Here is a 57,052-nt window from a genome sequence, read left to right as displayed (position 1 = left end):
CAGCAAGTGGCACGCTACCCGGCCGAACTCAATCCCGAAGCCCTGTTTGAAACCGCAGACCGCAAGAGCCAGACCGCCGCGCTGGATTGGGCCAAGCAGGCCGGCGTGCGTTACGCAGTGCAGGGCAGCGTGGAAGAATGGCGCTACAAGGTCGGTGTCGATGGCGAGCCCGCCGTCGGTGTCAGCCTCAACATCATCGATGTCACCAGCGGCAACGTGGTGTGGAGCGGCGTGGCCGGCAAGAGCGGCTGGAGCCGCTCATCCATCGCCGTCACCGCCCAGAAGCTGATCGATGATCTGCTTGACGACGCCGACCTGCCCAGCCGCTGACCGATGCGCTTTGCCTATCACCTGCACTGGCTTCGCGCCGCCCTACTGGCGCGGCTGAAGCCGGCTGAACAGTCCGCCGTCTCCTGGGTTGCCCTTGAAACCATCGTGTTGACCGGCCTTATGCTGGCCTTGTCACGCTGGATAGACCCGGCCGATCCCCTGGCTCAACAGGCCCAGTTTCCCTGGCCCTGGTTTGCCCCCCTGCTGCTCGCATTGCGCTATGGTGTCACCGCCGGCCTGGGGTCAACCTGCATGATACTGGCCTGGTGGTGGCTGGGCGGGCAAGGTGATGCGGCGGCCTTTGGCCCTTTCCCCAAGCTGTACTTCCTGGGTGGCTTGATCGCCACCATGCTGGCGGGTGAATTTGCCGGCAACTGGAATATCCAGCTGCGCCGGGTGCAGGAGACCAATGCCTACCTGTATGAACGTCTGCGCCGTGTTTCCAACCAGTACTACCTGATGCGGTTGTCGCACGACCGGCTGGAACATGAGTTCCTGCTCAAGCCCACCACCATGCGCGATGCCTTGGCATCGCTCAAGACCCTGATCGACACCCGCCGCATGGGCCAGCAGGCCGCCACCACGGGCTGGATAGCCGAGGCCGACGCCGAGAGCTTCCTGCGCTTGCTGGCCCAGTTCTGCGGTGTGGAGGAAGCTGGCCTGTATGCCCTGCCCAATGGCCGCAACGAGGCCATCGCCTATGTAGGTAGCCTGCCCGGCCCCGATGGCAAGCCAGTACGTCCAAACATGAACCAGGACGACCCCATGGTGGTGCACGCACTGGAAAACCATCTGCTGACTCACCTCTCCATGGAGGGCATAGGCCGCCGCCAGCCCAGCGAGTACCAACTAGTCGCACCGCTGCTGACTGCCGACGACCGCATCCTGGGGCTGATCACGGTCAGGCGCATCGGCTTCTTTGCCCTGCACGAGGAGACACTGGTGATGCTGGCGGCCCTGGTGGGCTATCTGGCCGACTCACTGGCCACGCCCGAGAGCACGCGCAAGTTGCGCGAAGGCACTCCCGACTGCCCAGCCGAATTCGCCGAAGAACTGGGTCGTCTCCTGCATCTGGCCAATGCCGGCAAGGTGGAAAGCTGGCTGGTGCTGCAGGTATTCCATAACACCGAGCGTGGCGCCGACACCATAGAAGGCATACGCCGCATGCGGCGAGGCCTGGACGGCGTCTGGCTGCTGACCGGCGAGGGCTACCATGCGGTCCTGACCCTGCTACCCATGACCAACGATGCCGGGGTGGATGGCTATATCGAGCGCATAGGCAAATGGGCCGATGACCTGTACGGCCAGAACTTCAGCATGCAGCACCGTACCATCCATACCGAGCCCCTGCTGGGAGTGGACCCGGCCAGCCTGGTACGCAAAGCCCTGGCACCACTGGGGGATCGCACGTGATAGGCGGTCGGCTGCTGTTTGCTGCCAGTCTTGATATCGGTGCTTTGGGGGCGCTGATCACCGGAGAGGCTGAGCCCTTGCGGGTCACCTTGCTGCTAGCCAGCCATGCCCTGGCCTGCGTCGTGTTCTCGTTCACCGGGCTGCACTTCCTGCCGCCGCACTACCGCTTTCCGGCCCGTGCACCGTTGTTGCTGTTCTTTTCGCTCTGCTTCTTCATCCCCGGCATCAGCGTGCTGGGCATCCTGCTGGCCGTGATCCTGGCCCGCTTCGTCAAGCGGGAAGAAGTCTTCGCCCCCTTTGGCGAGGTCGAGCCGCCCAACTACCGTTCCGGCCGGGGTCAGAGCCCCCGAGCCTACGCCGCAGGCGGGGTCAAGGCACTGATGTTCAACCCCAGCGCCCGCACCGATATCCGCATGAAGGCACTGCTGACCACCCAGGCCATGCCCCGCCGCCTGGCCAACCCCCTGCTGCACGAGGCACTGTCAGGCGATGTTGATGATATCCGGCTGGTGGCCTATGGCATCCTGGCCAACCAGGAGCGCGAAATCGCCGAGCATATCCACCGCCTCAACCACGAGGAGCCGGCTGATGACAAGGCCAGGCTGGATCGCGACCGCTCGCTGGCGCAACTGAACTGGGAGCTGGTGCACAACCGTCTGGTCCAGGGCGACATGCGCCGCCACACGCTGGCCCAGGCCGAGCGCTATGCGCTGAGCTGCCTGGACCGCATGGCAGAGGATGCCGGACTATGGATGCTGCTGGGCAAGATACGGCTGGAGAACAACCAGGCCGACGCCGCCCTGCCCTGCTTCATGGCGGCCCAAGCATTTGGCCAGCCGGTGAGCAGTGTGGTGCCCTACTTGGCCGAACTGGCCTGGCGCAAGAAGAACTACCAGGAAGTAAGGCGCTTGATGGCGCAACTGCCTGCCGAGGGGCAATCACCCCTGGTCAACGCCCTGCAACGCTACTGGACGCAAACTGCCTGATGGCCATCATACGCAAAGCCGATTCCGCCGATATTGCCCTGCTGCTGGAGGGCACCTATCCCTATATCTCGGGCGGTGTCTCCAGCTGGGTACACCAGATGGTGACGGCCTTCCCTGAATATCGCTACGCCATCGTCTTCATCGGCTCCAATCCCGATGAATACGGCCAGCCACGCTACCAGATGCCCGACAACGTGGTGCACCTGGAAACCCACTTCCTGCACGAGAAGCACGGCGAATCCGAAACCAAGCCCCGCAAGGGTGACCCGCAGACCATGCAGACCGTGCGTGAGCTGCACGATTGGTTCCGCTCCGGCAGCACCGAGGGCGGCGATGCCGTGTTCAAGGCGCTGGCCAGCATGCTGCTCGATAGCAAGGATGTGGGCGAGGCCGAATTTCTCTATGCCAAGACCAGTTGGGAATACATCTGCCAACAGTATCGCGAGCGGTGTACCGACCCCTCCTTTGTCGATTACTTCTGGACCGTCCGCTCCATGCACGAGCCCTTGTGGACACTGGCCCGTGTCACCCAGAACCTCATACCGGTGCGGCTGTTCCACACGGTATCTACCGGCTATGCCGGCTATCTGGGCGCCCTGCTCAAGAACAAGCGGCTCAAGCCCCTGCTCACCAGCGAGCACGGCATCTATACCAAGGAACGCAAGATAGACCTGTTCCAGAGCAACTGGGTGCGCGACAACCGCGATGCCTTCCAGAAGCACGCCAGCGAACTGAGCTACTTCCGCAGCCTGTGGATACGCTTCTTCCAGGGTCTGGGCCTGGCCTGCTACGACGCCTCCGACAAGATCGTGGCACTGTACGAGAACAACCGCCTGCGGCAGGTAGAGGACGGCGCCCCGGCCGAGCGCACCCTGAATATCCCCAACGGCATCAAGCTGACCCGCTTCGCCCCCATACGCCCCAACCGCGACGACAGCCCCAAGAGCCCGCCCATACTCTGCCTGCTGGGCCGGGTAGTGCCCATCAAGGACATCAAGACGTTCATACGCGGCATGCGTACCGTCGCCAACGAGCTACCCAATGCCGAAGGCTGGATAGTCGGCCCCGATAACGAAGACCCGGCCTACGCGCAGGAATGCCGCGACCTGGTGGAAAGCCTGGGGCTCAGCAACAACGTCAAGTTCCTGGGCTTCCAGAAGCCAGAGGACATTTTCCCCAAGGTCAAGCTGCTGATCCTCTCCTCCATCTCCGAGGCGCTGCCGCTGTCCTTGCTGGAAGGCTATGCCGCCGGTATCCCGGCGGTCACCACCGATGTAGGCTCCTGCAGCCAGCTGATCTACGGCCTGACAGACGAAGACAAGGCCCTGGGGCCCTCCGGCGAAGTCGTACCCATTGCCAACCCCGAGGCCCTGGGCAGGGCCTGCCTGCGCCTGCTGTCACACTTCGACGTCTGGCAGGCCTGCCAGGCCGCGGCCGTCGCCCGGGTGGAGCGCTTCTATACCGATGACCTGATGTTCGGCCGTTATCGCACGCTATACCAGGAACTGCTGGGCGAGACCGCTACGCCGGACACCACCGATACCGAGACGGTGGCCTGATGGCGGGGATAGGCTTCGAGCTGCGCAAGCTCCTGAACAAAAAAGGCTATCTAGGCCTGCTGCAGGGCTATTTCTACGCCGGCCTGATCAGCTCCGGCCCCTGGGTACTGTCCATCCTGGGGGTGCTACTGATCGGTTTTTTCAGCATCGCCGTGGTGGTACCGGATTTCCTCATTGCCCAGTTCCAGGTCACCGTCACCTATATCATGGCGGTCAGCCTGATACTGACGGGGTTCATCCAGCTAGGCTTCACCCGCTTTATTGCCGACCGGCTATTCGAGCACAAGGATTACATCGTGCTCGCCAACTTCAATGGCGTGCTGTTGGCAGTCACCTTGGCCGCAGGCCTGCTGGGCGGTCTCTCGGCCTTGTTCCTGTTCCCCGAGGAGAGCGTGCTCTACCGCCTGCTGCTGGCCGGCTCCTTCGTGGTCATGTCCGATATCTGGATCGCCGCCATCTTCCTTAGCGGCATGAAGCGCTACAAGGCCATCGTGCTGCTGTTCTTCCTGGGCTACAGCATCACCGTCGCTGCCGCGCTGCTGATGCGCCCTTTCGGTCTGGAAGGCCTGATGGGGGGGTTCTTCATCGGCCAGAGCGTGCTGCTGTGGGGCATGGTGGCGCTGGTGCTGTATGAGTTCCCCGGCGCCGACTTTGTCCGCTTCGACTGGTTGGAGGTACGCAAGGTCTACCCCAGCCTGATCTGGACCGGCTTTTTCTACAATCTGGCGGCCTGGGCAGACAAGTTCATCTTCTGGTACTACCCCTATACCTCCAACCAGGTCATAGGCCCATTACGCGCATCCGAAATCTACGACTTCCCCATCTTTCTGGCCTACCTCAGCATCATCCCTGGCATGGCGGTGTTCCTGGTGCGGATGGAGACAGACTTCGTCGAGTACTACGAGAAGTTCTACAACGCGGTGCGCGAGGGCGAAACGCTGCAGTACATCGAGGAAATGCGCAACGAGATGGTGGCTACCATACGCCAGGGCATCGCCGAGATCGTCAAGATCCAGGGCATCGCCATCCTGCTGGTGTTCGCCCTCGGCCCCATCCTGCTCGACGCCCTGCACATCAGCCGCCTGCACCTGCCCCTGCTCTATGTCGACGTAGTGTCTGCCGGCCTGCAGGTGGTGTTCCTCGGTTTGCTAAACGTGTTCTTCTACCTTGATCGCCGCCGCATCGTGCTGATGCTGACCGGCTTGCTGGTGGTCAGCAACGTGCTGTTCACCTCCATCAGCCTCTACCTGGGCGCGGCCTTCTATGGCTACGGTTTTGCTGCCGCTATGCTGCTGACGGTGACCGTGGCCATGCTGGTACTGGATCGCAAGCTGGAAACCCTGGAGTACGAAACCTTCATGCTTCAGTAGCGACCTTGAGGGGCGTGCGGGAGCCTGTCGTGCCTACGGCGGTACAACAGTCCATCACCCCTCACTGGTCCCGCAGCCCACCGCCAGCAGCCGGGTCATTTCTGCCGCCGATACCGCCCGGCAGCCCGTTGGGTTCTGGCCCGACCATAAAGGCGAGAAATCACCGCTACCCGCCGCCTCGGCCTGGCTGCGCAAAGGCGCCATGGCCGCCGTGGCAAGGGGAAAAGCCGGTACCGCTGCACTGATCGGCCCCAGTTCACGCATCACCCGATTGACGATGCCCCGCGCGGGCCGCCCGGTAAACAGATTGGTCAGCGCCGTATGCTGCGCCGCGTCGCTCTGCAAGGCCGCCCGGTGCACTGAGCTGGTTGTGGCTTCATGGCACAGCATATAGGCCGTACCTACCTGCACCGCGGCAGCACCCAGCGCCAGCGCCGCACGCACGCCCCGGGCATCTGCTATGCCACCAGCTGCGATCACCGGCACCTTCACCGCTGCCACCACTTGCGGCAGCAAGGCAAAGGTACCTTGTTGGGTACTGAGGTCATCCGACAGAAACATGCCCCGATGCCCGCCTGCCTCCAGCCCCTGCGCAATGATGGCATCGACGCCGCGCGCCTCCAGCCAGCGGGCCTCGGCCACGGTGGTAGCCGAGGAAATCACCTTGGCGCCCCAACTCCGTACGCGTGCCAGCAAGTCATCTGACGGCAGGCCGAAATGAAAACTCACCACCGGGGGCCTGAACTCGGCCAACACCTCGGCCGCCTCCTGCGTGAATGGCATACGCCCCGCCCCTGCCGGCACGCTATCGATATCCAGCCCCAGCTCGCGATAATACGGCGACAAGGCAGCCCGCCAGACAGCCTCCCGTTCTGCCACCGGGCTAGGTGGCGTATGGCAGAAGAAATTCACGTTGTAAGGCTGGTCGGTTCCGGCCTGTATCGCTGCCAACTCGGTACGCAACGCCTCCAGCGACAGCATGGCCGCAGGCAAGGAACCGAGGCCACCGGCGCGGCTCACCGCAATGGCCATGGCACTGGCCTGTACCCCGGCCAAGGGTGCTTGTATCAGGGGATAGCTAGTACCGAACAAGGTCGAACCAAGCATAAGGACTCCAGCAATTTAGATAGGCAAAAGCAAGGTTACACGAAGCCCCAAGGGGCCGAATGCCAGATACTCAATCGGGCGGCTTCGCTCACCTGACAGCAACCCTGGCGCGACGGCTTGCCAAAACTGCAACGCGATACCGCAGGCCGATAGACCACCACCTGACGCCCCCGTTCCAATGCTGCTTGCCGGTGATATGCCCGGTGGAGCAAAACGAAGTGGGAGCTTGAGATTGAAGACCGGATACCCCGCTCCGGTCAGCGGGCGCAGTTGGCCCACCATTCAGCTGTGCCGGCGTTTCCCCTTTGGACACTGGCACAATAGGCAGAGTAGCCCAGGCTAGGGAAACCTGGCGTCGGCCATTGCCAGGGAATCTAGGCTAGGCTTGTTCTGGAAAAGACGAGGAAAAACCAGATCGTTCAGGAGGAAAGCATGAAGCAGTCGCACGCGATGGAAAGCCAGTTGGCATCCGAACTGATAGACGACAAGATTGCCGAGCTCGGCGGCTGGCGTGGGGAGACTCTAGCCAGGATGCGCGCGCTGATCCAGGAAGCCGACCCTGATGTCGTCGAGGAGTGGAAGTGGATGGGTACGCCGGTATGGTCGCACAATGGGATCATCTGTACCGGCGAGTCCTACAAGTCCGTTGTGAAGCTGACCTTCATCAAGGGGGCGGCGCTGAGCGACCCCGACAAGCTCTTCAACGCCAGCCTGGAGGGCAATACCAGGCGGGCAATCGATATTCGGGAGGGCGAGGTGGTCGACGCCACCGCGTTCAAGGCACTGATATGTGCCGCTATCGAACTCAATAACGCGACCGTAAAGGCGAAAGCAGACAAGCGTAGCAAATAGCTCGCATATGTAAGCCCTGCCCGGCTCACACCCGCATATCCACGCCGCCCTGATCGCCCTGCCAGTCTGGCAGCCAGTCGAGATAACGTTCGCCGCCCGGCAAACCCAGGATGCGCATGGCCATGTCGCCGGCCACCGCAGATTGATCTTCGCCCGCCGGGTTCCAAGTCAAGGCAAAGGGCAGGCGCACCGGCTCGCTGGTCAGCCTGTCGAGTAGGTCGACCGCCGAGCCGGCAAAGTCTGCCGATAGCGGTAGACGGTTGCCGCCGCCGACCGTCGTCGGCACTGCCTCTCCGCCACTGCGGCGTTCGGCCGCCAGCGACGTGAGCGATGCGCTGTAGCGAATTTCCAGCTCGAACTCAAAGGTCCGTCCATCCGCCGTGGTAATGGTGCCTCGGCCGGTAAATTCGCTGGCGTCCTCCAGTTGGAAGCCCGCAGCGCGCAGTTGGCCGTTCTCGTCGGTACGATTGAATGCGGCTGCACTGAAGCGAGATCGGCTGGCAATGGCGGTCTCGTCAAACTGTATGGTGGCGCCCTCGGCCGCACTGCCCAGCAAGCTCTGCGCAAAGCCCTGGGCCAAGCCGAGCGCCATGTCCCCCATGGCACCCTGCATCTGTTCTACCCGCTTTTGCATAATATCGCTGGCACGTATCAAGGTATCGCTGGCGTCCCTGGCCCTGCCCGCCTCCTGCTGGCGCGTGGAACTCTGCGCACCGCTATTGGCCGGCTGCTGATACAGGCTGGGTAGTGATGGATGGAGCGGGGACAGATTCATGGCGGCAGCTCTCAGTGGGATAAAGCCTTATCGGCATGGCAGGCTATCTCCTTAAGCGAAATTCGGGCCATGCGCTGAACGGTCATCCTGCAGGGCAGGCAAAGCGGCCTCCCACAAAGCAACAGCCCCGCCAGGGCGGGGCTGTTGCGACAGTCAGGCAAACCTAATCAGCTACCGCTGACGGTTACCGCAGCCACATCCTTGCTCACCGTGGCCGTAGTGGTCTTGGCCACCAGCGTCGAAGCCGAGGGCGCATTGCCGCCCACCAGCTTGTTCACCTGGCGGAACTCGCAGCTCAGGCCAGCCGTCGTCAGCGTCACCACGGCATAGCCCTGCGCATCGGTATTGGCCAACTTCAACCAGGGGTTGCTGTTCAGGCTGGACAGCTGCCCGGCCAGCGGCAGCAGCTGGCCAGTAAACGCCGGGGCAGCCTGCAAGCCGGTCAGCACTGCCGTGGTAAAGCCATCCAGTTGCGCCTCAGGCACCCCCTTGGCCGCCAGGGCGCCACGCAGCTGTACACGCAGACTCTCGGCCAAGCTCGCTGCCGTAGGCGCAGCCTTACCCAAGGTGTAATCCAGCAGGTTGACGTTGAGCACTACATCACCCAAGCCGGTGACGGGCACAGTCAAGGGGTAGTACACCAAGGTAGCCAGGCTGGCCGACAGGCTGCCCACGGCATCCTTCAGGTAGCTGAAGAAGGAGTCCGAGCTGACACCTGCGGTGACCAGGTCCACCATGACTGGTGTGCCGCCGCCAGTGCCGTTGTAGTCGTCATGCACGGTACCGGCATAGAAGGCGTGGATATCCCCGGTCAGCGCCACTACGTTCTTGATGCTGTTGTCCTTCAGGTGCTTCATCAACGCCTTACGCTCGGCGTTGTAGCCATCCCACTGGTCGGCGTTGATCACGAACTTGGTGAAGAACGGCGCCAGACCTGCCTTCATATTGGCGGGGATGAAGTTCGAGTTTGCCTTCTTGGCCACCACATCGGGTTTGATCATGCCAAAGGCGATGGTCTGAGCGCCGGCCGCCACCTGCGCGGCCAAACCACCCGCCGCTGCAGCCTTGGCTGCCATATAGGCGGCTGCCGCAATGGCCGCATCGGCCGAGCTCAGACCAGCATCCACCCCGGCAGCGGGCAAGCTGGTTCCCATGGCATCAGCCGTGGCCAGTGCCATGCCGGCAGCCCCTGCCGTCGCCTGGCTTGCGCCAGCGGTCAGCGCAGTCACGATGACAGCCGCAATGGCGGCATTGCCGCCGGTGGATGCCAGCGCGGTCTGTATGCCGGAAGCTAGGGTCGGTACCGCCTGCAAGGCCAGCAGGGTGGCAATGGCATTGGTACCGTCCACACCCATCTTCAACAGCGATACCTCGTTGCCCCACAGCTTCCAGGTCGCCGTGGAATTCTTCATGGTGTCCTTCCACCAGTCACGCTGCACCTGGCCCAGGATGGAAGTGAACACCAGCTCATCCAGCCCCACGGCCTTGGCACCCGCCATCTTCTGCGCCTCGATGGCCAGCAGGGTGGTTTCGGGCGCCATATAACGGCTGCCTATGCTGCCTATGGCGGCGCCCGTTGCCGGGTTTGGGGCTGCCTCCGGGATGATATGGTCGGAGCGGTACAGCCGCTCGTCGGTCATCACCAGATGCGCCAGCTTGCCGAACTGCAGTTCGCGGTAGATGCGGATATTGAAATAGCCGTCTGGTGTGGTGTTGTTGAAATAGATATCGGCCGGCATGAATTCAAACCAGGCCTGGTTAGCACTGCGGCGACGCGTGGTCTGGTGATTGTTGTCACCGCCCGTGGCGTTGTAGCTGCCGTTGCTGTAGGTCTCGGCATCGTTCCAGCAGTCATCGCTGAACTCGTGGTCGTCCCACACCGCCACAAAAGCAAAGCGCTCATGCACGGCCTGCAGGCGGCTATCAGTACGGTACTGCTTGTAGAGGTAGCGGTAGTCTGCCAGGGTGGTAGCGTACTTGGCGCCGCTAACCCCGTTCTTGAAGGTGCCATTGGGCAGGCTCAAGGCAGTGTGGCGCGTTTCCACCGCGCCGGTCTGGAAGGCCTCACCCACGGTTTCGTAGATGTAGTCGCCCAGGTGGATGATGAAGTCCAGGTTCTGGGCGGCCAGGTCGCTGTATGCACCCCAATGGTTGATGCTCCAGTCCTGGCAACTGAGGAAGGCAAACTTCAGCTGGGCCACGTCGGCATCCTTGGCCGGCGCGGTCTTGAACCGGCCTACCTTGGAGCGCACATCGCCCGCCACAAACTGGTAGTAGTAAGTCTTGCCGGCACTCAGGCCGGTAACCTTGTGGCGTACGGTATTGTCGAACTCGGCCAGCACCGGGATGGTGGTATCCACCACCGTAGTGCCGCTCAGTGCGGTATTGCCGCCCAGGGCCGCAGCGTTGTCGGCTTCGGTGACCAGCACCCGAACGCTGAAATTACTGGCGCTAGAAGACGTCGTGACATCGTCCGCGCTGCTGGGTACCACGCGCGTCCACAGCATGATGCCATCAGGCTTGGGGTCGCCCGAGGCCACACTCTGGGGAAACTTGTAGCTGCTACCGCTGGCAGGTGGCGTGTCCGGGCCAGTGGAAGCACTGCTGCCGCCACAACCGGGCAAACCCACGGTCGCGGCCGACACAGTGACAAAACCACCGGCCTTCATAAACTGTCTTCTATCCATCGTGTTCTCCTAATAGTTATCGGGAAGCCAGCCGGGTCGTAAACCCCCGGCCGGGGGAGCCGTAACGGCAATGTATCGAGCAAGTGCTCAAATTAGCAGCCTTGCGTTGCGATTTCTTTGCGAAGCGTGGCGGCAAAGCGACAGACCCGCCTGAATTCTCATATACAGACACTCACAGCAAGGCATAGGGCTGCGTCATGCCTGAATCAGAGGGGCACAAGCGTGCATCCAGAATCACATCGACTTTGCCAGTCCAAGGTAGATGGTTTCGCGACTTACCGTCGTTCAGAACAAACCGCTGGCTTGATCCCAGCGTAGAGGCAGGGGGAAGATAATTTGCAGGTTTGAGTGGGGAAAAAAAACAGGCCGAATCGGCCGATACTGCCCTCATGCCCAAGGTGAATTCCGCGGTAGCTCGGATGCAAGCCAAGCTGTAAACCGCGCCTTGAGTACGCCTGAACCACTCGGCAATATGCAACAGGCCACCGTTAGAGGTGGCCTGTTGCATGTCGATGCTGGCGGGCTACTCGCTGCCTGCCAGCTTGCGTTCAAAGTAGTGCAGCTGCCGCCGCCATTTCTTGGTCGGCCGGCCTCGCACGTCAGGATGATCGAACACCGGCGCCAGCGCCTGTGCCTCGCGCCGGGACTGGCGTGCCGCCTCGCTCTCTGCCGACTCCACATACAGCAAACGCGCCTCGGTGGCCGGCCCGCGCTTCTCGCTGAGTGCCAAGACCAGCACTTCGTACTCTTCAGTCTGGGTCCGTATGCGCAATCGGTCGCCGGGCTTGAGGTGGCGAGCGGGTTTGGCGCGCTCACCATTGAGGTGCACATGACCGCCATCGATGGCGGTGCCTGCCAAGCTGCGCGTTTTGAAAAACCGGGCAGCCCACAACCATTTGTCCAGCCGTATATCCGCGCTGGCCGTATCGTCAGGCTTGCGGCTCATGGCGTGGTCACCCCGTACTTCTTCATCAAGCGATCTATCACCCCGTCGCGGCGGGCAGCCTCAATGGCATGACGCCAAGCCAGCACCTCCACCTCAGGCGTGGTCAATGAGGCGGCAATGTATACATCGGTGCTGGACAACGGTGTGCCGAACACAAACTGTCGCTCATCCCGCCCGGCTTGCTGCAAGGTGGCCCGTATCACCCAGTCGCCACTGACGATGGCGGCGACCATGTTCTGATCCAACAAGCGCAGCAATGCCTCGTTGCTGGGTTCTTCCAGAATGCGTCGATATCCCAGATTCTCCAGCATGGCGCGGTGGGGTGAACCGCGCAACACCCCCACCGGCAGCTTGCCCATGGCGGCATGGTCGTCCAACGGTACATTCAGATCACGGCGGGTCAGCATCAGGTGCCGGATGACACCAAACGGCGCTACCCAGGTGTAGAGTTTTTCGCGATCCGGTGTACGTGACACCGGAAAAATCAGCATGGCCGCACCCGAGCGCGCCGTTGCCTGGGCCCGTGGCCACGGGTAGAACCTGATATCGCCGTGGAAACCCAGGCGGGGTGCCATTTCCTGCACCAACTCATACATCATGCCGCGCACCTTGCCATCCTGGCGGTAGGCCATGGGCAGAATGTCGGCAGTCACTATTCCCTCTACTGCCGCCCCGGCAGGCGACAGCAGCAAGCTTGCCAACAGGACGATCAGTCGCCTGCCCATCCGCTGGTGTCCATAGGGTTGAAGCGCAATGTCTGACCACGCAGTTCGGCACTGGCGGGTCCCATCAGCCACAGGAAGGCACTGGCCATGTCGGCTGCCGCCGGGATGGCTTCCTTGTCCTCAGCGGGATGGGTCTTGGTCCGGAAAGGGCTCCTTACCGGCCCTGGCACCAGCAGGTTCACCCGTGGCATGGGCGCCTTGTCCCATTCATCTGCCGCCACCTTGGCCAGCGCCGCCTGGCCGGCACGGGTAGTGGCAAAACCACCCCAATAGGCCTTGGGATCAAACGCATGCTGCTCGCCCACGAACAGCACGCTGGCGTCCTCCGCCCGCTTGAGCAACGGCAGGCAGGCCCGCGTGATGGCAAACGGCGCGGCCACATTCACCCGATACATGCTGACCCACTCCTCCAGCTTCTGGTTGGTCAGCGGCGACAGATGATTGAAGCCATTGGCACAGTGGACTATGCCATCGAGCCGATCAAACTCCTTCCAGATCAGGTTGGCGAAGTTGACGCAGTCCTGATCGCTCATGGCGGCCAGATCCACCGGCACGGCCGCAGGCTTGGCGCCACCGGCGGCTTCGATGGCATCGTAGACCTTGGTCAGTTTCTTGTCGTTACGCCCCACCAGCACAATGGTTGCACCATGCGCAGCCAAACTCATGGCGGCGACCTCGCCTATGCCTTGACCCGCGCCCGTCACAATGATGACGCGGTCTTTCAGGTAATCGGAAGGAGCGTTGAAATCTTGCCAGGGTTGCATTGTCAGCCTGCGGAGTTGAGTTCGACCAAGGGTGCGGAGTCTAGCATGAGGCAATCCAGCGCTTATTGCGCTAGGGCAAGCCCTTGCATTTACGCCCCGCTTCACCCAACTTACTCGTATTCCAGTATTTCAAGTGTATACACCGAGGAAGCCACCATGGCCAAAGTAAGCAAAACCGATGCCGAATGGCGCGCTCAGCTTAATGAAACGCAGTACCGCGTCACCCGCCACGCCCATACCGAGCCCCCCTTCAGCGGCATCTACTGGGATACCACCACCGAGGGTACCTATCGCTGTATCTGCTGCGCTACGCCATTGTTTGTTTCGACCACCAAATTCGACGCCGGTTGCGGCTGGCCCAGCTTCTGGCAGGCCATCCCCGGCGCCGTCAACGAACGCCGGGATACGACTCATGGCATGATACGCACCGAGATACTGTGCGCAGCCTGTGATGCCCATCTGGGTCATGTCTTCCCCGATGGCCCTGGCCCCGATGGCCTGCGCTATTGCGTCAATTCGGCGTCCATCAACCTAGAACCCAAGTCCGGCTGACATGCAAACACCCCGCTCACGGCCCACGCTGCTTACCCTTTATCTGCTGCTTGCCCTGCTGCAACCCTGCGCACAGGCAGCCAGCCTGTTTTACTCCGGCACGGTATTCACCGAGACAGTGAGCAACAATGGCGCTCTGGGCAATGCACTGACACTACAGCTGAGCGGCGACAGCTTCAATGCCCCAGTAGGCACCAACCTGCTCAACACCGGCCGTGCCAGCATTGCCCACCTGCCAGCGGGCCTGAGCGCCAGTCTGCTGGTGAACAGCGCAACGGAAGCCACGCTCAGCCTGGGTGGCAGTGCCAGCAGCCATGAAGACCGACACGATGTCTACAACCTGAGCATCACGCTGGCAGATAGTGCAGTACAGAGCGGCAATGCCACCAAGGTAAGCGGCCATGCCCAGGAGTCACTGCGCATCGACTTCAACGACAATAGCTCCCCGGCGGAGCCGTTCGAGTTCGAAGGCGACCTGGCAGCCGGGCAGTTGGACGATGCCACCGGCTTTACCGCCCAGCCCGCCACCCAGGACATGGTCAGCAATATCGGCAGCCTCTCCGGCCAGGTCGGCGTGGCCGAGAACGGTCTGCTGGTCCTGTTGAGCGCCCCGCCTGCACCCCTGCAGTTCGCACAGAGTGCCAGCGCCCGGGTGTTCATCAGCTTTGCGCCGCAGGCCCTGACCCAGCTGCAACTGGGCGGACAGACACTGGCTGTGCAGACCAACCCCGAGACCCTGACCAAACAACGCAATACCTTCCTCGCCACCTATGCCTTGCGCCAGCCAACAGGCGGCACCCAGACCGGCCTGCTACTGACCCAAGGCGAGGCCATGTTGCGCAACACCGCAAGCAACAGCCTGTTGGGCGGATTTTTGCTCGGCAGCGAAACCTTGCTGCGAGAAGTCACGGTACGCACCGGCAGCGCAGGCGCCACCGCCCACATCAGCCGACTGGGCGACACCGCCGCGATCTCGCTGGAAAGCGGTGACGCTACCCTCACCCTCTACCCCCCCAAAAATGTCACCGCTGCGGCGACCACCCTGCAGCTGAAGGCCGGTGAAGTTGCACGCTTCAATGGTGACGGCCAGTTGCTGGGGGTCTACTACGGTTCGCTCAGCGGCAAGCTCGGCAAGGCCGGCGACCCCATCCGGCTGGAGCGCCCGGATGGATTGACTGCCTACCCCCTCTGGGCACCGCGCCTTAGCGGCAGCAACATGCCAGCCCGGCTAGGCATGAGCCCGCAGGACTACCTCGCAGCGCAACTGGGCGCCAGCGTAAGCCAGCAGGCAGATGGCACACTCAAGCTGGATCTACCCGGCATCAGCTTGTCGGTTTTCCCACAGGGTAGCCTGGCTGCCATCAGTACCGGTGCCAGCCAGTTCAACACCGATGGCAGCTACCATTTCAGCAGCCCCCTGCTGCAACTGGACGTCACCTCCGTGCTGCAGGATATGACCCGCTTCGCCCCTCTGCTACAGCAGAGCGGCCTGCAGACACAGATAACCAGCAACGGCCTGCTGCAGCTACAGAGCAGCAATCCCGCCTCAGCCGGCACCTTCCTGCTGGGCAGGCCGCAGCTGGGTTACAGCACGGTTCCTGCCATCGTGCCCACCAGCATCGCGGTCGATGGCCAGGGCATCGTGCATTGGCACAATGGCCAAGGTGCTTCGCAACTGATCTACCCGGTTTTTCATGACCTTGCCTTCATTACCGAGGCGGCCGAAAAAGGCGGCTGGTTTGTGTCACCATCCGGTGAAGGCAGGCTGACGCTCAGTAATGCCACAGGCGCCGAATATCTGTTGCGACCGGATTACCAGGTCCAGACCACCAGCGGCAACATGAGCAATCTGTTCGATGCCTTCTGGGTCGCTGCCGATGGCAGCCTGTACGTGCGCTATCCCGGCAATTTGATGCAGCGTTTCACGCTGGAGTAAGGGCCGCTATACCGCACGGCATGGCCAGGTGCGGCGCCTCCCTGCGCACAGCCCGCTGGCGTGGAGCCTCGCGGCACGCGAGTGGGGATTTGACGACCGTGGGCAGCCAGTTGCCGGAAACAAGGCTAAAATCAGGTCATGCTATGCGCCTCATGGCTGCCGGTGCCCAGGCTGGGCTGTCCGCCTGATCATCTGACCATGCCGCGTACGCCCTATACCCGCCCTACCTTACTCGGACCACCCTATGTTTATCGTCGTCACCGGCGCCGCCGGCTTTATCGGCTCCAACCTCGTCAAGGCACTCAATGAGCGCGGCATCAGCGAAATCATCGCGGTGGACGATCTCAAGCAGGGCGACAAGTTCAAGAACCTGGTCGATTGCGAGATTGCGCACTACATCGACAAGGATGATTTCATCGAGCAACTGGATGCCGGCGACTTCGACGGCGAAATCGACGCCGTGCTGCATCAGGGTGCCTGTTCCGACACCATGGAGCAGGACGGTCGCTATATGCTGGACAACAACTACCAGTATTCGCTGGCCCTGCTCGATTACTGCCAGATCGAGGAAATCCCCTTCATCTACGCCTCCAGCGCATCCGTGTACGGCGGTGGCTCGGTTTTTCGCGAAGAGCGTGAATTCGAGGCACCGCTCAACGTCTACGGCTATTCCAAGTTCCTGTTCGACCAGATCGTCCGCCGTCGCTGGGATGACCTGAGCGCCCAGGTGGTTGGACTGCGCTACTTCAATGTCTATGGCCCCCGTGAAAATCACAAGGGCCGCATGGCCTCGGTCGCCTACCATCACTTCCATCAGTACCGTGAGCACGGCAAGGTCAAGCTGTTTGCGGGATGCGACGGTTACGGCAATGGCGAACAGAAGCGCGACTTTGTCTCGGTAGAGGACGTGGTACGGGTCAATCTGCACTTCCTGGATCACCCCAAGCAGTCGGGCATCTTCAACCTGGGTACGGGACGGGCACAGAGCTTCAACGAACTGGCTGCCGCCAATGTCAACGCCTGCCGCCGCCATGATGGCAAGCCGGCCCTGGCATTGGACGAACTGGTGGCGCAGGGCATCATCGAGTACATCCCCTTCCCCGATGCCTTGGTCGGCAAGTACCAGAGCTTTACCGAGGCCGATATCGCCCGCCTGCGTGAAACAGGCTACGAATATCCCTTCCTGACTGTCGATGAGGGCGTAGGCCGCTATATCGACTGGCTCTACGGGCGCAAGGCTTGATGGATCTGCGTGGCAAGGCGCTCAAGCTGTTGTCGCAGCGCGAGCACTCCCGCACCGAGCTACGCCGCAAGCTCGGTGGCAGCGATGTGGCGCGCGAGGAACTCGACGCCCTGCTCGACGAGCTGGTGGAGCGCAACTGGCAATCCGACGCCCGCTTCGCCATAGCCTATGTCGATGCCAATGCCGCACGCTTTGGCCGCTACCGCTTGCAGAACGAGTTGCGTGAGCGTGGCGTGGCCGATGCCCTGATCGCCGATGCGCTGGCGCAATTACCCGCCGAAGACGACGAACTGAGTCGGGCACGCGAAGTCTGGCGCAAGAAGTTTCGCGAAGTGCCGACCGACCCCGCAGAACGTGCGCGGCAAGCCCGCTTCATGCAGGCGCGTGGCTTTGCTTACGACACCATACGCAAGGTGCTGGGTGGTTTGGATGAAGACTGAAGTTATCGTGGGACTGTTGCTGGGCCTGGCACTGGCGGTTGGTTCGCTCATGCCCGGCTCGCCCATGCCCGAGGTGGCACAGGGCGACAAGCTCATGCACCTGCTGGGCTATGGTGTACTTGCTGCCTGGTGGGCCGGGTGCTTCCCGGCACGCTACGGCCGCACCCTGCTGGCCTGCAGCACCTACGGTGTGCTGATTGAATGCCTGCAGGCCATGACGCCCTATCGCAGCTTCGATCCGCTCGACATGCTGGCCAATGCACTGGGCGCCCTGCTTGGTGTCAGCATCGCGCTGGCGGTACGTCGCATGCTTCCCCGTCTGTCCTGAAATACAACAGCCCATCGCAGAAAACTCGCCCTGCCAGCCGCAGATGCTTATGCTGCCGCGCGTCGAATCATCAATCAGCGCACCGTCTCTCACGAGGAGCACCATGAAAAAGTTGCTGTTATCGCTGGCCCTGCTGGGCACCAGTGCCGTCACCCTGGCAGGCAAGTCCACCGACCCCCATCAATGGCTGGAAGACGTAGCCGGCGAAAAATCGCTGGCCTGGGTCAAGGCCCAGAACGCCGTCAGCCGCGCCATGCTGGAGCAGCAGCCCGGCTTCGAGGCCCTGCGTGGCCAGGTGCTGGACATCCTGAACTCCAAGGCCCGTATCCCCTATATCAACAAAATGGGGGCTTACTACTACAACTTCTGGCGTGATGCCGAACACCCACGCGGTGTATGGCGCCGCACCACCCTAGCCAGCTACCGTACCGCCGAGCCCGAGTGGGAAACCGTGCTGGACCTCGACAGCCTGGCCAAGTCCGAGAACGAGAACTGGGTATTCAAGGGCAGCAATTGTCGCCAACCCGCCTACGACCGTTGCATGCTGGCCCTGTCACGCGGCGGCGCAGATGCGGTGGTATCCCGTGAGTTCGACCTCGCCAGCAAGTCCTTCGTCAAGGACGGCTACACCCTGCCCGAAGCCAAGATGGATATCAGCTGGCAAGGCAAGGATGCCTTGTTTATCGCTACCGACTTTGGTGCCGGCTCTCTGACCGACTCGGGCTACCCACGCGTAGTCAAGCTGTGGCAGCGGGGCACTCCCCTGGCGGCTGCCAAGACCGTATTTGAAGGCCAGAAGGCCGATATCTCCGTATCGGCCTATGTCAGCGAGCAGCCCGGTTTCCGCCGCGAAATCATCAGCCGCGGCGTGACCTTCTACACCAGCGAGGATTTTCTGCGCGAGGGCGACAAGCTCACCCCTATCGCCAAGCCGGCCGGCGCCACCATCAGCTTCTTCGGCCCGCAAATGCTGATCAGCCTGCGCGAGCCATGGCGGCTTGGCGACAAGACCTGGCCGTCCGGCAGCCTGCTGGCCGTGGATTTTGCCGCCTTCCAGGCTGGCAAGCGTGATTTCACGCCGCTGTTTACCCCCACGCCCACCACGGCCATGGACGGCATGACCATGACCCGTAACCATGTATTGGTCACCGTGCTGGACAATGTCAAAGGCCGTATCGATGAATGGCGTTTTGAGAGCGGCAAGTGGGCCAGCCGCAAGGTGGATGCCCCTGCTTTTGGCAGCCTGGGCGTCACCGGGGTGGATGCCGATGAGTCGGATGATTACTTCCTCACCCATGTGGACTTCCTGACCCCGGACTCGCTCTATCTGGGCACGGCCGGTAGCGACAAGCGCGAGATGCTGAAGCAGCGCCCCGCCTTCTTCGATGCCAGCGGCTTCGAGATCGCCCAGAACGAAGCCACCTCCAAGGATGGCACCAAGGTACCTTACTTCATCGTCAAGGCAAAAAACCTAAAGCTGGATGGCAGCAACCCCACCCTGCTCTATGGCTATGGCGGTTTCGAGCAGAGCATGACGCCCTGGTATTCGGCCGGTGTGGGCAAGGCCTGGCTGGAAAAGGGTGGCGTCTACGTGGTGGCGAACATCCGTGGCGGTGGCGAATTCGGCCCGCGCTGGCATCAGGCCGCACTCAAGTCCAAGCGCCAGAAGTCCTATGACGATTTCATCGCCGTGGGCGAGGACCTGGTCAAGCGCAAGATCACCAAACCGGCCAAGCTCGGCATCATGGGGGGCAGCAACGGCGGCTTGTTGATGGGGGTGATGATGACCCAACGGCCCGACCTGTTCGGCGCCGTGGTGTGCCAGGTACCGCTGCTGGACATGAAGCGCTTCAACCAGCTGCTGGCTGGCGCCTCGTGGATGGGCGAGTATGGCAACCCGGATATCCCCGGAGAGTGGGCCTATATCCGCAAGTATTCGCCTTACCACAATATCAAGAAGGGTAGCCGCTACCCCAATATACTGTTTACCACCTCGACCCGCGATGACCGCGTCCACCCTGGCCACGCCCGCAAGATGATGGCCAAGTTCCAGGAGATGGGTGTCAAGTCTGTCTGGTACTACGAGAACATGGAAGGTGGCCATGCAGGCGCGGCCGATAACAAGCAAAAAGCCGACATGACTGCACTGGAATACAGCTTCCTGTGGAAGACGTTGCAGTAAGCAGTACACCAGTCCGTAACCCCAAAAGCCGACCTTGCAAGGTCGGCTTTTTTGTTCCTGCATCTTGCGATAATCGGTATCGGCGGATCAAGGCAGCAAACCAGACATGAGTTGGCAAACAATCACATGTGCATACCCTCACGGGTTTGACAGGGTTGCCAGGCGCTGGCGATATCCAGCAGTGGCTGGTGAACCGGAAGACATGCTGACCGACGAGCAAAAACACTAGCCACCGCCCCTACTGGACCAATGGAGCGGGACAGGCATACCCTGCCGGTCTGGCGTGCCCGCGGGATTAACGCGGGCCTACTGCCATTTGCTTAGAATCTTGTCCAAGGTGCCATCACGGCGTATCTTTTCCAGTCCGTCGGCAAAGCGTTGTGCCTTGATCACCTCGTCTTTGGGGAATCCAACATAGCGTGGCACTTCGGCCAGGGGCTGCCCAAGTATCCGTAAATCCTTGTCGGCACCCAATTCGCGCGCCAAGTAGAGCAACTGTGCCTTGTCGCCTATGATCACATCCACCCGGCGTGCAATCAGCTTTTGCACCAACTGCAGCGGGCTGGTCGCACCCGCATCCTTCTTCAGCGTGGCCTTGTCGAAAGTCTCGGTGTAGGAGAAACCCAGCACCGTTCCCACGATGTAAGGCGACAAGTCCTCCAGCGTCTGGTAGTCGGCCGGGCCGTCCCGACGCGTCATCAGCACCGTCACCCCATTGCGTATGGGGCCAACCAGCCGATACTTTTCCATACGCTCCGGCGTGCCAACAAACTGATAGGCCATGTCCACCTGCTTGAAATCCAGCATCTTCTTGACCCGTTCCCACGGATACAACTGGATTTGATAGGGCTGGCTGGCGGCTTCCAGCACCGCCCGCACGATCTCGGTATCCATGCCTGCCGGCTGCCGTGTTTTCTGATCCAGGTAGGCATAAGGCGGAAAGGCCTCGTCGCTGGCGACCACCCAAGGGGCCGCCAGGACAGGCATCGCCATCAACAACAGACCAAGCAGACCAAGGTGGGCTAGCGACATGTCCACGCCTCCAGGCAACAATCTGATGACACTATAGCCTGTATAAACCCGCCGCTTGTCTAATGCCTGTCACAGCCCACCCCGCGCAGCGCGGAGCACCGGGGCCGCCCTGCAGGCACACTGAATGACACGTCCCGGCTGGCTTATTTTTCCGGCAAGGGGATGCGCTCTGTCTCGCCAGGCACCTGGGGGAACTCGCCAGCCTGCCAGCGTTGCTTGGCTGCCTCGATCCGCTCCCGGCTAGAAGCCACAAAATTCCACCAGATATAGCGTGGGCCATCCAGCGGCTCGCCACCCAGTACCAGCAAACGCGTATCGCTCGTGGCCCGGACACTGACCGTCGCCCCCGGCACCAGCACAGCCAATTGCCCTGGCTGGATGGCAATCCCATCGATCTCCAGGCCGCCGCTGGCCAGATAGACACCTCGCTCGGCATGCTCGGGCGGTATCTCAAAAGTCGCTCCAGCTGCCAGCTCCCCGGCCACATACAAGGTGTCGCCATAGGTATGCACGGGCGAAGTCTGACCATAGGCCGTCCCCAGTATCACCCGCAGACTCAAGCCCGGCTCCTCTAGCAGCGGTAGCGTGGCCGCCGGGTGGTGCCAAAAGCCCGGCGCCGTGTCCTCATACTCCCTGGGCAGGGCAAACCAGGTCTGCAAGCCATGCAGCGTCTGGCCCTGAGCGCGTGCCCCGGGCGGCGTGCGCTCCGAATGCACCACACCACTTCCCGCCGTCATCCAGTTCACATCGCCAGGCCGTATAACCTGCACACTGCCCAGGCTATCGCGGTGCAGTATCTCTCCCTCATACAGATAGGTCACTGTCGCCAGGCCGATATGCGGATGGGGGCGTACGTCCATGCCCTCTCCCGGCGCCTGAGCCGATGGCCCCATATGGTCAAAGAAGATAAAAGGCCCTACTGCCTGCTTGGGCAAGGACGGCAACAACCGCTTTACGCTGAAACCACCAAGGTCGCGCTCGTGCGGCTTGAGCAGGTGTTGGATGCTGGACATGCTATTTCCTCGGTAAGCGGAACGCCCTGCCGACGCAGCAGGGCGTGAATTCAAAATGCACCGGCACGGAAGTCTTCGACTGCCTGCATGACTTCCTCACGCGTATTCATGACGAACGGCCCCCATTGCGCAATGGGTTCACGCAAGGGCTTGCCGGCTATCAGCAGCAGCTTGGCACCTGCCTCGCCGCCCTTGATTCGTACCCCATCGCGCTCGGCACGGGTTTCCAGCACGCCCATTTGCCTGGCCCGCACGGCCTGTGCACGGCCACCCAGCAAGGCAATGCCTTCGTAAACATAGACAAAGCCATTGAAGCCAGCGGGCAGGACCTGTTCAAACTCGGCCTGGGCCGGCAGGTGCAGGTCCAGGTAGAAAGGTTCGGTATCGTCCTTCTGCACCGCACCGGCCACATCCCCACTCTGCCCAGCGATCACCTTGACGGTGACACCCTGCTCCGTCAGCAGCACCGGTATGTCGCCAGCCGGTATATCACGGTAGCCCGGTGTCGTGAGCTTATGCTTGCCTGGCAGGTTTACCCAAAGCTGGAAGCCTTGCATCAGGCCCGCTTCCTGCTCTGGCAGTTCCGAGTGCACGATACCTCGCCCCGCCGTCATCCATTGCACGCCGCCCGCCGTCAGCAGTCCTTCATTGCCCGCATTGTCACGGTGACGCATGCGGCCATTCAGCATATAGGTCACGGTCTCGAAGCCACGATGGGGGTGATCAGGAAAGCCAGCCAGGTAATCCTGCGGGTCGTCGCTATGGAAGTAGTCCAGCATCAGGAAGGGATCCAGCCGTTGCTGCAGATCCTGAGTCAGCACACGCAGCAGCTTTACCCCTGCGCCATCCGATGTTGGCATGCCATTGACGATGCGTTCAATTTCACGCGGAGCGAAGACAGCAGTAGACATAGCGATAATCCTTTCAAGAATTCTGATCGTTTACCGATCTTGTGTATGCCATTCTTTATCAAGACATCATCGGTAGAAAGCGAAAAAAATGGGTCATATGCATCAATATATTTGATCAATTATCCCTATAGGCCTAACGCCACTGTTAGCAGCCAGCACCAAGGGCTCCCGGGTGGCGCGAGTGCTGTCCTCGCAGAGCAGCATGGGCATGGATAGGCCCCATGTTAGAATTCGCCCCTGCCATCGGCCAGATTAACCATGAACCTGCTCACGCTAGACACCTCAACCGAATATCTGTCGCTTTGCCTTTTGTACAAGGGAGAGGTACTGGCGCGCGACTGGCATGCCCAGCAGCGCCATGCCGAACTTACGCTGCCCATGATGCAGGCGCTGCTAGCGGACGCGGGCGCCAGCTTCAGCCAGCTGGATGGCCTGGCCTTGTCCATCGGTCCAGGTTCGTTCACCGGCTTGCGCATAGGATGCGGCATAGTCCAGGGCCTGGCGTTCGGGCTGGATATACCCACCGTCGGGGTCAATACCCTGGCTGCGCTGGCAGCGGATACCGATAGCCCGCAGACCTTGGCCGTACTGGATGCCCGCATGGGCGAGCTGTACCTGGCCGGCTATACCCGGCAGGGCGATGACTGGGTGGAAAGTGTGGCAACCACGGTCTGCGGCCCACAGGCCTTGCCCATGTTGCCCGACGGCAACTGGCTGGGTGTAGGCAGTGGTTTTGCGGTGCAGGGCGAGGCATTGGCCCGGCAATATGGTGCGCAGCTGGCAGGCGTGGAAAGCACGCGCTTTCCGCATGCACGCGGCGTACTCAAGCTGGCACAACGGGAGTTCGCTGCTGGCCGTGCCACCAAGGCCGAGCATTTGGAGCTGCTTTACATCCGCGACAAGGTGGCGCTCAAGACCAGTGAGCGGGAGAAGAAAGCCTGAGTGGCTCAGGCCAAGGTTTCTATCAACTCCACCACTTCAGCAGTGTCGATCATATTCAGGTCTATCCGGGCAGCCAGATCGTAGCAGTAGAATTCACGGACGGCATCAAACTGCGATACCCCCAGCGATTCAAACGTCGGCTCCAGCGACTTCATTACCGCCCGGGCGCGCTCCGCCGCCGTGGTGTCGTTCTGGGCCAGGAACACCCGGCCATCGAGGACAAAACCCGCCTCGACCATGGCGCGTTCGACCACCACCCAGAGCATGCGGCAGACGTCATAAGGCAAGGTGAGGTAGTCCAGATTGACAACGACAGCAATACCTTCAGCACTATTAGTCATGGCCTTGGCCGTCCACAATGATTTGCTGAAATTATGCGCACCAAGCCGTATGCCGGGCGCGTATTTTCAGCGAAAACCGTGTTACTTTTAACGAATATCCCGTGAATTCAGCTACGCCACTGCTTATCCGCCCCCTGGCAGAAACCGATCTGCCCGCCATGGCCGCCATCGAGGCTGCGCTGCAGGCCTTCCCTTGGACTGCCCTGCAATTCATCCAGTCCTACGCAGAGGGGCACCGTGGCTGGATAGCCGAGCAGGCCGGCGAGGTGATCGGCTTTGCCGTCACAAGCCAGGTGCTGGACGAGCTGTCCCTGCTTACCTTGGGTGTACGCCAGGATTGCCAGCGCCGTGGCATTGCCCGACAACTGGTCGAGACAGTGGCAGAGCAAGGCAGGGAGGAAGGCGCGGCCGTGATGATTCTGGAAGTGCGCAAGAGCAACGCAGCAGCACGCTCGCTGTACCGCAGGCTGGGCTTCGTGGAAAATGGCCTGCGCAAGGGCTACTACCGCGCCGCCGAAGGGCGTGAGGATGCGGTACTGATGGCGCTGATACTGGATGAAGGCGGACGATGAGTGACGGCAGGCGAGAACTGATACTGGAAGAGCTGGGCCTGGCACCCTGCTGGGTAAGGCGCGAACTGCTGACTGCCGATCCTGCCGCCGTAGAGCCCACTCCGGTTATCGCTGCCCCCCCGCCGAGTGCTGCTATCGATGCCGCGATTGATGCCGTCATCGCGCCAACGCAGACGCCGGGGGGCCGGCCATCGCGCATGGCCCAGATCATGCCGGCCGAGAAACCAGCCGAAGTCCAGTCAGAGCAACCCGTCGCCGTCGCAACAGGCCCTGACAAGCGGGCGCTGGCCATCGCGCAGTTGGACTGGCCCGCGCTACAAGCCGAAGTGGCGGCCTGCACTGCCTGCAGCCTATGCAAGAGCCGCAGCAAGACCGTATTTGGCGTTGGCAAGCCCGATGCCGACTGGCTGGTTGTGGGCGAAGCCCCCGGCGCCGAGGAAGACCGCCAAGGCGAGCCCTTTGTGGGCCAAGCGGGCAAGTTGCTGGATGCCATGCTGGCCAGCGTGGACCGCTCGCGCCAGGAGAACGTGTTTATCCTCAACACGCTCAAGTGCCGTCCCCCACAGAACCGCAACCCCCACCCGGACGAACTGGCCCTGTGTGCACCCTTTCTGCACCGCCAGATTGAACTGATCAAGCCCAAGGTCATCTTTGCCGTCGGCCGCTTCGCCGTGCAGACCCTGCTGGGCCGGGAGGCCAGCATTGCCAGCCTGCGCGGCAAGCTGCATGACTACCGAGGCACCCCGGTGGTGGTGAGCTATCACCCGGCCTATCTGCTGCGCAATATGCCCGACAAGTACAAAGCCTGGCAGGATTTGCTGATGGCCAACAAAACACTGGAAAAGCACAAAGACTAATACGCCGCCGCTCAGCCCTAGCTATCCCAGCGCCAGTCGTGAACTGAAAGCGTTGGAAAACCGACGCGCATTCAAAAGTTGCCGAACGACGGCTGGGACAGGGGGAGAGATCAACAGAGAGCCAGCTGTATCAGGCTGCTTTGGCGCATAGCGCCAGGGTTTCCACGGCGCTTGCACAGCCCGACATCAACAATCACTGACTTAAGTAACAGCCACTCAGGCAAACCGCGCTATCACCGACTCACGCAACAAGCGCTTTGCCAGTCGGAAGGTCGGTGCCTGCCGCCACAGCTTGTCCAGCACCCCACTCTCTCGCAGCGATACATAAGCCTCACGCCGGCCATGCTTGATGGGCAGCCGCTTCAGCAAACCCAGCGCCGCATCGCCATTCAGATAGGCATGCCAGCGCAGTGCCAACGCCAGCTCGCCCTGCTGCAGCGCCGCCAGCTGAAATAGCGCATCCGCCACACGGCACAAGCTTTGCAGGCGCCGCATGACTTTCTCTGGCTGGCGCGTCTGGGTGATGGAATCCAGGTGGTTGCGGTAGTAGTAAAGTGGCTCCGGCAACCAGGCCACCCGCTCGGCACGTAGCATCAGGGAGGGCGTCCAAAGCTCGTCGTCCATGATCTCACCGTCAGGAAAGCGCAAGCCGCCAGCGATCACCAGCTCCCGCCGCACCAGCGACAGCCAGGTGGCCGATACCCGCTCCCCCACCTGCCAGCCGTGTATCAGCCAGTCACGACCTTGCCTCACGCCATCGAGCTTGCGCTTGCTGCAGACCAACTGGGTGCTATCGCCCGGCTGCTGGCCAAAGCAATAGGCATTGCAATAGGCCACATCCAGTCGCTGATCCTGTGCCAGCTGGAATAGCCGCTGGTACTGAGCCGGCATGCAGATATCGTCGGCGTCAGCAAACCCCAGGTACTCGCCCTGCGCCGCAGCGATCGCAGTATTGCGCGCAGCCGCCGAGCCCTTAGCCTGCGGGTGATGAAACACGCGGGCGCGCGGCTCCTGGATGGCAAAGGCTTGCAGCATGGCCAAGGAATCATCTTGCGAGCCGTCATCCACCAGCAGGAACTCCAGCCCAGGCTGCGTCTGGGCCGCCAGCGAGGCCAGCAGGGCCTCCAGGTGTCCGGCAGCGTTATGCACCGGTACGATGACACTTACTTGCGGCGCGCTCATGCTTCAAGTCCTTTTATCCCTACCCTGCCACCAAGCGGCAGGGCGCTGCCCTGTACCGGGCCTACCTTCATGGTGATGCCGGCGTCGAACTGGTTTGCCGGCAACAAACCAATAGCGCCGCCAACAGGGCAATCACATGACCTTCAGTAAAGTCCTTCAGCAAGGAATTGAACAGGCTGCAGGCGGCCAGTACCACCAGGCAGCCCAATGCCATTTCCCGCTGCAGCGTCGTAGGTAGCTGGCGTGCCGCCTGGATCATGGCCCATGCCAGCCAACCAGCCAGCAGCACACCTGGCAGGCCATGTTGTGCGGCTATCATCAGGTATTCGCTATGTGGGTTGTCTGCCGCACGCAGACCTTCGGTAAAGCCAGTCAGTTGCCGGTAGGCGGGAGTAAACCCCCCTGTGCCTACGCCCAGGATAGGCTGTTCGGCAATCAACAGGAGGCTATGCCGGTAAAAATCCAACCGCAGGCCCAAGGAGGTTTCCACCTGACCTGCCTGGTAATGCTGGACATCCGCCATCCCCTCGTGGATACGCTGGGAGAAGGGGTTCTGCGTCAACAATAGCGCAGCCAGCATCAGCAATGAGGCCACCAGGGTTACAGCCAGTTGCCAGCCGCGCAGGCGATAAACTGCCCACCACGCCACCAGTGCGGCCAGCGCAAGATAGCCGGTCCGACCGGGCACGATCAACAGCACGTTGATGACGATCAACAAGGCCAAAGCCCCCATCAGCCAACGGGCATAACCGGCCACGGCCTGGCTCCAGCGCCAGCAGCACCATGCAGTCGCCGCCAGCAGCAGGCTTTGGGTGATATGGAACTTGAACGCCGTACCAGGGTAGCCCCCTACCCTGTTGAAGCTGTAACCCAGCTGCCAACTGGCAAACGACATCCACAGCGTCAGCATCATGGCGCCAGCAAAACCCCACAGTATCCACGTTGCCACACGCGGCCGTTGCAGCAGGATGGCGCTGAGCATGGGTATCAGCAGCAGCTTCTTGTAGGTTGCCAAGCCTTGTAGCCCCTCGTGCCAACCTCCGGCTGAATAGCCGATACCGACCAGCATCCAACCGAACAAGGCGCAGCTGGCCAGCACCACAGGTTGCATCAGCAGCTTGCGCCACCCGTACTGCTGCGCCCGGTACAGCCCCAGCAGCAGTACCAAGGGCCACAGCAGGTTGACCAAGGCCGTACTGATCGGAATGGCAAAGGCAAATAGCAGCAGGACACTGCCATCAAGCCCAGGCCAGCGAGATGCCTGACGAGTAGTGGTGGTTACGGACAAGGGTAGCCTGCAGGATAGAAAAACAAGACAAGGGCGCGTGGGGCAGGAGCATGGCGACCGCACGCGGTGCAGAACGATACCAGATCGAAGCCTTTGTTCAATCCGGGATGCCGGTAGGCACCGACCAGTACCCCCGCCAGACATACCAATGAGCACCACACCGGCCCACAGATATGCGTCAGAGGTACAACAAATCGGCACCTACACGCCACTTTGGCACCACCGACTTTTATTCGTCATATTTCCCTACTACATTCCAGCGACCTTAGTGGACTTGCCAGCAACCAGAATTGCCAAAACCAGACAAGGCGCGCGCATGACCCCGATGCCCTGTCGGCCGGATCGCTAGCGAGAGATACCCCAGCCGTACCGTATCAAGACGCAAGCGTAGTTGATGGCAGTCCCCTTCAGTCTGAAGACAGCATCAAAACCCATAAAGGAGGCGGAAATGAAGGTGTATAGGAGAATCGGCTTGCTGTGCCTTGGACTCGCACTGGCCAGCCAAGCAGAAGCAGCCGTCAAGAATGTGCGTGTCGTGTGGGAGGCCAACCCAAGCAGCGAAGCCATCATCGGTTTCTCGCGCAGTGGCTCGGCAGCCTCCAGCGGCCAATACGTCAAGTACGGTAGCAGCACCACTGAAAGCAGCTGGCAAAACAGCGGCGCTGCCATCAAGCGTACCTTCAAGAGCAGCCTGGACAACTACTTTGTCCGACTCACCGGCCTGACCGCCAATACCGAGTACTACTTCCGCGCCTGCGACAGCACCGGCTGCACCGAACCCTACTTCTTCCGCACTGCACCCAGCGCACCGCAAGGGCTTACCTTCATTGCGGGCGGCGATTCACGTACCAATCGCAGCCAACGCCAGCAGGGCAACCGGCTGGTACAGAAGGTCCGGCCTCACTTTGTCATGTTCAGTGGCGACTACACCGATAACCATAGCGCCAGCGAGATGGATACCTGGCTCAGCGACTGGCTGCTGACCTACACCCCGACAACCATCAACGGTGTGGCTTACAAGCAAGCCTATCCGCTCATCCCCACGGTGGGCAACCACGAGGCATCGGACATGAACTTCATGTGTTCGGTGTTTGGCGTGGATGCCGATCGCAACGGCAGTTGCTCGCTGCGCGACAGCTATTATGCGCTCAATGTCGGCAGTCTGTTGCGTATCTATACCCTCAATACCGAGTTCGGCTCCAGCCAGGCCAATGATCGTACGGCCCAGCGCAACTGGCTGAACGGCGATCTGCCGGCCAATGGCACGAGCGCCCAATGGCGCTTGGCTCAGTATCACAAGCCCATGTTCCCGCGCAGCTCGTCCAAGCCAGCAGTGCACCAGATCGCACTGGATTGGGCACAGGTCTTCTACGACTACCGCATGAATCTGGTCAATGAGTCCGACACCCATATCGCCAAGTACACCAAGCCGGTAAGGCCCAACGGCAGCGATTACCAGGAGGTCAGCGCCGGCACCGTCTACATCGGCGAGGGCGCCTGGGGTGCACCGGTGCGCACGGCAGACCGCAGCTCACCCTGGATAGTCGACCAAGGCAGCTTTGCCCACCTGAACGTGATACAGGCGACAGCAAGCAATATCGATATCCGTACGGTGTACCTGTCCAGCGAGCCTAGCACCAACACGCTGAGCAAAGCGGGCCGCGATGCCGACCCACTGGCCCTGCCAACCGGCTGGAGCCTGTGGGACTCGGCCGCTGTCGGCAATGTCTTCAGCCTCAAGCGGGCCGCCAACAACCTGACCGAGCTGAACGAGAGCACCAGCGTGCCCGGCCAGAGCATCAGCCTGAGCGCCACCCGCGACGTAACCGTCTCCAGCAGCGGCACCCTGCAAAATGGCAACACCGTGCTGGCCGATGGCGACGACGCAGGCAAGCAGTTGCGCGCCCTGCTGGGCTGGGGGCTGGCCAGCGTCCCCGCCGGCGCAACGGTGCAGAGCGCCTCGATCAAGCTCAACGTGGTCGATCCATCCAGTGGCAGCTACAACCTCCATGCCATGAACAGCAGCTGGAGCGAAACTGCCGCAACCTATGCCCAGACCTCGGGCGGTACGCTGATAGGCAGCGTGGTGCCATCCAGCAATGGCAGCGCCAGCATTACCCTCAATGCCGCTGGCGTGGCCATGTTGCAAGCCTGGCTCAATGGCAGCATGGTCAACCACGGGGTGGTCCTGTCCAGCGGTGGTAGCAGCAATGGTGTGGATTTCAGTTCGCGCGAAAGTGGCAATGCCGCGCAGCTCTTGCTGAACTTCACCGTACCCACCACGCGCTAAACCACTAGCCTAGCGGTAACGCTATTCGACCTAACGGCCCGCATGCTGACGCATTGCGGGCCTTTCCCCTTCACCGCCATGCCCCTGCACAAACCCCTTACCCGCATCGTCATCCTGCACTGGCTGGCACTGCCCTTGCTGCTGGCCAGCCTGGCCAGCGGCTTGCGCATCCATATCAGCAGCCGCCTGGACGACCTGCTCCCGGGTATCGCCCATTGGTTGCCGCAAGGTGATGTCTATGGCCTGCACCTGCTGCTCGCCTGCGGCTGGCTGGCACTAGCCTGTGCCTATGGCACCCACCTGTGGCTGAACCGCGCAGCTCGCCCATACAGCACGGCCGGTCGGATGGCGCCCTACAACCGTGGATTGATCCACGCCCTGCGCTGGCTGCTGCTGGCATTGCTGCTGCTGGGGCTGGCAATCTATCTGGCGGGCAGCGCAGCGGCGGGCGGCTGGCTGCTGTGGGCCCATCGCTGGCTGGCCTTCACCTTGCTGGCCTGCTTCATCCTGCATATGGTCATGCAGGCCGGCTGGACGCCCTGGACACAGCTACGCGCCATTGTCCTGCCAAGGCTGACATGGCAGGCCTGCGTCGTCACGCTGCTGGTGGTACTGGGCATCAGCGCCACCACCTGGCTGTTGCGGCCCACTTGGCAGCAGGCAACTACCGCTGTGCTGCCTGTCGGCAGCATCGCCTTGTCCGAGACCATCACCGTCGATGGCGCGAGCACCGAAGCCGCCTGGCAACATGCAGCCGCCCGCACCGTCGACACACTGGGCGTAGGCCGTGAACAGGCCGCCATACCGGTGACAGTGCAGGCACTGAGGCAGGGAGAAGTCATGTACTTCCGATTCAGCTGGCCCGACCCCACCCCCAGCCTGCAGCACCTGCCCTTGATCAAGACGCCCACAGGCTGGCAGATCAAGCAGCGCGGCCTGAACCAGCACGATGAAACCCTGTACTACGAAGACAAGCTGGCCATCATGTTTGCCAACGATGCCGCGGCGGCTGGCAGCGGAAGCATGCAATTGGGCCGGCAACCGGTACACCGGGCGCCACCACATGCGACGGGCAGGGGCTATCATGCAACCCAGGGTGGCGGCCTGATCGATGTATGGCACTGGAAGGCCGTCCGCACCCATGGCTTCAACCAGCTGGACGACAGCCATTTCGGCTCGCCCTACCCGGTGATCCCCGGCGATACCCGCTACACCGCCGGCTACAAATCCGACCCGCTGCAGGCCGGCGGTTACACCGAGAACTGGGCCTGGCCGGGCGAGGGCAACATCCGCCCCAAGCGCCTGCCGCGAGATCCCGCCCTGCTGGCACGCTTCCAGCAGGCCAAAGCAAACGATCCAAGCGTGTACTGGGGTATGTCCTGGTATGAATCCACGCCCTACGACAGTAAGGACGATCACTACCCAGTTGGCACCGTAATGCCTTCGGTACTGTGGAAGACCGTGTTCGAAGGCGACAGGGGCGATGTACAGGCCGCGGCACAATGGCAGCAAGGCCGGTGGACGCTGGAGGCCGCCCGCGGCATTCAATCAGCCTCGCCTTTCGATCTCGATCTGGTGGATGGGCTTTACCTGTGGGTAGCCGTGTTCGACCACGCCCAGATCCGCCATAGCTATCACCTGCGGCCCTTACGGCTGCGCTTCGATTGAGGCCCGCCATGCAACGCCTGCTACCGCTCCTGGCCTGGCTGGCCTGTACGGCCGCCGCCGCCGACGAATCCCGCTACCAGAAACTGACTGCCCAAGGCGCGGCGCAGCCTCCCCATCTCGGCCCCTGGGCCTGTATTGTGGACAAGCAGACAGGCTTGGTATGGGAGAACAAGACCGACAACGAAGGCACCCATCTGGACACGGCCACCTACTCCTGGTTCGATGCCGCCAGTGGCACCGGCAAGGCCAAGTCCGGCAGCTGCATCAATACCAGGCTGCAGGTCATCCCCTGCGATAGTAGCGATCTGATTGCCCAGGCCAGGCGTGAGCGCTGGTGCCAGCGCAGCGACTGGCGCCTGCCCAGCGCGGCAGAACTGCAGGGATTGCTGCTCGATACCGGCTTTATCGGCAATCCTCGCATCGCTACCGGCTTCTTCCCTCATACCGGCCGCTTTCCGTACTGGAGCGCCGACTTGCGTCAGAATGCGCGCAACGGATACGAGGCCAGACTGGTTCACTTCGGCAGCGGCCAGAGCCTGTGGCTATCGACGTCGGCAGCAGCGCGGATACGCCTGGTGGCGGGGCCCAGCCGATAAGCCTCTGGCCTGGCATCGCCCTTGCGCCCGCCAAGCCGCGTAGCACTGCTGTAGGCAGCCGCCTAGTTCTGCTCCAGCCCGCCGCCAGGGGATGGATCAAACCCATACGGCAGCACGCCCTCGGCGTAAGGGGTCTCTGCCAGCCACATATGCGCAGCCAGCAAACCCATTTGCGCCCTTGGGGCAAAACCCGGCGGATACACCGCCCTGCCCTGCTCATCGCACAGCTGCCAGTCACCGCCATGCTGGCGGCAATAGTCCGCCGCCAGGCGCTCACTCATAAAGCAATGCAGGGTATTGGTATCGAAACAGAGCGCAAAAACCATCTGCCAGTCTCCCGCGCCAGTAGGTCTAGCCCCCCAGCGCTGCTTCCAGCACGGCAATAAAACGCGCGTTCTCTTCAGGCAGTCCGATGGAAACGCGCAGGCTGTCTCTCATACCATAGTTCGTCAGCGGCCGAATGATGACCCCATGTTCCAGCATGTACTGGTTCAACAAGGCCCCGTCGCCGACGTGGAAGGTGATGAAGTTGGCGTGGCTGGGTATAAAGGGGATGCCGAGCCGGATGAATGCCTCGGTCAGCTGTTGCATGCCAGCGGTGTTGATGCGGATGGTCTCTCGCAGGAATTCGGCATCGTCCAGTGCAGCGACAGCCGCTGCTTGAGCAAGGGTGTTGACGTTGAATGGCCGGCGCACCCGATTCAACAGCTCGGCCACGGCTGGGCTGGCGATACCAAAACCGATACGCACCCCTGCCAGGCCATAGGCCTTGGAGAGCGTCCTGCAAACCAGCAGATTCGGAAAGCGCTGCAACAGCGCCAGGGTATCGCTGCGCTTCTCAGGCGGTAAAAACTCAACATACGCCTCATCCAGCACCACCAGCACCTGCGGCGGGCAGCTTTCCAGAAACTCCAGCACATCGCCTGGCCGGCACAGCGTGCCTGTGGGATTGTTGGGGTTGGCGATGAACACCAGTTTGGTATCAGGCTGGATGGCCGCCAGCATGGCCCCCAGATCATGGCCATACTCCACGGCCCGAACCTCCAGGCCTCTCGCACCGGCGGCTTGGGTCGCCAGGCTATAGTAGGCGAACGCATACTGCGAATAGACTACCGTGTCCCCAGGTGTCACGAAGGTGCGGGCAGCGAGTTCCAGGATATCGTTGGAGCCATTGCCCAGTACGATCTGCGACGGCTGCACGGCAAAACGCCGGGCAATGGCGGCCTTGAGCGCATAGCCATTGTCATCTGGGTAGCGCGTCAGGCCATCCATGGCCAACAGCATGGCCTCGCGCGCCTTGGTGCTGAGGCCTTGCGGATTCTCGTTGGATGCCAGCTTGATGATGCTGGCTGGGTCCAGATTCAGTTCTCGTGCCAGATCAGCGATGGGTTTGCCACCCTGATAAGGCGCGAGATCACGGATATGTTGGGGAGCTAGCGGGCTGGATGACATGAGGCTCTCGGCAGACTACTCGTGCAGGATAGTGAGCAGGGGCCAGCGTTCGGCATAACGCTTGTCGGCAATACGCTGGCGATAGGTTGCGATACTGACATGTGCCGGGTTGCGCCGCACCAGCAGGCCGAACAAATCCTCCAGACCCAGGGGGGCGACAAGCTGCAGCTGGTCGGCATGATCAAGCCAGACACCGACTGCCGTCGCCGTCTCCGGCCAGCTCGCGATGCCCTCGGCCAGACTGGTGATGGGTGCCGTCGGGTGGCCAAAATAACGCTCGAACCAGCAATGCACCTGCGCCTGGTTGCTAACCTCCCACACCAGCGATGGCACGAGCCCGGTCAGCCGAGCCTGCAGGCCGGCATCATGTGCTGTATCGGTGACCGTGGCATCGAAGTAAACCAGGTCCACATCGGACTCAGGCCAGGGTTGCGGCGTGCGGCCATGTGCCGCGTCCCAGACCATATTGCGCACCACCCCGGCCGCTAGGCACCAATCGGGCAGCCCCAGCGTACGTGCGGCGCGCAAGGCCGCCATCAGCCATGGGCTAGCCGCCACTAGGGCAAGCAGGCGGGCCGCCAGATCCGGCTGCATGGCTCAGCTTTGCGCCAGCGACACCTTGGCCGCCCAGTCACCCTCGGGTGCCTGATGCTGCCGCATCTTGTCCAACAGCTCGGCCGGGTTGTCTGCAACATGGAACAAGGCTAGGTGGCCGGGCTTGATAAAACCCTCCTGCTCAGCGTGGTGTATCCAGGCCAGCAGTGGGTCGAAGTAGGCCGCCACGTTGAGCAAGCCCACGGGCTTGCCATGGATATGCAGCTGCGCCCAGGTCAGTATCTCGAACATCTCGTCCAGCGTACCAAAACCACCCGGCAGGGCGACAAAGCCATCGGAGCGCTCGGCCATCAGCGCCTTACGGGTATGCATGCTGTCGACTTCTATCAGTTCGGTGGAATCCGGGTGCGCCAGCTCCTTGGCCACCATAAAGCCCGGTATCACCCCCACCGTCTCGCCGCCTGCGGCCAATACGGCATCGGCAACAGTGCCCATCAGGCCGACTCGGCCCCCACCCCATACCAGCGTCAGATCCTGCTCGGCCAATGTCTGCCCCAGCAGGCCGGCCGCCTCACGATAGGCAGGCCGCTTGCCGAACGATGAACCACAGAATACGCAAACCGACTTCATTTCATGACTCTCTGTCTATTGGGAACCGTGGCGGGCGCATCTGCCGCCACCTTGAAAACCTGCCTCCATGAGGCTCATCTGCAGACCAGCCGGCAATACGGGATATGACGGCTGCCTCGGTGGCGCCGCCATTTTGACCAGCCCGATATTGCCGCAGCGTGTGGGCCACCTGTGTGTACCAAGCCTATAGTCTGCCGCGCTAGCCTCTACCACGCAGTGCGGCCAGCCATCCGTGCCGGCGGCGTAGATGAGGCAAAGGCCACTAGCCCCTGCCGCCTGTGCTGGATATCAGAGCACCGCCACCGGGTAGGCACCCAGCACCTTCACGAAGGCCGCGCGTTCACGCAAGGCATCCAGCGTCTGCTGCACCCGTGCCTCGCCGGTATGGCCTTCGATGTCGACAAAGAAGACGTATTCCCACAAGCCGGTACGCGAGGGGCGCGACTCGAACTTGGTCATGGAGACGCCATGCTCGGCCAGGGGGCTCAGCAATTGGTGGACCGCGCCAGGCTTGTTTTGGGCCGACATCACCAGGCTGGTCTTGTCACGACCACTGGCCGTCGTGTGGTGGTAACCCAGCACCAGGAAGCGAGTGGTGTTATTGGGCTCGTCTTCGATGTTCTCTGCCAGCTTGAGCATGCCGAACTTCTCCGCTGCAGCGTCGCCGGCAATGGCGGCACATTGGGTATCCAGGCTGGCCAGGCGCGCGGCTTCGGCGTTGGATGACACCGAGATGCGTTCCACCTCGGCGGGCAGGTTCTTGTTCAGCCACTCATGGCATTGGGCCAGCGATTGGGCATGCGAATAAACCCGGCGTATGCCGTCAAAGCTTGGGTCCTTGCGCAAGAGGTGGTGGTGGATGCGTAGCACCACCTCACCACAGACCTGCAAGGGGGTGTTCACCATCAGATCCAGGGTACGGCCCACGGCACCCTCGGTGGAGTTCTCGACCGGTGCCACCACATAGTCGGCACTGCGCGCCTCTACCACCCGGAATGCTTCGTCTATGCTGGCACAGGCCTGGGTAACGGCAGCATGGCCAAAATGCTTGATGGCGGCAGACTGGCTGAACGTACCTTCGGGGCCCAGATAGGCGATGGTAAGCGGCCGCTCTATGCTGAGGCAGGCCGACATGATCTCGCGGAACAGCTTGGCGACCGATTCGTCCGGCAGCGGCCCCCGATTGGTCGCCTTGATGCGCGACAGCACCTGCGCCTCGCGCTCGGGCCGGTAGACCAGCCCGCCCCCCTTGATCTCGCCTATGGCGCGGGCATGGCTGGCGCGCTCGTTCAGCAGTTCAAGAATGCGGGTATCGAGTGCATCGATGGCGTCGCGGTGGGATTTGAGTTGTTCATCAGACATGCTGCACCTTGGCGAAAGCGCACCAGGCATAGGGTGGTGCGGGACGGATGAGCATAGCATGGCTTGGCGGTGCTGCTTTATGCCAGCTGGGCCTATAAGACATTGCCGTGTTTCGCCCCAGCCATAGTCTCAAAAACCGCACATGGCCCATAGATTGGCCAGCACCACCTGGGATTCGGGCCGGATATAGGCGGCAAACACCGCCGCCAGTGCGGCCGCCACCAGGCACCAGCGCATCCAGCGTCTCATGTGGCGGCCATGGCCGCCGGCCGGCCTATGGCCTGCTCGCGTATAGGCCAGTTGATCAGGGCCGCACCGATGCCCAGGCCGATGGAGATGTACCACACCACGTTGTAGGAGCCAGTGTGGTCATATAGCCAGCCTCCCAGCCACACACCAAGGAAGCTGCCTATCTGATGCGAGAAGAAGACAAAGCCCGACAGCATCCCCAGGTGCTTGACGCCAAAGATGGTGGCAATCACGCCATTGGTCAGCGGCACGGTGGAGAGCCACAGAAAACCGATGACGGCGGCAAATATCCAGACGCTCAAGGCCGTCAGCGGCGCCAGCAGGAACACCGAGATAGCCACCGCCCGCGCAAGATAGATCATCGACAGCAGATACTTTTTACTGAAACGCGCGCCCAACTGGCCAGCGGTATAGGTACCAAACACATTGAACAAGCCGATCAAGGCCAGCGCAACCGCCGCCACACTCCCAGGCAGGCCAAAATCCTTCAGATAGGCCGGCAGATGCACGCCGATGAACACCACCTGGAAACCACAGACAAAATACCCTGCCATCAGCATCTGGAAACTAGGGTAGCGAAAAGCCTCCCGCGCGGCCGCCCAAACGCTTTGACCGGTTCCATGCCCTGCCGCAGGCGCATCTTCCCTTAAGCCCCTGGCGGCTGGGATGATCAGCAGCGACATGGCCGACAGGATCAGCAAGGTCGGCATCCAGCCCAGGCCGGAGATCAGCTGCTGCTCCACCGGCACCATCATGAACTGGCCAAAACTACCGGCAGCCGAGGCTATACCCATGGCCTGCGAGCGCTGCGACTCGGGTACGGCGCGACCAATCACCCCAAAGACGATGCTATAGGTAGAGCCCGACAAAGCCAGCCCCAACAGCACACCGGCAGAGCCGGAGAACATCCAGCCGCTGCTCGATACCGTCATCAAGGCCAGCCCTGCGGCATAGAGCAAGGCGCCCACCACCAGCACCCGCGTTGCCCCATAGCGGTCGGCCAGGGCGCCGGTGAACGGTTGGGCCGCCCCCCAGACCAGGTTCTGCAAACCCAGCGCCAGCGCAAACACCTCGCGGTTCCAGCCAAAATCCTGGGTGATGGGCTGCAGAAAGAAACCAAAGCCATGGCGTATGCCCATGGAGAGGGAGACGATGATGCCGGCGCAGATCAGCACCCGGCGGGCGGTGCCATTGAACATGGTATGACTCCCGTTGGAATGGCTGCAATGTGCGCCTAAGCCGCCGGCTCGCCAAGAGACAGCGCAGCGCAAATGCACCATCACAGCAGCCTGAACCAGCTGTTTGGCAGAAAGTGATGGTAGATTGGCATTCATGCCACGCAGGCTCGCGGCAAGATGGCAGAAACTCAGAGCCTGTTCAAAATCTTGAGCGCCGCGAAATCCCCCCTGTCCCTCGGGAGTCGTCAGCATGCCACGCCCGCCACGCCACATACTCTTCCTACTGTGCGACAGAATGAATCTGCTCGACATCACCGGTCCGCTGGAAGTCCTGTCGCAACCCAATCGCATCCATCCCGATGCCCCGCCCTACCACATCAGCGTCGCCTCGCTCAAAGGCGGCCTCATCACCACCTCGGCCGGTGTGCGGCTGGATACCACCGCGATCAGCGAGATCTCGCTGGACGAGGTCGATACCTTGATATTGCCCGGTGGCGGCGCGGGCTATGTCCCGTTTGCATCGCAAGCCATGGTCGACTGGATCAGTATGCACGCCCCGCAGATACGCCGCATCTGCTCCACCTGTACCGGCGCCTTCACGCTGGCCGCCACCGGCTTGCTCTCGGGCCGCCGGGCAACCACCCATTGGCTGGCAGGTGAGGCCTTGCTCAAGCTGGATGCCACCATACGGCTGGAGGAGAACGCTTTGTTCGTACAGGACGGCAAGTTCTGGACAGCGGCCGGCGTGTCCTCCGGCATAGACCTGGCCCTCGCACTGCTGGAGGCAGACCTGGGCCATCAGGCCGCCATGCAGGTGGCGCAAAGGCTGGTGGTGTTCCTCAAGCGTCCCGGTGGGCAATCGCAGTTCAGCACGCCGCTACGTATCCAGACACTGGATGGCCGGCTGGCCGACCTGCATGGCTGGATGGCGGCCAATCTGCAGGCCGACCTGAGCGTTCCCAGCCTGGCACGCCGCGCCGGCATGAGCCCCCGCAGCTTCGCTCGCCACTACAGCGAAAAAGTTGGCCTCTCCCCCGCCAAGGCCGTCGCCGCCATGCGGCTGGAAGCCGCCAGCCAGGCGCTCGCAGCCAGCCCGCAGCCCATCAAGACCATCGCAGCTCTCTGTGGCTTCGGCGACGAACAAGCCCTGCGTCGGGCCTTCATGCGCCAGTTTGGTGTCGCACCGCAGGCTTATCGGGAGCGGTTTACGCGCATCCTCGCCTGAGAACCTGTTCAAGGAATCGCAGCCTATGGAGCTGTCCTCTCTATACCCCTTCCCCAACAATAAAGCCGGCAATGCCGGCTTTGTTGTTGGGGGTGACTTACACTCGTTCAACCGTGATGCCGGGCAAAGTCCTGCATGAAAGCCGTCAGCGCTTTCACGCCTTCCAGCGGCATGGCGTTATAGATGCTGGCACGCATTCCGCCGGTCGAGCGATGACCCTTGAGCTGCAGCAGGTTGCGGGCGCGTGCCTCCTTGATGAAGTCCTCATCCAGCCGTTCTTCTGCCAGCTTGAACGGCACATTCATGCGCGAGCGATAGGCCTTTTCCACCGGGCAGTGGTAAAAACCATTCGAGGTATCGATGGTCTCGTACAGTAGCGCCGCCTTTTCGATATTACGCTGCTCTATGGCCTTGAGCCCGCCCTGGCGCTGCATCCACTTGAACACCAGGCCCGCCACATAGATGGCGAAGGTAGGTGGCGTGTTGTACATCGAGTCACCCTCCGCCTGGATCTTGTAATCGAACATGGTGGGGGTGCCTGATACGGTTTGCCCCAGCAAGTCTTCACGCACAATGACGATGGTCAGGCCGGCTGGGCCAATGTTCTTCTGGGCACCGCCATAGATCAGCCCGAAGCGACTGACATCAGTCGGCCGCGACAGGAAGTTGGACGACATGTCGCAGACCAGCGGCACACCATCGCTATCAGGAATGAAGGGGAATTCCACGCCGCCCAGGGTCTCGTTGGAGGTGTAGTGCAGATAGGCGGCCTGCGGGTCGCGCTGCCAGCCATCCTGTGCCGGCACGTAGCAGTAGCCACGGTCTTCGGCACTGGCGACCACATGGGTGCTCACCCCGAACTTGCGTGCTTCCTTCATGGCCAGCTTGGACCAATGGCCGGTGTCGACAAAATCGATGCTGGCGTGGCCACGTATCAGATTCATCGGCACCATGGCGAACTGGGTGGTGGCCCCGCCCTGCAGGAACAGCACCTTGTAGTTGGCGGGGATACCCATGACCGCACGCAGGTCTTCCTCGGCCTCGGCCGCGATCTGCATGAATTCCTTGCCACGGTGGCTCATCTCCATCACCGACATGCCGCTACCGTGCCAACTGAGCAACTCTCCCTGCACTTCGAGCAGGACTTCTCGTGGCAAAACGGCGGGACCGGCGCTGAAATTGAAGACAGGGGACATGAATGCTCCAGAAAGTGGGGACCATATTCAGACTACCCAAAGGCAAGCGAGTTTAACCGCCGGGCAGGCTATCGGGCACGGCCAGGAAATCCGGCCTCATCGCGGTGCGGCACAAGGCCTCCATCACGCAGAAGCGGTCATTCCCGGGTACAGCACATCACCTTGCGGGGTAGCGGCCTAGCGCCCAACCGCCCCCGAGAACCTTCCACGCACCGTGCAAGCTGGGTTTCCGTCTCGGCGGCAAGGCCAGGGGCGTGGATTTCATCAGGGACAAGCCTCCGATATCAGGCCGCCCTGTCGTCTACTCAGTCCGTCATCACCCGCCAGTGACTGGCTTTCATCACAAGCGCTACGACAGCAGAAAATGCGCACGCGCCACTGCTACCGGCTTGCTTTCATCTTCCTGCCAGGCCGTCATGCGCACATTGGCAACGCGCTTGCCCTGCTTGGTGATATCGCAGCGGGCATACAGGCTCTGGGCCTTGCCCGAGCGCAGGAAGTCCAGCGAGAAATCAATGGTGCGTGGCACTTCGGCCGACTCTCGCGCCCAAACCAGATGCAGCAGCGCGGCGTTTTCCATAAAGCCGCCGATGGCGCCGCCATGCAGTGCCGGCAGATGCACATTGCCGATATTGTGGTCGCTGAAGGGCAATTCAAACAAGGGCTGCCCGTTTTCTTCACGCATCACCACACCCAGCAGCTTGGCATAGGGTATCTGGTCGATGATGCTGTCGTAGTTACCGCTTTCCTTGGCGGCATGCAGGATTTCCAGTTGCACCATGGTCAGGCCCCTTCCTTCTTGCTGCCCAGTTGGGCCTGGCTGGATTCACGCATAAACGTTGCCACACCATGGGCGATGGGCTGGTCGTTGCCTTCCTGGTAAGCCGTAGCCCGGGTAAAGGCGATCTGCCGGCCCAGGCGGTAGCATTCGGCCGTGCAGTACACCGGCTGGCCCGGCGTGGCGCCGCGCAGGTAGTCGATGCGCAAGTCCAGGGTGGCAATGGCCTCACGCTCGTTGAGCATGGAGAACACCGACAGCGCACTGGTAGTATCGATCAGCGAAGTCATCACCCCGCCGTGCAATACGCCCGAGCGCGGGTTACCCACCAGAGCGGTGTTATAGGGCACACGCAAGGTCGCATGGCCCCGTTCGCCCATGACGAATTCAAGGCCTATGGTAGCCGAGTGCGGTATCTGGCAGAACCAGTTGGCCACATCCTCGAACAATGCCGGATTGAGTACCGGCAGGGGCAGGTTTTGCATCAGAAAGCTCCACAGGGTGGGCACGGCGGGCTGGCCTTGCATCAAGCATAGCCATCACCCGCCCTCGCGGCACCCCGATTACAAGATCAGGCCTCGTCGCCGGCAGCGGTTTCGCCACCCACGTCTGTACCCAGATCCTCCATGCCTTCTTCTTCGGCTTCTTCTTCTGTTTCTACTACTTTTTCAATGCCCGAGAGCTTCTCGCCCTCGTCCAGATTGATCAGGCGCACACCTTGGGCGCTACGGCCTGTCTCGCGCACTTCAGCCACCGAGGTGCGTATCAGCACGCCGCCAGTGGTAATCAGCATCAGGCCGTCGGTCTCGGTAACCAGGCTGGCCGCCACCAGCTTGAAGCCGGTTTTCTCGGTCAGGTCCATGGCGATCACACCCTGGGTACCACGACTGGTATGGCGGAACTCGGCAATCGCCGTGCGCTTGCCATAGCCGCCGTCGCTGGCTGTCAGCACTTGCCAGTCTTCCGAATCGGCCACCAGCAGCGAGATTACCTTCTGATCCTCCGCCAGCGACATGCCACGCACGCCACGAGTATCACGGCCCATCGGGCGTACATCATCCTCGTCGAAGCGAACGGCCTTGCCGCCATCGGAGAACAGCATGACCTGATGGCTGCCCGAGGTAATGGCTACCCCAACCAGCTGATCACCCTCGTCGAGGTTGACGGCAATGATGCCCAGCTTGCGCGGGTTGGAGAAGGCCGACAGCGGAGTCTTCTTCACGGTACCGCACTGGGTGGCCATGAACACGTAATGGTCGTCGGTAAATGCCTTCACCGGCAGGATGGCATTGATCTTCTCGCCGTCCTGCAGCGGCAGCAGGTTGACGATGGGGCGCCCGCGCGAGGCGCGGCCACCTTGCGGCACTTCGTAGACCTTGAGCCAGTAAACCCGGCCCAGCGAGGAGAAGCACAACACATAGTCGTGGGTATTGGCCACGAACAGGTTATCGATGAAATCATCGTCCTTGGTAGCCGTCGCCTGCTTGCCACGGCCACCGCGCTTCTGGGCGCGGTATTCATCCAGCGGCTGGGCCTTCATGTAGCCTGTATGCGACAGGGTCACTACCATTTCTTGCGGTGTGATCAGGTCTTCCAGGCTGATATCCTCGCCAAACGGCACGATCTCAGACTTGCGGCCGTCACCAAACTGGGTCTTCAGCTCGGTCAGCTCATTGGCAATGATGTCGGTAATCCGTTCGGACTTGGCCAGGATATCGAGCAGGTCGACGATCTTTTCCATGATCTCGCGGTATTCGGCTTCCAGCTTGTCCTGCTCCAGACCGGTCAGGCGCTGCAAACGCATGTCCAGGATGGCCTGCGCTTGGGCTTCGGACAGGCGATAGCCGTTGGCCTTCAGGCCAAACTCGGCCGACAGCCATTCTGGCCTTGCCTCGTCGCTAGCGACGCGGGAGAGCAGTTCTTCCACCAAAGTGGAGCGCCACTCGCGGCTCATCAGCGCAACCTTGGCCTCTGGCGGCGTAGCAGCGGCCTTGATCAGCGCAATCACCTCGTCCACATTGGACAGCGCAACAGCCAGGCCCTCCAGGGTATGGGCACGCTCGCGGGCCTTCTTCAGCTCGTACACGGTACGGCGGGTCACCACTTCACGGCGGTGGCGCAGGAAGGCTTCCAGTATCTGCTTCAGGTTCAGCAGGCGCGGCTGGCCATCGACCAAGGCCACCATATTCATGCCAAAGCTCGATTGCAGCTCGGTCTGCTTGTAGAGATGGTTCAGCACCACCTCGGGCATCTCGTTGCGCTTGAGTTCGATATAGATACGCATGCCCGATTTGTCGGATTCATCGCGCAGGTCGGAAATCCCCTCGATCTGCTTATTGCGTACCAGGTCCGCAATCTTTTCGATCAGGGTCTTCTTGTTCACCTGGTAAGGCAGCTCGTCGACAATGATGGCCTGCTTGTCGCGGCTGACTTCCTCAATGTGGGTACGGGCGCGCATCACCACACGGCCACGGCCGGTGCGATAGCCTTCACGCACCCCGGCAATGCCGTAAATAATGCCAGCGGTGGGGAAATCCGGCGCCGGGATCAGATCGATCAGCTCGTCTATGCTCATGTCGCTGTTACGCAGCAGCGCCAGCGCACCGTTGATCACTTCGCCCAGGTTATGGGGTGGGATATTGGTGGCCATACCCACGGCAATACCGGTGGAGCCGTTAACCAGCAGATTGGGCAAACGGGTGGGCAGAACCGAGGGCTCCAGCTCCTTGCCGTCATAGTTGGGGACGAAGTCGACGGTTTCCTTGTCGATATCGGCCATCAGTTCGACCGAGATCTTCTCCATGCGGCACTCGGTGTAACGCATGGCCGCCGCGTTGTCGCCATCAATGGAGCCGAAGTTACCCTGGCCATCCACCAGCGTGTAACGCAGCGAGAAGTCCTGGGCCATACGCACCAAGGTGTCGTAAATGGCTGTATCACCGTGCGGGTGATACTTACCCATGACGTCACCGACGATACGGGCGCACTTCACATAGGGCCGGTTCCAGACGTTGTTGGCCTCCTGCATGGCGAACAGCACACGGCGGTGTACAGGCTTGAGGCCATCCCTCACATCGGGCAACGCCCGCCCCACGATAACGCTCATGGCGTAGTCGAGATAGGAGCGACGCATTTCCTCTTCGAGGCTTACCGGGATGGTTTCTTTGGCAAATTGTTGCAAATCGGTCATTTTTGGGCGTCTAGGGCGGGCGAATTAAGCAAAAATTTTACCACGCGCAGCTATCCGTCTCCAATTTGGCGTCAATTGTCATATTCTCCTGATTGCGGCGCGCTTGCAGCGTCAAGTAAACTCGGCCCCGACGTCGGTTCGGTTCGTATGACCGTCGCTAAATTCCATCCTGTCTTAACGGAGAATAACTATGCAGAAGATGAAGCGTACCCTGGTCGCCCTCGCTATGAGCGCAATCGCCGTTTCGGCTTACGCTGGCAAGGATGGCTATGCCACCGACCCGCGTGCCGCCGTTGTAAAGAACAACTATGGCGAATGCTGGCGCACCAGCTCCTGGAGCAAGGACAAGGCTATCGAAGAGTGCGATGCCGATCTGATGCCCAAGAAGGAAGTGGTCGCCCCGGCTCCGGCACCCGTAGCACCTGTGGTTGAGGCCCCCAAGCCCGCCGTTCCGGTGAAGATGGAAAGCCTGACCCTGAACGCCGCCGCCCTGTTCGATCTGAACAAGTCCACTCTGAAGGACGAAGGCAAGCAGGCACTTGACGCTGTTGCCGGCGTGCTGCTTGAGCGCAAGTACGATGCCAGCAAGACCCGCATCAACGTCGTGGGTCACACCGACCGCATCGGCAAGGATGAATACAACCAGAAGCTGTCGGAAGAGCGCGCTGCTTCCGCCCGTGCCCACCTGGTTGAAAAGGGTATTCCTGAAGGCATGATCACCTCCGAAGGCAAGGGCGAATCCAGCCCGGTTACCCAGCCTGAAGATTGCAAGAAGGTACTGAAGAACAAGAAGAAGCTGGTTGAGTGCTACGCACCTGACCGCCGCGTGGAAGTCGAAATCTACGCTACCGTTCAGCAGTAAGCCTTAGCCCGTTGTAAGGCAAAGCCCCGCCTCGTGCGGGGCTTTGTCTTTTCTGCAGCAGTGTTGCTGGCTGGGGCATTCAAGGCCGGTTCAGGCACCCGTGGTAGACTGGCTGCCTGTTATCAGCTCGCCATCAGGCCACCCATGCGCCCCTTACTACTGCTATTGTTGACCCTGCCCGCCTTCGCCGGCGGCCTGGAACAGCTCAAGGGCTTTTTGTCCCAGACCCAGGCCTTTACCGCCAGCTTCCAGCAAACCGTCAGCCAGAAAAGCGGCAAGCAGCAGCAAGCCAGCGGCATCATGGCCATCCAGCGGCCGGGCCGCTTTGACTGGAACTACGTCAAGCCTTACGAGCAGCGCGTCGTCGGTGATGGCAAGCAGCTGTGGATCTACGACCCCGACCTCAACCAGGTTACCCGCAAACGCCTGGACCAAGCCCTGGGCGACAGCCCGGCCGCCCTGCTGGCCGGCAGCAACGACCTCGAAAAATCCTACAAGCTGACCGATATGGGCAGCCGCGACGGGCTGGAATGGATAGAAGCCACGCCCAAGAACCGCGACAGCGGCTTCGAGAAGGTACGCATGGGCTTCAAGGATGCCCAACCCATGGCCATGGAGCTGGCTGACAGCTTTGGCCAGACTACCCTGATACGCTTCAGCAATATCAGCCGCAACCCCAAGCTGGACGCCAACCGCTTCAACTTCGTGCCGCCCAAGGGCGCCGATGTGGTAGCGGCTGATTGATCAAACCCGGCATGGCCTCGCGCAACCGCCACGACACCAGAATGTGCAGGCGGCGAGCGCAGACGATGTCGATAGCTGGTTGAGGCCATAGCACCCGGCGAAACACGGCAGATCGCGTTTCGAACCGGCCCCCTACCTCATCAGGAAACCAAGCAGCACCCATGTCAGACCTGTTTACCCAGACCCCGCGCCCTCCCCTGGCCGAATCCTTGCGGCCAGCCACCCTGGCAGAGGTGATAGGCCAGACCCATCTGCTGGGCGCCGGCAAGCCGCTGCGGCTCGCATTTGATGCAGGCAAGCCACACTCCATGATCCTGTGGGGCCCGCCAGGGGTAGGGAAAACCACCCTGGCAAGGTTGATGGCCTCGGGTTTTGACGCCGAATTCATTCCGCTGTCGGCGGTTTTCTCCGGGGTAAAGGACATACGGGCGGCCATGGACGAGGCCGAGCGCTACCTGCAACGTGGCCGGCCCACCATCTTGTTTGTCGATGAAGTCCATCGCTTCAACAAAAGCCAGCAAGATGCCTTCCTCCCGTTTGTGGAGTCCGGCCTGATCACCTTTATCGGCGCCACTACCGAGAATCCCTCGTTCGAAGTCAATTCGGCCCTGCTGTCACGCGCTCAGGTCTATGTACTCAAAGCCCTGACCGAAGCCGAGTTGCGTCTACTGGTGGCACGTGCGCAAAGCAAGTCGCTGGGCCATCTGCAGTTTGACGACACTGCGCTGGCTACGCTGGTGGGCTACGCCGACGGTGACGCACGCCGACTGCTCAATCTGTTGGAGCAGACCGATACGGCGGCCAGCACAGCGGGTGTCAGCCAGATCGACGGCGAGTTTCTGCAGAATGCCCTGAGCCTGAACACACGACGCTTTGACAAAGGCGGCGACGCTTTTTACGATCAGATCTCCGCACTGCACAAATCGGTGCGGGGCTCGAACCCGGACGGTGCCCTGTACTGGTTCTGCCGCATGCTGGATGGCGGCACCGACCCACGCTACCTGGCCCGCCGCATCATACGCATGGCATGGGAGGACATCGGCTTGGCCGATCCACGCGCAGCACAGATCACCCTGCAGGCAGCAGACACCTATGAGCGACTGGGTTCGCCCGAGGGTGAGCTGGCGCTCGCCCAGGCGGTGATCTACCTGGCCGTGGCCCCCAAGAGCAACGCCGGCTACATGGCCTATAAGGCCGCCCGCGCCTTTGTGGCCAAGGATCAATCGCAGCCCGTGCCGGAACATCTGCGCAATGCACCGACCAAGTTGATGAAGCAACTGGGCTACGGTGCCGAGTACCGCTACGCCCACAACGAGGATGATGGCTACGCCGCAGGCGAGCGCTACCTGCCGGACGGCATGGCCGAACCCGGTTGGTATCAGCCCGTGGCGCGGGGCCTGGAAGCCAAGATCAGTGAGAAGCTGGCACACCTGCGCCAGCTCGATCAAGCGGCGCGATCTAGCAAGGACGGCGTGTAAGCGCCTGGCGTATGCCAGATGCCACGCTGTCCTGTCTTTCTGGCCGTCCGGCCATGTAAAGCGTTGAAAATCATTCATGCCCGGCGCGCTGGCGGTTAGAATCCGCCCCAAACCCGCTATTTGCCGTTTAGTGCATACCGAATACAGAACAGGCTCGTCATGCTAGACATACAACAACTCCGTAACGATCTCGACGGCGTCGCAGCACGCCTGGCCCAGCGCGGCTTCGCGCTCGATACCGCCGCCTTTGCCGCCCTGGAACACGAGCGCAAGGCCCTGCAGACCCGCACCCAAGACCTGCAGGCCGAGCGCAATGCCAAATCGAAGGCCATAGGCCAAGCCAAGTCGCGCGGCGAGGATGTCGCCCCAATCATGGCCAGCGTGGCCAATCTGGGCGACGAGCTGAAAGCGGCCGAGCAAAGCCTGGCGGCGCTGCAGGACAAGCTCAACGACATGTTGCTGCACATCCCCAACCTGCCGCACGAGTCGGTACCTGTGGGTAAGGATGAAAGCGGCAACGTGGAGCTGCTGCGCTGGGGCACCCCGCGTGCCTTTGACTTTGAAGTCAAAGACCATGTGGATATCGGTACGCCGCTGGGCCTGGATTTCGAGACCGGCGCCAAGCTGTCGGGGGCACGATTTACCGTGCTCAAGGGCCAGATCGCCAAGCTGCACCGTGCACTGGCGCAATTCATGATCGACACCCAGACCGAAGTGCATGGCTATACCGAGGTCTACACCCCCTACATCGTCAATCCGGAAGTCCTGTTCGGCACCGGCCAGCTGCCCAAGTTTGCCGACGATATGTTCCGGGTTGAGCGTGGCGGCGAAGACGGCCAGACCCAGTACCTGATCTCGACCTCGGAGATTTCGCTGACCAATACCGTGCGCGACAGCGTGCTGAAGGCCGATGAACTGCCCATCAGGCTCACTGCCCACTCGCCTTGCTTCCGTTCGGAAGCCGGCAGCTACGGCCGCGATACCCGTGGCCTGATCCGCCAGCATCAGTTCGACAAGGTGGAGATGGTACAGATCGTGGCGCCCGAGCAGTCGTACCAGGCGCTGGATCAGATGCGCGGCCATGCCGAGGCTATCCTGCAAAAGCTCGAGCTCCCCTACCGGGTCGTCACCCTGTGTACCGGTGACATGGGTTTTGGCGCGACCAAGACCTACGATCTGGAAGTCTGGCTGCCGGCACAGAACACCTATCGCGAGATCAGCTCGGTGTCGAACTGTGAAGCCTTTCAGGCGCGCCGCATGCAGACCCGCGTCAAGAACGAAGCGGGCAAGAACGAGCTCGTGCATACCCTCAACGGCTCGGGCCTGGCAGTAGGCCGTACCCTGGTTGCCGTACTGGAGAACTACCAGAATGCCGACGGCACGGTAACCATACCGCAGGTGCTGCGCCCCTATATGGGCGGCGTGGACAAGCTGGCCTGATACAGCCAAGACCAACGGCCCTGCGGGGCCGTTTTTCATGCCTGCGCTGACAACAAGGAATCGCATGGGCCAAACCGTCATCATCACCGGCGCCAGCCGGGGCATAGGCGCAGCCACCGCCTTGCTGGCCGCTCGCCACGGCTATGCCATAGCGGTGAACTACCTGCGCCAGCAGGCAACGGCCGAAGCGCTTGTTGCGCAGATACGTGCCGCAGGGGGCGAGGCACAAGCCATCCAGGCCGATATCGCACAAGAGGCCGATGTGCTGCGTCTGTTCCAGCAGGCAGAACAGATGCTGGGGCCCTTGCGCGGTCTGGTCAACAACGCCGCCAGGCTGGAAACCCAGATGCGGCTGGACCAGATGGGGGCAGACCGTCTGCAGCGGGTCTTTGCCACCAATGTCATCGGCAGCCTGTTGTGCGCGCGGGAGGCAGTCAAACGCCTGTCCACTCGCCACGGTGGCAAGGGTGGCGCCATCGTCAATGTATCGTCTGCAGCAGCCCGCTTGGGTTCGGCCAACGAATACATAGACTACGCAGCCAGCAAGGGGGCAATCAACACCCTGACATTGGGCCTGGCACGGGAGGTCGCCGCCGAGGGCATACGTGTCAATGCCGTGCGCCCTGGTTTTATCTATACCGACATGCATGCCGATGGCGGCGAGCCAGGCCGGGTGGATCGGCTTACCCCGCAGATCCCCATGCAGCGTGGCGGCCAGGCCACCGAGGTGGCCGAGGCCATACTCTGGCTGCTATCCGACGCTGCCTCCTACACCACCGGCAGTTTTATCGAGGTCAGCGGCGGCCGATAGCTGTCGCAGCACTGGCCAATAATCCGCAGTCAAAAAAACAGCCCCTGCCAGAAAGACAGGGGCTGTCGTTGCACCACGCGGTCAGCGGTTGGTTTTGCTATCCCACTTGGCCCTGCCAGCGCCGTCATAGATCACCAGGTTGCCGTCGGACTGCAACACCAGCCGCGTACCACTGCCGTGAGTACTGCTATCCCATTTGGCCTTGTTGGCGCTGCTGTACACCACCAGATTGCCGTCGTGCTGGAACACGGCATAGTTGCCGCTGCCCTGGGTTGAGCTGGCCCACAGCGCATCGCCCACCACTACGCCACGATCCAGACGATACAACACCAGATTACCATCGCCCTGCATCACCAATTGGCGCCGACGGGTACTGATGGATTGATTGGCCCGCAGCGTCAGACCACCCGCCGCAACTAGCACTTCGCTGCCCAGGCCCGCCGGGTTGGCGCCACTGAGGCCATTGACCCGCCAGTCGCCTTCGTCCACCTGGTCGTCATGGTTGAGCCACACTGCCTCATGGCCCGCAGCCACCCTGGCAAGCTTCAGCTTCTGGTTGTCCAGCGCATTGGCAGGCACCCGGAAATTCGCACCACTGCCATATTCGGCCAGGCAGGCAGCCTGACCCCCGGCAAATGCGCCTGCGGCGCGGGTCACCACCCAACCGGCGGTGCTGTTCTGGCAGGCATAGGGCAAGCTGTTGCTGCAGGCACGGTCATCCCAGCGGCCACTACCAAATTGCACCGCGCAGTCTTGGTTGCCGCCGTTGTTATTGGGCTCGCCCTCCGACCAGCTCCACACGCCCGCGGCCAAGCGGCCATCGGTGGTCACCATATTGTCCAGCGCCACGATATTGGCCCCCTCCCGTAGTGCCGTGCTCACTTCGTTGGCATTGAGGTGATCCACACTGCCGCCGCTGACATAGCTGTTCAAGGAGCCCACAATGGTCCTGTCTTCCCACACACGGCCAACATCACCCAGGCCGGTGTAGACCATATTGGCCCAAGATCCGTTGCTGCTGCAGCTCTTGCCGCTGAAGATCAACACCTTCTTGCCCGCCGCCATCACCTGGGCCTTGGTCAGGCTAGACGGTATCGCCGCGCAGCCATTGCTGGTGTAGACCCAGTTGCCTATACGCTGGTTAACCTGGTTATAGGCATCCTGATGGTGCCCATTCATATGATCCTCAATATAGAGAATCACCACCTGGTTATCGCTGTCACTGCTGTTGAGCCAATTCTTCAGCTCATCCAGGCCCTCGGTCAGATATTTGTCGTTGACACTGCACACCCCCTTGCCGCCGTTATGGCACAACAGCAAGCGCTTGGGGTAGCTGATCAGGCTTTCCATCTTGGTGGTCCAGTGCGCATCCATCTCGATAAAACGTGCCCCCATGCGCAACTGGTCGTAGATCGAGTGTTTTTGCTGCGGGTCCTGGTAGCGGCACCCCACCTTGAGATCGCACGCCTCATAAACAGCGGAGTTGAAGCTGTTGTGGGTGCCCATCATGCTGTTGTCCGCCAGGGGCGTGTAAACCTCCAGCGAGCGCTGCAGCGACAGTGCCTTGCCGCTCCAGCTCTGCTGGAAATCACCTATGCCATCAGCCCAGGCCGAGCCACCGCCCAGCCCCACCGCGATCAAGCCGGCCAGGCTCAGTTGCAACAGATTCCTCTTCATTGTTCTCTCCTTTGTCTGTGTGTCTTTATGACGTCGCATTGCACCAGCCACGACTGCGGCTGACGGCGGCAGATTAGGGAGAGATTGTGGATAAATTATGGAGATTGGATTTTCGATAGGGAAATACTTAGATCAGACAGGAAGCCCCAGCCTTGCTCGCTTGGCACAAATTGGGCTGCGAGCCAGAGCGCCTATATCGAGTCGTTCAATGGGCGCTTGCGGGACGCATGCTCGAAAACAGCCCGTCCACAAAGGGCAGATTGCCCTTACACGGTAGATGTGAAGCACTTATCCTTTTGTGCGTACATGCAATCAGAGTAGACAAGGCTATCGTGCAAAAGAAGGTCAAACCAACGAATAGGCATCAGTGGCAAAAATTTCTGAGTGACTGGCTGGGTTTGGCGGAAGAGCTATGCCACAGTGGCTACTGACTGAAACAACAATCCGACTTCGCGACCTGTGTAACAGCCCCCTCCCCACAACAACCTTATCTATTGCACACCTATTCTAAATTCCCGCTGAACAACAGGGTCAATAAAAAAATAAAGGCAAGCAACGCAAGTTATGGCAATAACGAAAATCGCACACTTTCGTTGCCAAGCAGGATACTGAAAAAAAGCCTCCCTAACATCCGCCAACCACCTCACCCTACCGCTCAACTTTCTCTTTTTATTTGACACCAACAAGTTCTGAGCCGCCCACACCAAATAAATGAAAAGAAAACCCAAAGAATACACCCAAGACACAAATGGATGATATGCATAGTGAATCCGAACATACGTCGCAAACAATAGACCCATCGCCACTATTAACGAACTAATGATTAATCTCACCCCACCACTCCTCTCGCATCACCTTCTATCGTTGCTATCGCAAGCGCAATCAAACCGTTACAGAATCTAAGTGCAACCGCACAAAGAGCCGCAACGGAGGGTTTAGAAACGCCAACAGTGCCACACAGCACTTTTAATCGTCCCATGACATTCCGAACTCTTTGATTATATGAGCAGATGGCAACACCAACGCCATACCGAGGGCAATATTAAAAAATAGCGATGAGCACATCCCCATGCCGAACATCATGCCACCCAAATATGTGATGTATGGATCACGCTCACCTTTGGAAAACCCCAAAGAAATCGGGATAGCCACAAACGCCCCCAAATGGAGCGCACTAACGAATGGGTTCTCTACTAACACACCCACAAATCCAAATCTCTCAACCAAGCCATCGACCAATAATGGATCCAAATAGCTTAGTATGAACAAAGTCAAAATCAGAAAAGAAAATCCCCACATAATAAATGTTGGGGGCGAAAAGCATCGTGCAAATGAAAATCGACACAATGTCATTGATCCTCCGACCAGCTTTTATTCATTGCCTCATGTGATTCGGCAAAGTCCGTTCTCCCTGCCAATCACGTACACTCATTTGCGTCGCCGATCTTCACTATCTCCCGGCTCAGACTCGGACTTAAGCCAACCGGTAAGCAGCAGCACAAGTAAATAGCCACCCACCAAGCTACCGATAGGGAACAAGGGAAGTATCAAGATACTATAGCCAATGCCGACATACCGTCCCCAGGCCTTGTTGCTAGTGATGGCATGGGCTACCAGAAACAGGCTGATATCGACGCCAATCAGGGCCACCGCAAGGGCCGCCTTTCCGGATTGCGAGTATTGCCATGAAGGCATGGCCCAAAAAACCGCAAGGCCCAGCCCGATGAGCAGCGCACCAAGTATGCCCAGGAGGCGGAACGCCTGGCCTGCACGTTTGTTCAGCATCGTATTGCTAGCCCGCCCTGACTTGTTATCCCGCAATGTCATGCCGTTCCCACTCCTCGCGTGGCGCTTACCCTCTGCCATGCCGTCACGAACTATCACCTTGTCTCCTGGTCGGCCGGTGCCTGGGGGACAATACAGGCTCGATCCACCGACTACCCGCGTCACTCGCCCCTCTCCTCAACCAATACCGCAACCGTTTCGGTGACCTGCCTACGCAGCCAGCGCAGGCCGCTATCCGCCTCTCGGCTCCGGTGCCAGATCAGGCTGACCTGCACTGGCGGCACGACCATAGGTAGGGGATGTAACGTAATCGGCAGGTAGGTGGCGAAATGCTGAGCCAAGCGTAACGGCATGGTACCCAGCAATTCGGAGTCCGCCACCACGGCCGGTATGCTCATGTAAAAGGGAACATGGAGTGCCACGCGGCGTCGGACCTTGGCCGATCCCAGCACGATTTCCAGCGGCGAACCACGGCCAGCCCTGGCGGGTATCGTCACATGCTCGGCAGCCTCGTAAGCGGCCATATCCAGACTAGCACTTGCCAGTGTAGGGTGATCTCGCCGGGCGATCACCACCAGCTGCTCCTCAAGCAAGGGCACATAAGCCAGCTCGGGCTCATCAAAATGCAGGTAATCAATTGCCAGATCCAAGTTGCCCGCGGCCAGACGCACCGGCAACTCATCAGCCACATCAGGCTGCACCCCCAGGCGCACACCTGGCGCCAGGGTACGAACGCGCGCCCACAAGCGCGGTAGCAAGGCGAACTGGGCATAGTCATTCATGGACAGCGCAAAACCCTGTTTGGCCTTGGCAGGGTCGAAAGCGGGCGGCGGAGCCAGGCTGTCCTGCAGCAGCTTCAGCGCCGCACTTATAGGCCCATGCAGCGACTGGGCGGTGAGCGTCGGTGTCATGCCACGGGCGGTGCGCACGAACAACGGCTCCCCCAGCTGCAGGCGTAACCGTGCCAAGGCATTGCTGACCGCAGGCTGGCTCATGTGCAGCCGCAGCGCCGCGCGTGTCAGGTTACGCTCTAACACCAGTGCATCAAACACACGGAGCAGGTTCAAATCCAGCTGATGCAATTTCACGTTCATGAATAATTATAGGCACGAATATCCATTAGAAAGATAATCTTACCGCAGCTAGTCTAGGCATCATCACACCAAAGGATGCCAGCAATGCTTCCGCAGCCATCAGCCAGCGCAATCTATCCCAGCCACCTCGATCATGATGTAGCCGACTTCCGTGCGCGGTATCGGGCAACCATTTCGCCACACTACAACCCTTGGCTGCATGGCGGCTTCGTGCTCGCCTATGGCCTGGCGTGCATGGCTTTCTTCTGGAGTCGTATTGATGGGCCGCTGCGACTACTAGATTGGCTGGCACTGCCCATGGCACTGCTGCTCGCCAACTGGGGCGAATACACCATCCACCGCCGCCTTGGTCACCACAAGACACGGCTAGGCAGGCTCTTCTACAAACGCCATACCGGCGACCACCACAGTTTCTTTGCTGAGCATGCAATGCAGCCCGACGGCCCACATGACTGGCGAGTGATCCTGTTCCCACCCTGGCTGATCGTGCTGGTCAGTGCCGGTCTGGCCCTACCGGCCTGGGCACTGCTGCAAGCTCTCAGCGCCAATTTTGCAGCCTTGTTCGCAGGCATGCTGATGGGTAGCTATCTGCTCTATGAGTTTGCCCATGCTTGTGAGCATCTGCCCGATAGCCATGCGCTGGCCCGCCTGCCTGGCATCCGCACAATGCGTCAACTGCACGCACTACACCATCGCCACGGGCTGATGCGCGATCACAACCTGAATATCGTGTTTCCCTTGATGGATTGGCTCTATGGTAGTCTCTACCGTGAAGACCAACATGGCGCGGCGATCGTGCCAGACCTGACTCGGATGCGACACACCATCGATGTCGCGGCCTCGCCCATGGCGGTGCTCAACTATGCCTCGACGGCCACGGCATGGCCGCAATGGCACCCGTCCTCGCTGGCGGTATATGCGGCACCAGGACCCTTAGCCGCTGGCTGTCATTTCAATGAGGACATCCATGCCGGCGGCCGACGAGGCAAACTCAACTGGCAGGTAATCGCTCACCAGCCTGGCGAGCATTGGTCTGCCGAGGCCCAAGGTGACCATGGCTTGACGCTGCATCTGGCTTATGACTGCTCACCAGTTCATGGCGACCCTACTCGCACCGTATTTGAACGCAAACTGGACTACCGACTGCCAGGCCTCGGTTGGCGGCTGTACAACTACCTGATTGCACGACGGCGGGTGGAACGGGAATCGCGGCTATCCCTGCAACAGCTCAAGCACTGTATCGAGCAAGTCTAAGCACGCCCAAATCGAGAGGCCGTCGTCCCCTCCCGCAATCAGCCAAGCAGCGCAGCGTGGTATGGCGATTGGCCTAGCAGGATATGGGCCCAAGTCACCTCGTTAACTACCCTCCAGCTGCTTGGGCACAGCCCGCAGCAAACGCTTGAGCCTCGACCCTGAACATCATTGCCTTCCTTTGGATCCAGCACCCGCATACGGCCACTCAGTCAGTTGAGGCTGTACTTAGCCAATAGCGCCTTCCAAGCCGGGTCTGTTTTGCTCGCGGCCATGACTTCGTCCAGCGCAGTCACCAGCTTGTCTTCAGCCTTGGCTGCAAAGATATGCCGGCTAAAACTGATGTGCGGCGTAGCAGAAACATGCAGTTTGCCATCAAGTCCATTGTGTTTGATGAGGTAGCGGTAAATGGACTGCGACATGATGGTTACATCCGAGCGCCCAGAGGCAACCTTTTGCAGGTTGGCCAGTTCGGTAGCTACGTCATCGCGATAGATATCCTTGCCGAAGCGCTCCTCCAGACCGGCGTACTTGTTACCCAGTATGCCGGCAAAGCGCTTACCCTTCAGCGTATCCGGATTGACGTATTCAATCTTCTTAGCAGGATGCGAGAGTACTCCGTTGGCATCTTCCATCAGTACGGCAGACCATCTGAAGCGTGTCTTGTCCGCATCCCCCACAAATTGCGGGCTCATGAACAACACCACCCCTTTGAACTTAGGGTCATTGATCACCGTACTATTCAGGCGCTCACGCGGCACGGTACTGAGCGTGAACTGGTACTTCCCCTTCAGCTTGCCATTCAGGTAAGACACCACATCCGCTGCCAGGCCACCTTGCCCCACCACAAAAGGCTGTGACTGATAGGTGTTGTAAGCCTTCAAGGCCTCCTCTGCCATCGCAGGCGCCACTAGGCTCAGTAACAGCCCATACCGGATCAAACCCATCATGGTCTCCTTGTCGGTACAGATAGGCGGGCCACACCCCTTGCCTGGCGACATGGCATAACCGCTCAAACAGAGATAACCCATCCCCGCCAGTAACGCCGCCAGCGCCACACATGCAACGCCCTTGACTCACAAAGCATAGCAAGTACAGCGCGGATTGCATTTGCCGCTGCCTACGCAGCTTCCATCCCCAAACCCAAACCCGCAAAGCAAAAGCCCCAGACTCTGCTGAGTCTGGGGCTTTCAAGGGGAGCCTGGCGG

51 protein-coding genes (1 of these 51 cut by a window edge) are annotated in these 57,052 nt (G+C 61.0%); 25 read left to right on the top strand and 26 right to left on the bottom strand.

The annotated features are described in order from the left end of the window. The 5 genes in view from QWZ03_RS09005 to pelG are tightly spaced (at most 3 nt apart) and all read left to right on the top strand, a layout consistent with a single transcriptional unit that may run on beyond the window. Positions 1-330, top strand: partial view of a penicillin-binding protein activator LpoB gene (locus tag QWZ03_RS09005; protein WP_284196861.1) — the 3' portion only. Its footprint begins 204 nt before the window's first position; the window shows 330 of its 534 coding nt (coding positions 205-534); its start codon lies off the left edge, out of view; the stop codon is at positions 328-330. 3 nt (positions 331-333) lie between these two features. Next, complete coding sequence (locus QWZ03_RS09000) at positions 334-1,743, top strand: PelD GGDEF domain-containing protein (RefSeq protein WP_290332384.1); 1,410 nt, start codon at positions 334-336, stop codon at positions 1,741-1,743. Then, entirely contained in the window at positions 1,740-2,729 is a 990-nt protein-coding gene (locus tag QWZ03_RS08995; protein ID WP_290332383.1) for a hypothetical protein, read from the top strand. The genes QWZ03_RS09000 and QWZ03_RS08995 overlap by 4 nt, the downstream gene beginning before the upstream one ends. Next, positions 2,729-4,288, top strand: a complete 1,560-nt coding sequence (gene pelF / locus QWZ03_RS08990) for a GT4 family glycosyltransferase PelF (RefSeq protein WP_290332382.1) — start codon at positions 2,729-2,731, stop codon at positions 4,286-4,288. The genes QWZ03_RS08995 and pelF overlap by 1 nt, the downstream gene beginning before the upstream one ends. Beyond that, positions 4,288-5,658: an exopolysaccharide Pel transporter PelG gene (gene pelG, locus QWZ03_RS08985; protein ID WP_284196865.1), complete on the top strand. Its 1,371-nt coding sequence runs from the start codon at positions 4,288-4,290 to the stop codon at positions 5,656-5,658. Before pelF ends, pelG begins: the two co-directional genes overlap by 1 nt. 54 nt (positions 5,659-5,712) lie before the next feature. Here pelG and QWZ03_RS08980 read toward each other — a convergent pair whose 3' ends face one another. Next, positions 5,713-6,765, bottom strand: a complete 1,053-nt coding sequence (locus tag QWZ03_RS08980) for an NAD(P)H-dependent flavin oxidoreductase (RefSeq protein ID WP_290332381.1) — start codon at positions 6,763-6,765, stop codon at positions 5,713-5,715. Between the two features lie 432 nt (positions 6,766-7,197). Between QWZ03_RS08980 and QWZ03_RS08975 the strand changes: the two genes are divergently transcribed. After that, positions 7,198-7,617: a DUF1801 domain-containing protein gene (locus QWZ03_RS08975; RefSeq protein WP_290332380.1), complete on the top strand. Its 420-nt coding sequence runs from the start codon at positions 7,198-7,200 to the stop codon at positions 7,615-7,617. A gap of 25 nt (positions 7,618-7,642) precedes the next feature. Here QWZ03_RS08975 and QWZ03_RS08970 read toward each other — a convergent pair whose 3' ends face one another. The 5 genes from QWZ03_RS08970 to QWZ03_RS08950 form a co-directional block, all read right to left on the bottom strand. Next, positions 7,643-8,392: a hypothetical protein gene (locus QWZ03_RS08970; protein WP_290332379.1), complete on the bottom strand. Its 750-nt coding sequence runs from the start codon at positions 8,390-8,392 to the stop codon at positions 7,643-7,645. A gap of 167 nt (positions 8,393-8,559) precedes the next feature. Continuing rightward, positions 8,560-11,079, bottom strand: a complete 2,520-nt coding sequence (locus QWZ03_RS08965; RefSeq protein ID WP_290332378.1) for an alkaline phosphatase D family protein — start codon at positions 11,077-11,079, stop codon at positions 8,560-8,562. A gap of 523 nt (positions 11,080-11,602) precedes the next feature. Next, positions 11,603-12,025 carry an RNA-binding S4 domain-containing protein gene (locus QWZ03_RS08960; protein ID WP_290332377.1) on the bottom strand — a complete coding sequence of 141 codons (423 nt, stop codon included), beginning with the start codon at positions 12,023-12,025 and terminating at the stop codon, positions 11,603-11,605. Beyond that, positions 12,022-12,750 (bottom strand): substrate-binding periplasmic protein, encoded by a 729-nt coding sequence (locus QWZ03_RS08955; RefSeq protein ID WP_290332376.1) that lies wholly within the window; start codon positions 12,748-12,750, stop codon positions 12,022-12,024. Before QWZ03_RS08955 ends, QWZ03_RS08960 begins: the two co-directional genes overlap by 4 nt. Next, positions 12,735-13,514 (bottom strand): SDR family NAD(P)-dependent oxidoreductase, encoded by a 780-nt coding sequence (locus QWZ03_RS08950; RefSeq protein WP_290332375.1) that lies wholly within the window; start codon positions 13,512-13,514, stop codon positions 12,735-12,737. Before QWZ03_RS08950 ends, QWZ03_RS08955 begins: the two co-directional genes overlap by 16 nt. Before the next feature lie 156 nt (positions 13,515-13,670). Between QWZ03_RS08950 and msrB the strand changes: the two genes are divergently transcribed. The 6 genes from msrB (at position 13,671) to QWZ03_RS08920 (ending at position 20,195) form a co-directional block, all read left to right on the top strand. Continuing rightward, complete coding sequence (gene msrB / locus QWZ03_RS08945; RefSeq protein ID WP_290332374.1) at positions 13,671-14,066, top strand: peptide-methionine (R)-S-oxide reductase MsrB; 396 nt, start codon at positions 13,671-13,673, stop codon at positions 14,064-14,066. Between the two features lies 1 nt (position 14,067). Next, entirely contained in the window at positions 14,068-16,002 is a 1,935-nt protein-coding gene (locus QWZ03_RS08940; RefSeq protein ID WP_290332373.1) for a hypothetical protein, read from the top strand. Between the two features lie 244 nt (positions 16,003-16,246). Next, entirely contained in the window at positions 16,247-17,245 is a 999-nt protein-coding gene (rfaD, locus tag QWZ03_RS08935) for an ADP-glyceromanno-heptose 6-epimerase (RefSeq protein WP_290332372.1), read from the top strand. Beyond that, a complete protein-coding gene (gene recX / locus QWZ03_RS08930; protein WP_284196878.1) occupies positions 17,245-17,685 on the top strand; it encodes a recombination regulator RecX in 441 nt (146 codons plus the stop codon). Before rfaD ends, recX begins: the two co-directional genes overlap by 1 nt. Next, on the top strand, positions 17,675-18,013 hold the full coding sequence (locus QWZ03_RS08925; protein WP_290332371.1) for a VanZ family protein: 339 nt from the start codon (positions 17,675-17,677) through the stop codon (positions 18,011-18,013). The genes recX and QWZ03_RS08925 overlap by 11 nt, the downstream gene beginning before the upstream one ends. Positions 18,014-18,116: 103 nt before the next feature. Further along, positions 18,117-20,195 carry a prolyl oligopeptidase family serine peptidase gene (locus QWZ03_RS08920; protein WP_290332370.1) on the top strand — a complete coding sequence of 693 codons (2,079 nt, stop codon included), beginning with the start codon at positions 18,117-18,119 and terminating at the stop codon, positions 20,193-20,195. 306 nt (positions 20,196-20,501) lie between these two features. Here QWZ03_RS08920 and QWZ03_RS08915 read toward each other — a convergent pair whose 3' ends face one another. The 3 genes from QWZ03_RS08915 to QWZ03_RS08905 all read right to left on the bottom strand — a co-directional run bounded on the left by QWZ03_RS08915 (position 20,502) and on the right by QWZ03_RS08905 (position 23,151). Next, positions 20,502-21,227 (bottom strand): substrate-binding periplasmic protein, encoded by a 726-nt coding sequence (locus QWZ03_RS08915; protein WP_290332369.1) that lies wholly within the window; start codon positions 21,225-21,227, stop codon positions 20,502-20,504. Between the two features lie 143 nt (positions 21,228-21,370). Continuing rightward, positions 21,371-22,240: a pirin family protein gene (locus tag QWZ03_RS08910; RefSeq protein ID WP_290332368.1), complete on the bottom strand. Its 870-nt coding sequence runs from the start codon at positions 22,238-22,240 to the stop codon at positions 21,371-21,373. Positions 22,241-22,290: 50 nt separating this feature from the next. After that, the gene (locus tag QWZ03_RS08905; protein WP_290332367.1) at positions 22,291-23,151 is read right to left on the bottom strand and encodes a pirin family protein; all 861 of its coding nucleotides are present in this window, start codon (positions 23,149-23,151) and stop codon (positions 22,291-22,293) included. Between the two features lie 258 nt (positions 23,152-23,409). Between QWZ03_RS08905 and tsaB the strand changes: the two genes are divergently transcribed. Then, positions 23,410-24,093: a tRNA (adenosine(37)-N6)-threonylcarbamoyltransferase complex dimerization subunit type 1 TsaB gene (gene tsaB / locus QWZ03_RS08900; protein WP_290332366.1), complete on the top strand. Its 684-nt coding sequence runs from the start codon at positions 23,410-23,412 to the stop codon at positions 24,091-24,093. A gap of 5 nt (positions 24,094-24,098) precedes the next feature. Here tsaB and QWZ03_RS08895 read toward each other — a convergent pair whose 3' ends face one another. Then, a complete protein-coding gene (locus tag QWZ03_RS08895; RefSeq protein WP_290332365.1) occupies positions 24,099-24,434 on the bottom strand; it encodes a hypothetical protein in 336 nt (111 codons plus the stop codon). 101 nt (positions 24,435-24,535) lie between these two features. Here QWZ03_RS08895 and rimI point away from each other — a divergent pair, with 101 nt between their 5' ends. Both rimI and QWZ03_RS08885 read left to right on the top strand, forming a co-directional pair. Further along, entirely contained in the window at positions 24,536-25,006 is a 471-nt protein-coding gene (rimI, locus tag QWZ03_RS08890) for a ribosomal protein S18-alanine N-acetyltransferase (RefSeq protein ID WP_284196886.1), read from the top strand. Next, a complete protein-coding gene (locus tag QWZ03_RS08885) occupies positions 25,003-25,863 on the top strand; it encodes a uracil-DNA glycosylase (protein ID WP_290332364.1) in 861 nt (286 codons plus the stop codon). Before rimI ends, QWZ03_RS08885 begins: the two co-directional genes overlap by 4 nt. Positions 25,864-26,079: 216 nt before the next feature. On the opposite strand, the gene QWZ03_RS08880 is transcribed toward QWZ03_RS08885, so the two are convergent. Both QWZ03_RS08880 and QWZ03_RS08875 read right to left on the bottom strand, forming a co-directional pair. Further along, a complete protein-coding gene (locus QWZ03_RS08880; RefSeq protein WP_290332363.1) occupies positions 26,080-27,045 on the bottom strand; it encodes a glycosyltransferase in 966 nt (321 codons plus the stop codon). A gap of 67 nt (positions 27,046-27,112) precedes the next feature. Then, positions 27,113-28,333 carry an O-antigen ligase family protein gene (locus tag QWZ03_RS08875; RefSeq protein ID WP_290332362.1) on the bottom strand — a complete coding sequence of 407 codons (1,221 nt, stop codon included), beginning with the start codon at positions 28,331-28,333 and terminating at the stop codon, positions 27,113-27,115. A gap of 448 nt (positions 28,334-28,781) precedes the next feature. Between QWZ03_RS08875 and QWZ03_RS08870 the strand changes: the two genes are divergently transcribed. From QWZ03_RS08870 to QWZ03_RS08860, 3 genes are read left to right on the top strand one after another with little or no spacing between them, the layout of a single operon-like run. Then, entirely contained in the window at positions 28,782-30,623 is a 1,842-nt protein-coding gene (locus tag QWZ03_RS08870) for a DNRLRE domain-containing protein (RefSeq protein ID WP_290332361.1), read from the top strand. Positions 30,624-30,665: 42 nt separating this feature from the next. Continuing rightward, the gene (locus QWZ03_RS08865; protein WP_290332360.1) at positions 30,666-32,291 is read left to right on the top strand and encodes an ethylbenzene dehydrogenase-related protein; all 1,626 of its coding nucleotides are present in this window, start codon (positions 30,666-30,668) and stop codon (positions 32,289-32,291) included. Positions 32,292-32,299: 8 nt separating this feature from the next. After that, positions 32,300-32,887, top strand: coding sequence for an Lcl C-terminal domain-containing protein (locus tag QWZ03_RS08860; protein ID WP_290332359.1), 588 nt, complete (start codon positions 32,300-32,302; stop codon positions 32,885-32,887). 62 nt (positions 32,888-32,949) lie between these two features. Here the strand turns inward: QWZ03_RS08860 and QWZ03_RS08855 are convergent, their stop codons facing one another. The 6 genes from QWZ03_RS08855 to QWZ03_RS08830 all read right to left on the bottom strand — a co-directional run bounded on the left by QWZ03_RS08855 (position 32,950) and on the right by QWZ03_RS08830 (position 38,334). Next, complete coding sequence (locus tag QWZ03_RS08855; protein ID WP_290332358.1) at positions 32,950-33,213, bottom strand: hypothetical protein; 264 nt, start codon at positions 33,211-33,213, stop codon at positions 32,950-32,952. A gap of 25 nt (positions 33,214-33,238) precedes the next feature. Continuing rightward, positions 33,239-34,339, bottom strand: a complete 1,101-nt coding sequence (gene hisC / locus QWZ03_RS08850) for a histidinol-phosphate transaminase (protein ID WP_290332357.1) — start codon at positions 34,337-34,339, stop codon at positions 33,239-33,241. 15 nt (positions 34,340-34,354) lie between these two features. Further along, positions 34,355-34,933, bottom strand: a complete 579-nt coding sequence (locus tag QWZ03_RS08845) for a nucleotidyltransferase family protein (RefSeq protein ID WP_290332356.1) — start codon at positions 34,931-34,933, stop codon at positions 34,355-34,357. Between the two features lie 3 nt (positions 34,934-34,936). Next, on the bottom strand, positions 34,937-35,524 hold the full coding sequence (locus QWZ03_RS08840) for an LOG family protein (RefSeq protein WP_284196894.1): 588 nt from the start codon (positions 35,522-35,524) through the stop codon (positions 34,937-34,939). Between the two features lie 288 nt (positions 35,525-35,812). Then, positions 35,813-36,886, bottom strand: coding sequence for a prephenate dehydratase (pheA, locus tag QWZ03_RS08835; protein WP_284196895.1), 1,074 nt, complete (start codon positions 36,884-36,886; stop codon positions 35,813-35,815). A gap of 245 nt (positions 36,887-37,131) precedes the next feature. Then, positions 37,132-38,334: an MFS transporter gene (locus QWZ03_RS08830; RefSeq protein ID WP_290332355.1), complete on the bottom strand. Its 1,203-nt coding sequence runs from the start codon at positions 38,332-38,334 to the stop codon at positions 37,132-37,134. A gap of 229 nt (positions 38,335-38,563) precedes the next feature. Here QWZ03_RS08830 and QWZ03_RS08825 point away from each other — a divergent pair, with 229 nt between their 5' ends. Further along, positions 38,564-39,538, top strand: a complete 975-nt coding sequence (locus QWZ03_RS08825) for a GlxA family transcriptional regulator (protein WP_290332354.1) — start codon at positions 38,564-38,566, stop codon at positions 39,536-39,538. 107 nt (positions 39,539-39,645) lie between these two features. Here QWZ03_RS08825 and serC read toward each other — a convergent pair whose 3' ends face one another. From serC to gyrA, 4 genes are all read right to left on the bottom strand, one after another. Further along, the gene (gene serC, locus QWZ03_RS08820; protein ID WP_290332353.1) at positions 39,646-40,734 is read right to left on the bottom strand and encodes a 3-phosphoserine/phosphohydroxythreonine transaminase; all 1,089 of its coding nucleotides are present in this window, start codon (positions 40,732-40,734) and stop codon (positions 39,646-39,648) included. A 349-nt stretch (positions 40,735-41,083) separates the two neighbouring features. Then, the gene (locus QWZ03_RS08815; RefSeq protein ID WP_284196899.1) at positions 41,084-41,515 is read right to left on the bottom strand and encodes a PaaI family thioesterase; all 432 of its coding nucleotides are present in this window, start codon (positions 41,513-41,515) and stop codon (positions 41,084-41,086) included. A 2-nt stretch (positions 41,516-41,517) separates the two neighbouring features. Then, positions 41,518-41,997 (bottom strand): PaaI family thioesterase, encoded by a 480-nt coding sequence (locus tag QWZ03_RS08810; protein WP_290332352.1) that lies wholly within the window; start codon positions 41,995-41,997, stop codon positions 41,518-41,520. An 86-nt stretch (positions 41,998-42,083) separates the two neighbouring features. Continuing rightward, a complete protein-coding gene (gene gyrA / locus QWZ03_RS08805; RefSeq protein WP_308447019.1) occupies positions 42,084-44,702 on the bottom strand; it encodes a DNA gyrase subunit A in 2,619 nt (872 codons plus the stop codon). A gap of 190 nt (positions 44,703-44,892) precedes the next feature. On the opposite strand from gyrA, the gene QWZ03_RS08800 reads away from it, so the two are divergent. The 5 genes from QWZ03_RS08800 to QWZ03_RS08780 all read left to right on the top strand — a co-directional run bounded on the left by QWZ03_RS08800 (position 44,893) and on the right by QWZ03_RS08780 (position 50,037). Then, positions 44,893-45,564 (top strand): OmpA family protein, encoded by a 672-nt coding sequence (locus QWZ03_RS08800; RefSeq protein ID WP_290332351.1) that lies wholly within the window; start codon positions 44,893-44,895, stop codon positions 45,562-45,564. Between the two features lie 144 nt (positions 45,565-45,708). Beyond that, positions 45,709-46,308, top strand: coding sequence for an outer membrane lipoprotein chaperone LolA (gene lolA / locus QWZ03_RS08795; RefSeq protein WP_290332350.1), 600 nt, complete (start codon positions 45,709-45,711; stop codon positions 46,306-46,308). A gap of 161 nt (positions 46,309-46,469) precedes the next feature. Next, positions 46,470-47,786 (top strand): replication-associated recombination protein A, encoded by a 1,317-nt coding sequence (locus QWZ03_RS08790; RefSeq protein WP_290332349.1) that lies wholly within the window; start codon positions 46,470-46,472, stop codon positions 47,784-47,786. Between the two features lie 159 nt (positions 47,787-47,945). Next, positions 47,946-49,226 carry a serine--tRNA ligase gene (gene serS, locus QWZ03_RS08785; RefSeq protein WP_290332348.1) on the top strand — a complete coding sequence of 427 codons (1,281 nt, stop codon included), beginning with the start codon at positions 47,946-47,948 and terminating at the stop codon, positions 49,224-49,226. A gap of 64 nt (positions 49,227-49,290) precedes the next feature. After that, on the top strand, positions 49,291-50,037 hold the full coding sequence (locus QWZ03_RS08780; protein ID WP_290332347.1) for an SDR family oxidoreductase: 747 nt from the start codon (positions 49,291-49,293) through the stop codon (positions 50,035-50,037). An 81-nt stretch (positions 50,038-50,118) separates the two neighbouring features. Here QWZ03_RS08780 and QWZ03_RS08775 read toward each other — a convergent pair whose 3' ends face one another. The 3 genes from QWZ03_RS08775 to bsrA all read right to left on the bottom strand — a co-directional run bounded on the left by QWZ03_RS08775 (position 50,119) and on the right by bsrA (position 54,593). Continuing rightward, complete coding sequence (locus tag QWZ03_RS08775) at positions 50,119-51,714, bottom strand: phosphoinositide-specific phospholipase C-related protein (RefSeq protein WP_290332346.1); 1,596 nt, start codon at positions 51,712-51,714, stop codon at positions 50,119-50,121. A 1,428-nt stretch (positions 51,715-53,142) separates the two neighbouring features. Beyond that, a complete protein-coding gene (locus QWZ03_RS08770; RefSeq protein ID WP_290332345.1) occupies positions 53,143-53,541 on the bottom strand; it encodes a hypothetical protein in 399 nt (132 codons plus the stop codon). Positions 53,542-53,660: 119 nt separating this feature from the next. Beyond that, positions 53,661-54,593: a LysR family transcriptional regulator BsrA gene (gene bsrA, locus QWZ03_RS08765; RefSeq protein WP_290332344.1), complete on the bottom strand. Its 933-nt coding sequence runs from the start codon at positions 54,591-54,593 to the stop codon at positions 53,661-53,663. Between the two features lie 84 nt (positions 54,594-54,677). Here bsrA and QWZ03_RS08760 point away from each other — a divergent pair, with 84 nt between their 5' ends. Further along, a complete protein-coding gene (locus QWZ03_RS08760) occupies positions 54,678-55,847 on the top strand; it encodes a sterol desaturase/SRPBCC family protein (RefSeq protein WP_290332343.1) in 1,170 nt (389 codons plus the stop codon). Positions 55,848-56,056: 209 nt separating this feature from the next. On the opposite strand, the gene QWZ03_RS08755 is transcribed toward QWZ03_RS08760, so the two are convergent. Beyond that, a complete protein-coding gene (locus tag QWZ03_RS08755) occupies positions 56,057-56,794 on the bottom strand; it encodes a substrate-binding periplasmic protein (RefSeq protein ID WP_290332342.1) in 738 nt (245 codons plus the stop codon). Positions 56,795-57,052: the final 258 nt, after the last annotated feature.

It is taken from the genome of Chitinimonas viridis (assembly GCF_030409555.1).
GTDB classification, from domain to species: domain Bacteria; phylum Pseudomonadota; class Gammaproteobacteria; order Burkholderiales; family Chitinimonadaceae; genus Chitinimonas; species Chitinimonas viridis.
This window is presented reverse-complemented; position numbering and strand designations above follow the sequence as displayed.

Excerpts from the sequence above, each read along its gene's own strand:
- QWZ03_RS09000 (WP_290332384.1), top strand. The coding sequence starts at position 334 with ATGCGCTTTGCCTATCACCTGCACTGGCTTCGCGCCGCCCTACTGGCG.
- pelF (WP_290332382.1), top strand. The coding sequence starts at position 2,729 with ATGGCCATCATACGCAAAGCCGATTCCGCCGATATTGCCCTGCTGCTG.
- pelG (WP_284196865.1), top strand. The coding sequence starts at position 4,288 with ATGGCGGGGATAGGCTTCGAGCTGCGCAAGCTCCTGAACAAAAAAGGC.
- QWZ03_RS08980 (WP_290332381.1), bottom strand. The coding sequence starts at position 6,765 with ATGCTTGGTTCGACCTTGTTCGGTACTAGCTATCCCCTGATACAAGCA.
- QWZ03_RS08975 (WP_290332380.1), top strand. The coding sequence starts at position 7,198 with ATGAAGCAGTCGCACGCGATGGAAAGCCAGTTGGCATCCGAACTGATA.
- QWZ03_RS08970 (WP_290332379.1), bottom strand. The coding sequence starts at position 8,392 with ATGAATCTGTCCCCGCTCCATCCATCACTACCCAGCCTGTATCAGCAG.
- QWZ03_RS08965 (WP_290332378.1), bottom strand. The coding sequence starts at position 11,079 with ATGGATAGAAGACAGTTTATGAAGGCCGGTGGTTTTGTCACTGTGTCG.
- QWZ03_RS08960 (WP_290332377.1), bottom strand. The coding sequence starts at position 12,025 with ATGAGCCGCAAGCCTGACGATACGGCCAGCGCGGATATACGGCTGGAC.
- QWZ03_RS08955 (WP_290332376.1), bottom strand. The coding sequence starts at position 12,750 with ATGGGCAGGCGACTGATCGTCCTGTTGGCAAGCTTGCTGCTGTCGCCT.
- QWZ03_RS08950 (WP_290332375.1), bottom strand. The coding sequence starts at position 13,514 with ATGCAACCCTGGCAAGATTTCAACGCTCCTTCCGATTACCTGAAAGAC.
- msrB (WP_290332374.1), top strand. The coding sequence starts at position 13,671 with ATGGCCAAAGTAAGCAAAACCGATGCCGAATGGCGCGCTCAGCTTAAT.
- QWZ03_RS08940 (WP_290332373.1), top strand. The coding sequence starts at position 14,068 with ATGCAAACACCCCGCTCACGGCCCACGCTGCTTACCCTTTATCTGCTG.
- rfaD (WP_290332372.1), top strand. The coding sequence starts at position 16,247 with ATGTTTATCGTCGTCACCGGCGCCGCCGGCTTTATCGGCTCCAACCTC.
- recX (WP_284196878.1), top strand. The coding sequence starts at position 17,245 with ATGGATCTGCGTGGCAAGGCGCTCAAGCTGTTGTCGCAGCGCGAGCAC.
- QWZ03_RS08925 (WP_290332371.1), top strand. The coding sequence starts at position 17,675 with ATGAAGACTGAAGTTATCGTGGGACTGTTGCTGGGCCTGGCACTGGCG.
- QWZ03_RS08920 (WP_290332370.1), top strand. The coding sequence starts at position 18,117 with ATGAAAAAGTTGCTGTTATCGCTGGCCCTGCTGGGCACCAGTGCCGTC.
- QWZ03_RS08915 (WP_290332369.1), bottom strand. The coding sequence starts at position 21,227 with ATGTCGCTAGCCCACCTTGGTCTGCTTGGTCTGTTGTTGATGGCGATG.
- QWZ03_RS08910 (WP_290332368.1), bottom strand. The coding sequence starts at position 22,240 with ATGTCCAGCATCCAACACCTGCTCAAGCCGCACGAGCGCGACCTTGGT.
- QWZ03_RS08905 (WP_290332367.1), bottom strand. The coding sequence starts at position 23,151 with ATGTCTACTGCTGTCTTCGCTCCGCGTGAAATTGAACGCATCGTCAAT.
- tsaB (WP_290332366.1), top strand. The coding sequence starts at position 23,410 with ATGAACCTGCTCACGCTAGACACCTCAACCGAATATCTGTCGCTTTGC.
- QWZ03_RS08895 (WP_290332365.1), bottom strand. The coding sequence starts at position 24,434 with ATGACTAATAGTGCTGAAGGTATTGCTGTCGTTGTCAATCTGGACTAC.
- QWZ03_RS08885 (WP_290332364.1), top strand. The coding sequence starts at position 25,003 with ATGAGTGACGGCAGGCGAGAACTGATACTGGAAGAGCTGGGCCTGGCA.
- QWZ03_RS08880 (WP_290332363.1), bottom strand. The coding sequence starts at position 27,045 with ATGAGCGCGCCGCAAGTAAGTGTCATCGTACCGGTGCATAACGCTGCC.
- QWZ03_RS08870 (WP_290332361.1), top strand. The coding sequence starts at position 28,782 with ATGAAGGTGTATAGGAGAATCGGCTTGCTGTGCCTTGGACTCGCACTG.
- QWZ03_RS08865 (WP_290332360.1), top strand. The coding sequence starts at position 30,666 with ATGCTGACGCATTGCGGGCCTTTCCCCTTCACCGCCATGCCCCTGCAC.
- QWZ03_RS08860 (WP_290332359.1), top strand. The coding sequence starts at position 32,300 with ATGCAACGCCTGCTACCGCTCCTGGCCTGGCTGGCCTGTACGGCCGCC.
- QWZ03_RS08855 (WP_290332358.1), bottom strand. The coding sequence starts at position 33,213 with ATGGTTTTTGCGCTCTGTTTCGATACCAATACCCTGCATTGCTTTATG.
- hisC (WP_290332357.1), bottom strand. The coding sequence starts at position 34,339 with ATGTCATCCAGCCCGCTAGCTCCCCAACATATCCGTGATCTCGCGCCT.
- QWZ03_RS08845 (WP_290332356.1), bottom strand. The coding sequence starts at position 34,933 with ATGCAGCCGGATCTGGCGGCCCGCCTGCTTGCCCTAGTGGCGGCTAGC.
- QWZ03_RS08840 (WP_284196894.1), bottom strand. The coding sequence starts at position 35,524 with ATGAAGTCGGTTTGCGTATTCTGTGGTTCATCGTTCGGCAAGCGGCCT.
- pheA (WP_284196895.1), bottom strand. The coding sequence starts at position 36,886 with ATGTCTGATGAACAACTCAAATCCCACCGCGACGCCATCGATGCACTC.
- QWZ03_RS08830 (WP_290332355.1), bottom strand. The coding sequence starts at position 38,334 with ATGTTCAATGGCACCGCCCGCCGGGTGCTGATCTGCGCCGGCATCATC.
- QWZ03_RS08825 (WP_290332354.1), top strand. The coding sequence starts at position 38,564 with ATGCCACGCCCGCCACGCCACATACTCTTCCTACTGTGCGACAGAATG.
- serC (WP_290332353.1), bottom strand. The coding sequence starts at position 40,734 with ATGTCCCCTGTCTTCAATTTCAGCGCCGGTCCCGCCGTTTTGCCACGA.
- QWZ03_RS08815 (WP_284196899.1), bottom strand. The coding sequence starts at position 41,515 with ATGGTGCAACTGGAAATCCTGCATGCCGCCAAGGAAAGCGGTAACTAC.
- QWZ03_RS08810 (WP_290332352.1), bottom strand. The coding sequence starts at position 41,997 with ATGCAAAACCTGCCCCTGCCGGTACTCAATCCGGCATTGTTCGAGGAT.
- gyrA (WP_308447019.1), bottom strand. The coding sequence starts at position 44,702 with ATGACCGATTTGCAACAATTTGCCAAAGAAACCATCCCGGTAAGCCTC.
- QWZ03_RS08800 (WP_290332351.1), top strand. The coding sequence starts at position 44,893 with ATGCAGAAGATGAAGCGTACCCTGGTCGCCCTCGCTATGAGCGCAATC.
- lolA (WP_290332350.1), top strand. The coding sequence starts at position 45,709 with ATGCGCCCCTTACTACTGCTATTGTTGACCCTGCCCGCCTTCGCCGGC.
- QWZ03_RS08790 (WP_290332349.1), top strand. The coding sequence starts at position 46,470 with ATGTCAGACCTGTTTACCCAGACCCCGCGCCCTCCCCTGGCCGAATCC.
- serS (WP_290332348.1), top strand. The coding sequence starts at position 47,946 with ATGCTAGACATACAACAACTCCGTAACGATCTCGACGGCGTCGCAGCA.
- QWZ03_RS08780 (WP_290332347.1), top strand. The coding sequence starts at position 49,291 with ATGGGCCAAACCGTCATCATCACCGGCGCCAGCCGGGGCATAGGCGCA.
- QWZ03_RS08775 (WP_290332346.1), bottom strand. The coding sequence starts at position 51,714 with ATGAAGAGGAATCTGTTGCAACTGAGCCTGGCCGGCTTGATCGCGGTG.
- QWZ03_RS08770 (WP_290332345.1), bottom strand. The coding sequence starts at position 53,541 with ATGACATTGCGGGATAACAAGTCAGGGCGGGCTAGCAATACGATGCTG.
- bsrA (WP_290332344.1), bottom strand. The coding sequence starts at position 54,593 with ATGAACGTGAAATTGCATCAGCTGGATTTGAACCTGCTCCGTGTGTTT.
- QWZ03_RS08760 (WP_290332343.1), top strand. The coding sequence starts at position 54,678 with ATGCTTCCGCAGCCATCAGCCAGCGCAATCTATCCCAGCCACCTCGAT.
- QWZ03_RS08755 (WP_290332342.1), bottom strand. The coding sequence starts at position 56,794 with ATGATGGGTTTGATCCGGTATGGGCTGTTACTGAGCCTAGTGGCGCCT.